Origin of the sequence: Pseudomonas tensinigenes (assembly GCF_014268445.2) — a bacterium.
Classification (GTDB): Bacteria; Pseudomonadota; Gammaproteobacteria; order Pseudomonadales; family Pseudomonadaceae; genus Aquipseudomonas; species Aquipseudomonas tensinigenes.
In genome coordinates, this window is record NZ_CP077089.1 from 229,006 (window position 1) to 286,393 (window position 57,388).

Below are 57,388 nucleotides of genomic sequence, written 5' to 3' on the forward strand. Positions count from 1 at the left end.
CGACGGTCAGTTCCAGACCTGGGGACAACTCTTTCAGCACAGCCTGGCTTTTCGGGCCGGCGTACAGCACAGCGCTGGTTTCAACTTTGGCACCCGGAGCAGCGGTCAGTGTTGGACCGGTGTAACCGATGATGTAGTTGCCTTTGCTGTCTTTACGGGTCTGGACGATGTTGTTTTCGCCCTTCGCAGGAATCCACGCAGTCACGAAGTAGTGTTGCAGCCAGGCTACCCAACCACCGGTGACGGTTTCTTTCAGTTGCGCCTTGTCCATGTCCTTCATGGACACTTTTTTGTACGGCTCCGAACTTGTCCACAGGGCGGCGCCCAGGTAAGTCGCGGTGCCAGTAGCGGTTGTGGACGAAGGATCAGCGCTAGCATCGCGCTTCAACTGCGCGAACATCGCGCCATTCCAGGGCTGAGCGCTCTGGTTATCCACAATGTAGGAAACGGCTACGTCATACAGGCCGCGTTTCAGAGTGAAACGCTTGATGTAATTGACGCCGTCCTTGCTGAACTTCAGGTCGACGACCAGTTGGTCCTGACCGTCAGCCAGTTGATAAGTCTTCTTCTCCGAGGAGTAGACCGGACGACCGGCCGGATTTGCATCCGGACCATTGGTGCCGATCAGACCGCTTTGTGCCAGATAAACACGTTCGCCGCCGTTATCGAACAGCTGGAACGGAACATCAGGACGATCCTGACGACGTGGATACAAAGGCAAGGTCAGTTGAGCAACATCGCCACCTTGTGGATCGATCGCGAGATCGAGCACGTCGGTTTTGATCTGGATCAGATCCTTGCTGGCGGCTACCGGTGTTTCGGCAGGTGCGCTGGTATCGCTAGCGGCGCGCGGAATATCGTCACTGGCGGCAGCATTATTGCCAGTGGCGGTGTCCGGCAAACCGGATGTAGTCGTACTGGAAGCAACATTCTGAGTCGGCAGGGCAGCCTGGCCATAGTCCTGGTTCCATTTAAGAACCATAACGTAGGACACGATTGCCAGGGCGACGATCAGGATCGTGCGTTTGATATCCATGATTACTCGGCCATCGAAGAAGAACGGGAGGTAGGGATAGGTGGAACCGGGTCATAACCACCGGGATTCCACGGATGACAGCGACCTAAACGACGAAAGGTCAGCCAGCCACCGCGCAGAAGGCCATGATTTTCAATGGCTTCATACGCGTAGCAGGAACAACTGGGGTAGAAACGACAGTGGCTGGCCATCAAAGGACTAATGGCATAGCGATAAAACTGGATCGGAACGAGGGCCAGTTTACGCATCGGTACTGTCTACCCCTACAGTTTCGGTTTTGACTTCCGGAACCGGCTTGCTGCGTGCCAGGCGTTTCCAGAGCTTGCCGAAATGCTGAATCAATTCGGGGTTTTCTACATCGCCCAGACCTTTGCGCGCGACTATAACGATATCCCAGCCGACCAGTGAATCCTGGTGCAGACGGAATGATTCGCGCATCAAACGCTTGAGGCGATTGCGCTCAACGGAGAGCTTTACGCTCTTTTTCCCGATAACCAGCCCGAGACGGGGGTGATCGAGATCGTTGTTGCGTGCAAGGAGCAGGAGATTTTTCCCCGGAACCTTGCCGGTAGGGGAGTCAAAGACTGCCTTGAAATGCCGGGGGGTAAGCAGACGCTTTTCCCGACTGAAGTCCTGACTCACCTCCAGTACCGGATTATCAAACTGCCAGACGCGCACGACCTTTGGCGCGACGACGCGACAGGACTGCGCGGCCGTTCTTGGTAGCCATGCGAGCACGGAAACCGTGGGTACGAGCGCGTTTGATAGTGCTTGGTTGGAAAGTACGTTTCATTGTCGTGTTACCTGGTTCGTCCACAACGGGCCGGAATGGCCCCCGTTTTAAGAGACCGGGGATTCTAGAGAAAGCAAGCCTTCAGGTCAATTTCCAACCAACGTTTCCTTATAAATAGATCTCGAGGTGTTCTTTGCCTGATCACCTGCTCGCCATACATAAAAATAAAGAAGGGAATTATTTAAAGCTTTTCTGTAAAGCTTATAAAAGCTAGGCAAGCCTTCTTCTGTGGATAAGTGACACCGGCCCATGTTTTACCTGATGTACAGAGAATGACAACTACAGTGGAAAACCGTGTTCAGCCTGTGCTGCGCCATCGGATAACCTGTGCGTGGAATGGGCTGTTATCCACAGGTAGGTTATCCACCGAGTTCAACCCCTACTTGTCCAGTGCCCTTAGAGGCGGTTATCCACAGAGCTTATTCACACACCGTTGGTCGCCTTTTTCTGATTTAACGCATTGATAAATCATGCTCACCCGGCAACCTGCATGTGGATAAGTGGACGGCTCGCCGCTACAATGGCCGCTTGTTTTTGCCTCACCGGCTTTCAACTTAGGGGATATCCGTGTCAGTGGAACTTTGGCAGCAGTGCGTGGAGCTTTTGCGCGAGGAGCTGCCTGCCCAACAATTCAACACCTGGATCCGTCCACTACAGGTCGAAGCCGAAGGCGACGAGTTGCGCGTCTACGCACCGAACCGTTTTGTGCTGGACTGGGTCAACGAAAAGTATCTGGGCCGCGTCCTTGAACTGCTGGATGAGCACGGCAACGGCATGGCGCCTGCGCTTTCCTTATTGATAGGCAGCAAACGCAGTTCCGCTCCGCGTGCCGCACCGAACGCGCCGCTTGCAGCCGCGCAGGTTTCCCAGCAGGCCCAGGCAAATGCCACGCCTGTGAGTACGCCGGCACCCACCCAGACGTCAGCCCCGGCAGCCAAGCGTTCAACGCAGAAAAGCCCTGAAGTCAGCGATGAACCGTCTCGTGACAGTTTCGACCCGATGTCCGGCGCTGCTTCGCAACAGGCCCCGGTCCGTGCCGAACAGCGGACTGTGCAGGTCGAAGGTGCGCTCAAGCACACCAGTTACCTGAATCGCACCTTTACCTTTGAAAACTTCGTCGAAGGTAAATCCAACCAGCTCGCCCGCGCGGCGGCCTGGCAAGTGGCGGACAACCCCAAGCACGGCTACAACCCACTGTTCCTTTATGGTGGTGTCGGCCTGGGTAAAACCCACTTGATGCACGCGGTGGGTAACCACCTATTAAAGAAGAACCCGAATGCCAAGGTCGTGTACCTGCATTCCGAGCGTTTCGTCGCCGACATGGTCAAGGCGCTGCAACTGAACGCGATCAACGAGTTCAAGCGTTTCTACCGTTCGGTGGATGCCTTGCTGATCGACGACATTCAGTTCTTTGCTCGCAAGGAGCGCTCGCAGGAAGAGTTTTTCCACACCTTCAACGCCCTGCTTGAAGGTGGCCAGCAGGTCATTCTCACCAGTGACCGCTACCCGAAAGAAATCGAAGGCCTGGAAGAGCGCCTCAAATCCCGCTTCGGCTGGGGCCTGACGGTTGCCGTCGAGCCGCCGGAACTGGAAACCCGCGTCGCGATCTTGATGAAGAAGGCCGACCAGGCCAAAGTCGAGTTGCCGCACGACGCTGCGTTCTTCATTGCCCAGCGTATTCGCTCCAACGTCCGAGAGCTGGAAGGCGCGCTGAAACGCGTGATTGCCCACTCGCACTTCATGGGCCGCGACATCACTATCGAGCTGATTCGCGAATCCCTGAAAGACCTGTTGGCGCTGCAAGACAAACTGGTCTCTGTGGATAACATTCAGCGCACCGTCGCCGAGTACTACAAGATCAAGATCTCGGACTTGTTGTCCAAGCGCCGTTCGCGCTCGGTAGCGCGTCCGCGTCAGGTGGCCATGGCGTTGTCCAAGGAACTGACCAACCATAGCCTGCCGGAAATCGGCGACGTGTTTGGCGGCCGTGACCACACCACCGTGTTGCACGCCTGCCGCAAGATCAACGAACTTAAGGAATCCGACGCGGACATCCGCGAGGACTACAAGAACCTGCTGCGTACACTGACCACTTGATGAACACCAGCGCAGCTTATTAAGGCAAGGGACTAGACCATGCATTTCACCATTCAACGCGAAGCCCTGTTGAAACCCCTGCAACTGGTCGCAGGCGTCGTCGAGCGTCGACAGACCTTGCCGGTACTGTCCAACGTGCTGTTGGTAGTCGAAGGCCAGCAACTGTCGCTGACCGGTACCGACCTGGAGGTCGAGCTGGTCGGTCGTGTGCAACTTGAGGAGCCGGCGGAAACAGGTTCCATCACCGTGCCTGCGCGCAAGCTGATGGATATCTGCAAAAGCCTGCCTAACGATGCGCTGATCGACATCAAGGTCGACGAGCAGAAGCTGGTGGTAAAAGCCGGCCGTAGCCGTTTCACCCTGTCGACCTTGCCGGCCAACGATTTCCCTACCGTTGAAGAAGGCCCGGGTTCGCTGACCTGCAGCCTGGAGCAAAGCAAACTGCGTCGTCTGATCGAACGCACGAGCTTCGCCATGGCTCAGCAGGACGTGCGTTACTACCTCAACGGCATGCTGCTGGAAGTGTCCGAAGGCATCATCCGCGCCGTGGCCACCGACGGTCACCGTCTGGCCATGTGCTCGATGAAAGCCGATATCGGCCAGCCTGATCGCCATCAGGTGATCGTGCCGCGCAAAGGTATCCTTGAACTGGCACGTCTGCTCACCGAGCCGGACGGCAATGTCAGCATTGTGCTGGGTCAACATCACATCCGCGCTACCACCGGCGAATTCACCTTCACCTCGAAACTGGTCGACGGTAAATTCCCGGACTACGAGCGTGTGCTGCCGAAGGGCGGCGACAAGTTGGTACTGGGCGATCGCCAGGCGCTGCGTGAAGCGTTCAGCCGTACCGCGATTCTGTCCAACGAGAAGTACCGTGGTATCCGTCTGCAACTGGCCAGCGGTCAGTTGAAGATCCAGGCCAACAACCCGGAGCAGGAAGAAGCGGAAGAAGAAGTGGGCGTTGAATACAACGGCGGCTCCCTGGAAATCGGCTTCAATGTGAGCTATTTGCTCGACGTGCTGGGCGTGATGACCACCGAGCAGGTTCGCCTGATCCTGTCCGACTCCAACAGCAGTGCGCTGGTGCAAGAGTCCGACAACGACGATTCGGCTTACGTTGTCATGCCGATGCGTCTGTAATCAGCTGACCCTGGATGTCCTTAAGTCGTGTTTCGGTCACCGCGGTGCGCAATCTGCACCCGGTGACCTTCTCCCCCTCCCCCCGCATCAACATTCTTTACGGCGCCAACGGCAGCGGCAAAACCAGTGTTCTGGAAGCCATTCATCTGCTGGGGCTTGCCCGTTCGTTTCGTAGCACGCGGCTTTTGCCGGTCATCCAGTACGAACAGCTCGCCTGTACCGTGTTCGGTCAGGTCGAACTGGCCGAGGGTGGGCATAGCGCTTTGGGCATCTCGCGCGATCGTCAGGGCGAGTTCCAGATCCGCATCGACGGCCAGAACGCCCGCAGCGCTGCGCAACTGGCGGAGATCCTGCCGCTGCAGTTGATCAACCCCGACAGCTTCCGCTTGCTCGAAGGCGCGCCGAAGATTCGTCGGCAGTTTCTCGACTGGGGCGTGTTCCACGTCGAGCCGCGCTTCATGGCCACTTGGCAGCGTTTGCAGAAGGCCTTGCGCCAGAGAAACTCATGGCTGCGGCATGGTACACTTGACGCCGTTTCGCAAGCGGTTTGGGACAGGGAACTGTGCCAGGCCAGCGCTGAAATCGATGAATACCGCCGCGCTTACATCAAAGCCTTGAAACCAGTCTTTGAACAAACCTTGAGCGAACTGGTTGAGCTCGAAGGTTTGACGCTCAGCTATTACCGAGGCTGGGACAAAGACCGGGAGTTGAGCGCCGTACTCGCCGGTTCCGTGCAACGGGATCAGCAAATGGGTCATACCCAGGCCGGACCGCAACGTGCTGATTTGCGTCTTAGATTGGGCGCACACAACGCCGCGGACATTTTGTCCCGGGGTCAGCAGAAGTTGGTGGTCTGTGCACTGCGGATTGCCCAAGGGCATCTGGTCAGCCAGGCCCGCCGCGGTCAGTGTATTTATCTGGTGGATGACTTGCCGTCCGAGCTAGACGAGAGCCATCGTCGCGCGCTTTGCCGCTTGCTGGAAGACTTACGCTGCCAGGTGTTTATCACCTGTGTAGATCACGAATTATTGAGGGAAGGCTGGCAGACGGAAACGCCAGTCGCTTTGTTCCACGTGGAACAGGGCCGTATCACCCAGACCCACGACCATCGGGAGTGAAGGCATTGAGCGAAGAAAATACGTACGACTCAACGAGCATTAAAGTGCTGAAAGGCCTGGATGCCGTACGCAAACGTCCCGGTATGTACATTGGTGACACCGACGATGGCAGCGGTCTGCACCACATGGTGTTCGAGGTGGTCGACAACTCGATCGACGAAGCCCTCGCCGGCCACTGCGACGACATCAGCATCATCATCCACCCGGATGAGTCCATTACCGTTAAAGACAACGGCCGTGGCATCCCGGTAGATGTGCACAAAGAGGAAGGCGTTTCCGCCGCCGAGGTCATCATGACCGTCCTCCACGCTGGCGGTAAGTTCGACGACAACTCCTACAAAGTTTCCGGCGGTCTGCACGGTGTAGGTGTGTCGGTAGTGAACGCACTGTCCGAAGAGCTGGTTCTGACTGTTCGCCGCAGCGGCAAGATCTGGGAACAGACCTACGTCCACGGCGTACCTCAGGCGCCGATGGCCATCGTTGGTGACAGCGAAACCACCGGTACCCAGATCCACTTCAAGGCTTCCAGCGAAACCTTCAAGAACATTCACTTCAGCTGGGACATCCTGGCCAAGCGTATTCGTGAACTGTCCTTCCTCAACTCCGGTGTCGGCATCGTCCTCAAGGACGAGCGCAGTGGCAAGGAAGAGCTGTTCAAGTACGAAGGCGGCCTGCGTGCGTTCGTTGAATACCTGAACACCAACAAGACTGCGGTCAACCAGGTGTTCCACTTCAACATCCAGCGTGAAGACGGCATCGGCGTGGAAATCGCCCTGCAGTGGAACGACAGCTTCAACGAGAACCTGTTGTGCTTCACCAACAACATTCCGCAGCGCGACGGCGGTACTCACCTGGTGGGTTTCCGTTCGGCACTGACGCGTAACCTGAACAACTACATCGAGCAGGAAGGTCTGGCGAAGAAGCACAAAGTCGCCACCACCGGTGACGATGCCCGTGAAGGCCTGACCGCGATCATCTCGGTGAAAGTGCCGGATCCGAAGTTCAGCTCGCAGACCAAAGACAAGCTGGTGTCTTCCGAAGTGAAGACCGCGGTCGAACAGGAAATGGGCAAGTACTTCTCCGACTTCCTTCTGGAAAACCCGAACGAAGCCAAGCTGGTCGTCGGCAAGATGATCGACGCTGCGCGTGCCCGTGAAGCTGCGCGCAAGGCCCGTGAGATGACCCGCCGTAAAGGCGCGCTGGACATCGCCGGCCTGCCGGGCAAGCTCGCTGACTGCCAGGAAAAAGACCCGGCGCTGTCCGAACTGTACCTCGTGGAAGGTGACTCCGCGGGCGGCTCTGCCAAGCAGGGACGTAACCGCAAGACCCAGGCCATCCTGCCGTTGAAGGGCAAGATCCTCAACGTCGAGAAAGCCCGTTTCGACAAGATGATCTCTTCCCAGGAAGTGGGCACCTTGATCACCGCACTGGGCTGCGGTATCGGTCGCGACGAGTACAACATCGACAAGCTGCGTTATCACAACATCATCATCATGACCGATGCTGACGTTGACGGTTCGCACATCCGTACCCTGCTGCTGACCTTCTTCTTCCGTCAGTTGCCGGAGCTGATCGAGCGCGGCTACATCTACATCGCTCAGCCACCGCTGTACAAGGTCAAGAAAGGCAAGCAAGAGCAATACATCAAAGACGACGACGCCATGGAAGAGTACATGACGCAGTCGGCCCTGGAAGATGCGAGCCTGCACCTGAACGAAGAAGCCCCGGGCATTTCCGGTGAAGCGCTCGAGCGTCTGGTGAACGACTTCCGCATGGTGATGAAGACCCTCAAGCGTCTGTCGCGCCTGTACCCGCAGGAACTGACCGAGCACTTCATCTACCTGCCGGCCGTGAGTCTGGAAAAGCTTGGCGACCACGCAGCAATGCAAGAGTGGCTGGCCCAGTACGAAGCGCGTCTGCGCACCGTCGAGAAGTCCGGTCTGGTCTACAAGGCCAGTCTGCGTGAAGACCGTGAACGTGGCGTGTGGCTGCCAGAGGTCGAACTGATCTCCCACGGCCTGTCGAACTATGTCACCTTCAACCGCGACTTCTTCGGCAGCAACGACTACAAAACCGTCGTCACCCTCGGCGCTCAGTTGAGCACCCTGCTCGACGAAGGCGCGTACATCCAGCGTGGCGAGCGCAAGAAAGCAGTCACCGAGTTCAAGGAAGCACTGGACTGGCTGATGGCGGAAAGCACCAAGCGCCACACCATCCAGCGATACAAAGGTCTGGGCGAAATGAACCCGGATCAGCTGTGGGAAACCACCATGGACCCAAGCGTGCGCCGCATGCTGAAGGTCACCATCGAAGACGCCATTGGCGCAGACCAGATCTTCAACACCCTGATGGGTGATGCGGTCGAACCTCGTCGTGACTTCATCGAGAGCAATGCTCTCGCGGTATCCAATCTGGACTTCTAGGTTGCCGACTCCGCACAGGAAAGGCCCGCGCAAGCGGGCTTTTTTTTGCGTTCAATTTCGTCTTGAAGCGCGATACGATGCGGCTCTTTCGTCGCAGACAGGCGGCGGCCAGATTGTAGAAAAACGACTAAAAAAAGAGCAATCAATTGACTCATCAATGCGTAAGGAAGGATTCCGTCACACGTCTATCGGTCAATGTGCTGCCCTTGCTGTTGGGGATTCTGGCCTTTTTTATCGTCATCGGTCCAAGGGCGCTAAACCCGCAAAACATTGCGTGGTTGGGCAGCGGTGATCCGGCAACGCACTACCTTGGCTGGGTGTTTTTCAGGCATTCGCCCTGGTCGTTGCCGCTGGGGCTCAATCCTTCGTATGGATTGGAGCTGAGCAGCGCGATCATCTACTCGGATTCGAACCCGCTGCTGGCGTTGATCTTCAAACCCTTTGCCGCATGGCTTCCCGAGCCTTTCCAGTACTTTGGCCTGTGGCTGTTGTTGTGTTTTGTGTTGCAGGGCTGGTTTGCCTGGAAGCTGATGGGCCTGGCCACCGCCAACATTGCGCTGCGTTTGCTGGGGGCGGCACTGTTTCTGTTCAACCCGGCGCTGATCTCGCGGATGGCAGAGCATTTATCCCTCGCCGGGCACTTCCTGATCCTGGCTGCCCTGTATCTGGCCCTGCGCCCTCATGTCGAGCGGCGTTGTACGGCCTGGGGCACGTTGCTGGCGGTCGCGGCCTTGGTACACGCATATCTGTTGGCAATGGTTGGCTTGATCTGGCTCGCCGACTTGCTGGCCCGATCATTGAGGCGGCAGTTGCTGCTGAAGAAGTCGTTTGTCGAGCTGGTTGGCCTGCTGTTGCTGACCGGGGTGTGTTGCTGGCAAGCAGGCTATTTCACCGTTGAAGGTGAGGGACTGGCTTCATTCGGATTCGGATTGTTTCGCGCCAATGTGCTGACGTTTTTCGACCCCGCTGGATGGTCTCGCGTCCTCGGCGATATACCTGGCGTACCTGGGGATTCGGCGGGCATGGCTTTCCCGGGGCTGGGGGTGATGTTTCTGCTCGTTTGCGCGCTGTGGTTCATTTGCTCCGGCGAAGGCCAGATCGTTGCAACGATGCGCAAACGCTGGTTATTGCTGCTGGCACTGTTTGGACTGATGCTTTTTGCGTTCTCCAACAGGATCGGCGTCGGACCGCTCGAGTTCGTCTACTGGTTGCCTGACCCCGTCATTTCCATGGCCGGTATTTTCCGCGCTTCGGGGCGGATGATCTGGCCGGTCATGTACGCGGCGATCTTTGCGGTGGTGTTCCTGATCGCGCGTAACGCGGCGCCACGGACTGCGCTGTTGCTGCTGGTGACAGCCCTTTTGGTACAGGTCTTCGACACCCGTGCCGGTTGGGCAGGCATACGCCGGCAGCAGATGGTCACACCTGCTGCGACCTGGAAAACCCCGATGGTCAATCCGTTCTGGCAAAGCGCGGCAGCGCATTATCAGAAAGTCCGCTACGTGATTCCGCAGAACCTGACGACTCATTGGATGACCCTCTCCGATTACGCGGGCCGGAATCATCTCGCCACCGATGCGGTGTACCTGGGCCGAGTGAGTGCGCAAGCGCAGGAGGATCTGCAGCGTACTGCCGCCAGAACCATCGACTCCGGCAAGTATGAGCGCGATACCCTCTACGTGCTTGAGCAGCGGTCAGCGCTGCAAGCGGCGCTCAACGTGGATGACGACAGCGATATGCTGGCCAGGATTGACGGCTTCCATGTGCTGGCACCGGGCTGGAAGCGCTGCACTGACTGTCTGCCACTCATGGGCGGTGCCCCCCGGGATTTGATCCCTTCATTCGACGCCGGCGAAAAGCTGCAGTTTGTGGAGGGCAGTCGGGGCACGGCTGCACTTGGAAAAGGCTGGTGGTTTGCCGAGGCGTGGGGCACCGGATCGGTCGGGCCGGATGCCGAGATCATCCTGCGCCCCAAGGCTGGCGTGAGTTCACTGACGCTTGAAACCAACGCGTTCCTGTCTGAGAAAACGCCGCGCCAAACGGTGGATATCAGCATCAATAACGTGCCGGTAATCTCTGCCAGCCTGACCAACGCCACCAGCAACACAATCAATATCAACCTGCCTGCCGAGGTGCAGGCCCTCGTTGCGCAACAAGGCGTGCTGCGTATCCAGCTGCATTTTCCGCTGGCAGTCAGTCCGCATGATCTCGGCTGGGGAGAAGACATCCGCAAACTGGCGATTGGATTGCTGGGATTGACCTTTCATTGATCACTGGTGCCCGCCAGGGCCAACGCAATGCCGTTGGCCTGCCCTCTTCACTCGCTCGTTGCCGTGACACTCTCCAGCCGATATCCATACCCGTAAATGGTCAGCAGTTGCCAGCCCCGCTCTGCCGTCAGCCCAAGTTTGTTGCGCAGGCGGTAGATGTGCGTATCCAGCGGTCGCGAAGAGACCGCCTCTTCATGGGGCCAGAACCGCTCATATAGATATTCACGCGACAACGGCCGCCCCAGATTGCTGAACAGGCAGCGAGCGAGGCGGTATTCGCGTTCGGTCATGACGATGGGTTTAAGGTCGCGGGTGACGGTCAGTTCGGCGTCATCGAAGATCAGGTCATTGAAACTCAACACTTCGGCGGCGGCACTACGTGGCTGGCTGTGCCGGCGCAGCACGGCGGCGACTCGGGCTTTCAGCTCATTGGGGCGGAACGGTTTGCTGACGTAATCGTCGGCACCGGCATTGAGGGCCTGGACGATATCGCTTTCGCCGTCGCGGCTGGTCAGCATGATCGCGGCGGGCGGCGACTCCATGTGTTCGCGGGTCCAGCGCAGTAGCGCCAAGCCGGTCAGGTCGGGCAGTTGCCAGTCGAGGATCAGCAGGTCGAAAGTGTCCCGGCGCAGCTGGCGCAACAGGTCCTCTCCCCGTTCAAAGCTGTGCAGTGACCATGGCTGGTCCCCTGCAGCAGCCATTTGCTGCAGGGTTTGCTCGACCCGGCGCAGTTCGGCGGGTTCATCGTCCAGTATCGCAACGCGCATACGCGTGGGTTCCTTGTTGCTTGGGCAGTGGCCGGCAACCTCAACGGGCTGGCCTGTGCATTGAAAAAGTAAGCCGTCCGCCGTCGATCAACGTCCGCTATGATTCTTCGGATCTACGTCTTCAGACCTGTGACCCATGAAACCATTCACTGCCCCCTGCCCTGTTTGCCATGAATAACCCGCGTCGGCGTGAAAGTCGCGAGCCGAGTCAGGTCCAGCGCCTGTTTCGACGGCTGGTGCGTGAGTGGTTGTGGATAAGTCTAGTTCTGTTGCCGCTGACTGCGCTGTCGTCGTATCGCGCCCAGACCAATCTGCACGACGTCGTGCCGGGCTGGAGCGCGTTGCTCTCGGTGGGGCTGGTGGCGTGCGTCCTCGGTTTGCTGCTATGGCGGCCGCGCTGGGCGATCTGGGTGACTCTGGGCGGGGTGGCGTGCGTGTTGCTGAGCAGCGCGGGTCTGGCGGAGATCCGGCACTGGTGGTCACCGACCCCGGCGGCGCTCGGCATATTGTTCGGCTATTTGATCTGGAACTGGCGACGCCTGAGCGTGGTGCTGACTTATTTTGGCTGGGAACTGGCGCGTCTCGATAGCGAGCCGAAAGTTTTCCCCGAACGCCGCCGCACGCAATTCACCGGCGCCGATCGCCTGCAGGGGCAAATCATGGCGCTTGAACAGGCCATGAGCCGTACTCGTGATACTCGGCGTTTCATTGCTGATGGACTGGAATACTTGCCCGTCGCCACGCTGATCAGCGATCCAAAAGGGCAGATCCTGCTCGGTAATCGCAAAGCTCGTCAGCTCTTCGACAACAATCTGGTAGGTGACGACGTTCTCGATCAACTGGCTCGACTCGGTTACCCGGAGTTGTCCACAGAGCAACGCCCGCCACTGTCGCTCATGCCGCTGCTGGAGTTTCGCGATTACAAGGAACGCAGCTTGCGGCTAGAGCGTGCGGCTTTACTACCGGTGGATGGAGATACGCCAATCGGATGGCTGCTCAGCCTTACGGACCTTAGTGCCGAACGTGCCGCCGAGGAACAACGCAGTGTGTTGCTGCGTTTTCTGTCCCACGACCTGCGCGCACCGCATTCGGCGATTCTTGCGCTGCTGGACGTTCATCGCCATCAGGCCGGGGCGGATTCACCGTTGTTCGAGCAGATCGAACGGCAGGTACGCCGCGCACTCGATCTGACCGATGGATTTGTTTTGCTGGCGCGGGCCGAATCCGAGACTTACCAATTTCAGCCGACGCTGTTCGCGATGCTGGTGCTCGACGTCATGGACCAAGCATTGCCGATTGCCCAGCAAAAACGCATCGAACTGTTGCATGACATGGATGAGCGATGCCAAGAGCGCCTGATCAACGCTGACCAAGGCTTGCTGACCCGTGCCCTGTTCAACTTGCTGGAAAACGCGATCAAGTACAGCCCGGCCTACACTACGATAAAGCTGAACGTGCGCTGCGACGAAGAATGGTTGCAGTGTGAGCTGATCGACCAAGGCAAAGGCATCGCTGCCGAAGAATTACCCGATCTGTTCAGCCAGTATCGACGTTTTTCTTCTGCAGAAGGCATTGATGGCGTAGGCCTGGGTCTGTCGATGGTCAAAGCGGTGGTCGATCATCATGGCGGCGTAATCGAGTGCCACAGCGTGGTCGATCAAGGCACTACATTCCTCCTCGAAATTCCACTGATCCCGGAGTGAGCAGGCACAAAAAAACCGGCTATAACAGCCGGTCCTTTTACTTCCGAAAAAAACTTATGCACCTTTTACGGTGTTTTATGAGCTTGAGAAATATGTAAGTAAATCAATAACTTAATTTCAATATTCAAGCGTTTTCAACAAAACCGTACACAGGTTATCCACAAAATCTCAGACAGCGATCTGATCACTTGCGGCCGGTGCCTGCGGGGCCGGTGGCAGTGAGCCCATTTCGCGCTGGGTCTTCTCGTTCCAGGCTTGTACCCGGTCGTTCAACTCAGCGACGGCGCGAGGGCCAGTGCCTTCGGCATACATCGGCTCACCGATGACCACGGTGATCACTCCGGACTTTTTGCCCCAGCCGATTTTCGGCCAGAACTTGCCGGCATTGTGTGCAATCGGCAGCACCGGAAGCGCCGCATTCACCGCCAACGCGCTACCACTGCGGGAGAACTTGCCGACAGTGCCGTAAGGAACGCGTGTACCTTCGGGGAAGATCAGCACCCAAACGTTGTCCTTCAGCAGCTCATCACCCTTCGCCGCGACTTGTTTCAAAGCAGCTTTCGGGTTGTCCCGGTCAATCGCGATCGGCCGCAACATGGCCATGGCCCAGCCGAAGAACGGCACGTAAAGCAATTCGCGCTTGAGCACTTGGCTCAGCGGCGAGAAATAAGCGGAGAGAAAAAACGTCTCCCAGGTGCTCTGGTGGTTCGACTGAATCACGCAAGGCCGGTCAGGCACGTTTTGCGCGCCTTTGATTTCGTAACGGATACCAAGAAACACCTTGGTCAACCACAAGGCGCAGCGACACCAGTACACGTTGATAAAACGATAACGCGCCTTGAATGGCAAAAACGGCGCGATAAAAAAACTCAAGCTGCACCACAGCAGGGAAGTGGTGCCCAGCAGCAGGTAAAAGAGAAAAATCCTGATGGCCCGCAGTATCGACATAGTGACGTTTACCGTTACGGGGCAATGCCCGAGTGTTCAAGCGCACTCCCGATCAATCCCTGGTCAGGAACTTCAGAAGTACTCTAGTTGTGGATAAGTTCTGCGGCAATCGCCGCCAGATCGTCAAAAATCAGAGTGCCAACCGGCAGGGTTTTGCCCTGAGTCTTTGCGCCTTTTCCGGTCTTTACCAAAACTGGCTGTGAATCGACGGCTTTGGCGGCCTCCAGGTCACCAAGGCTGTCGCCGACGAACCAGACATTGTTCAGTTCGACGTCGTAATGCGCGGCGATGGTTTTCAACATCCCCGGTTTCGGCTTGCGGCAATCGCAGCCTTCGTCCGGGCCATGCGGGCAATACACGATCAGCCCGACTTCACCGCCCTGCTCCGCTACCAGTTCGCGCAAGCGCGCGTGCATGGCATCGAGGGTAGCGAGGTCGTAATAGCCGCGAGCAATGCCCGACTGGTTGGTGGCCACCGCCACCGTCCAGCCGGCCTTGCTCAACTGCGCAATCGCTTCGATCGAGCCGGGCAATGGAATCCACTCCGCCACTGACTTGATGTAAGCGTCGGAGTCGTAATTGATCACTCCGTCCCGATCGAGAATCAGCAGTTTCAACAGCAATCCCTCAACCCAGCAGCGAAATGTCGGCAACACCGAGGAACAGGCCACGCAGACGCGCCAGCAGCGCGTAGCGGTTGGCCCGCACATTGGCGTCGTCGGCATTGACCATTACCGCGTCGAAGAACGCATCCACCGGCTCACGCAATGCCGCCAGGCGTGCCAGCGATTCGTTGTACTGACGCGCCGCAGCCATTGGCTGTACCGCCTGATCCGCTTGCTGGATCGCCGAGTACAACGAGAACTCGTTGGCGTTGTCGAAATACTTGGCTTGGACTTCGGTCGGCACCGCGCCTTCGAGTTTGCTCAACAGGTTCGATACACGCTTGTTCACCGCCGCCAGCGCTGCCGCTTCCGGCAGTTTGCGGAAGGCCTGCACCGCTTGCACACGCTGGTCGAAATCCAGCGCCGAACCCGGCTTCAGGGCACGGACCGACAGGTAAGTCGCCACTTCAACGCCTTCGTCTTCGTAACGCGCACGCAGACGGTCGAAGATGAATTCCAGAACGGCTTCGTTGAGACCGGCTGCCTTGACCTTGGCACCGAACGCATTCACCGCGAATGCGACGGCGTCGTTCAGGTCCAGATCGAGTTTTTTCTCGATCAGGATACGCAGCACACCCAGCGCCGCACGGCGCAGGGCATACGGGTCTTTGCTGCCGGTTGGCAGCATGCCGATACCGAAGATGCCGACCAGGGTGTCGAGCTTGTCAGCGATCGCGACGGCTGCACCGGTCAGCGTGGCCGGCAGTTCTGCACCGGCACCGCGTGGCATGTACTGCTCGTTGAGCGCCAGCGCGACGTCTTCCGGCTCGCCGTCATTGAGTGCGTAGTAGTAACCGGCGACACCTTGCATCTCCGGGAACTCGCCGACCATTTCGGTGGCCAGGTCGCACTTCGACAGCAGACCGGCGCGGGCAGCCCACGAGGCGTTGCCGCCAATGCGTGCGGCGATGTACGCAGCCAGTTTCGATACGCGCTCGGCCTTGTCGTAGACGCTGCCGAGTTTTTCCTGGAATACCACGTTCTTCAGGCGATCATTGAAAGCTTCGAGTTTCTGCTTCTTGTCCTGCTTGAAGAAGAACTCGGCGTCGGTCAGACGTGGGCGAACCACTTTCTCGTTACCGGCGATGATCTGCTGCGGATCTTTGCTTTCGATGTTGGCCACAGTGATGAAACGTGGCAGCAACTTGCCGTCGGCATCCAGCAGGCAGAAGTACTTTTGGTTGTCCTGCATGGTGGTGATCAGCGCTTCTTGCGGTACGTCGAGGAAGCGTTCCTCGAACGAGCACACCAGCGGCACCGGCCATTCAACCAGCGCGGTGACTTCGTCGAGCAGTGCCGGCGGAACGATGGCCGTGCCTTCCTGACGGGTGGCCAGTTCTTCGGTGCGCTTGCTGATGATTTCGCGACGCTCGTTGGCGTCGGCCAATACATAAGCGGCACGCAGGTCGGCGAGGTAGCTCGACGGCGAACCGATGCGCACGCTTTCCGGGTGATGGAAGCGGTGACCACGGGAGTCACGGCCAGCCTTCTGCGCGAGGATGGTGCAGTCGATGACCTGGTCACCGAGCAGCATCACCAGCCATTGGGTCGGACGCACGAACTCTTCCTTGCGCGCACCCCAACGCATGCGTTTCGGGATTGGCAGGTCGTTCAGTGAATCTTCGACGATGGTCGGCAGCAGGCTCGCTGTCGGCTTGCCGGCGATGCTTTGGCTGTAACGCAGTTTCGGGCCGCTCTGATCGATTTCGCTCAGATCAACGCCGCACTTCTTGGCGAAACCCAGTGCTGCCTGAGTCGGATTGCCGTCAGCGTCGAACGCCGCCTGACGTGGCGGGCCATCGAGGTTGATGCTGCGATCCGGTTGCTGGGTAGCCAGCGCAGTGATCAGCACAGCCAGACGACGCGGTGCGGCGTAGACGGTTTTGGTTTCGTAGCTCAGGCCAGCGGCTTGCAGGCCCTTGTCGATACCGGCGAGGAACGCTTCAGCCAAGGTGTTCAGGGCTTTCGGTGGCAGTTCTTCGGTGCCCAGTTCAACCAGAAAATCTTGCGCACTCATTGTGCTGCCTCCAGCTTGGCCAGTACTTCGTCACGCAGGTCCGGGGTCGCCATCGGGAAGCCCAGCTTGGCGCGAGCCAGCAGGTAGGCTTGCGCAACGGAACGCGCCAGGGTGCGTACGCGCAGAATGTATTGCTGACGCGCGGTCACCGAGATCGCCCGGCGCGCATCCAGCAGGTTGAAGGTGTGCGAAGCCTTCAACACCATTTCGTAGCTCGGCAACGGCAGCGGCTGGTCGAGTTCGATCAGGCGCTTGGCTTCGCTTTCATAGAAGTCGAACAGTTCGAACAGTTTGTCGACGTTGGCGTGTTCGAAGTTGTAAGTGGACTGCTCCACTTCGTTCTGGTGGAACACGTCGCCGTAGGTGACTTTGCCCATCGGGCCGTCAGCCCAGACCAGGTCGTAGACCGAATCCACGCCTTGCAGGTACATGGCCAGACGCTCGAGACCGTAAGTGATCTCGCCGGTCACCGGGTAGCACTCGATGCCGCCAGCCTGCTGGAAGTAAGTGAACTGGGTCACTTCCATGCCGTTCAGCCAGACTTCCCAGCCCAGACCCCAGGCGCCGAGGGTCGGCGATTCCCAGTTGTCTTCGACGAAGCGAATGTCGTGAACCAGCGGGTCGAGGCCGACATGCTTGAGCGAGCCCAGGTACAGTTCCTGGAAGTTGTCCGGGTTCGGCTTCAGGACGACCTGAAACTGATAGTAGTGCTGCAGACGGTTAGGGTTTTCGCCGTAACGGCCGTCAGTCGGACGGCGGCTTGGCTGCACGTAGGCGGCGTTCCAGGTTTCCGGGCCGATGGCGCGGAGGAAGGTCGCGGTGTGGAAAGTGCCGGCGCCTACTTCCATATCGTAGGGCTGAAGTACCACGCAACCTTGCTCGGCCCAGTATTGCTGGAGCGCGAGGATCAAGTCTTGGAAGGTACGCACGGCTGGCGTAGGCTGGCTCACGAAATTCACCTGTTTCTTGGGCTGCGATTTAAAGAGCGGGAGTATACCCGATTCATTGCTGCGCACGCCCCCTGGAGCCTTATGCCACGCTGCTTTTGGTGTACCGAAGATCCGCTGTACATGGCTTATCACGACCAGGAGTGGGGCACGCCGCTACGCGATGCGCAGGGTTTGTTCGAGTTGCTTTTGCTCGAAGGGTTCCAGGCCGGGCTGTCGTGGATCACCGTGCTGCGCAAACGCGAGCGTTATCGCGAGGTGTTGTTCGGCTTCGATGTGCAGCGGGTGGCGCAGATGAGCGACGCCGAAATCGACGAATTGATGCTCGATCCGGGGATCATCCGCAATCGCCTCAAACTCAACGCCGCCCGTCGTAATGCCCAGGCCTGGCTGGCGCTGGAGGACCCGGTGGCGTTCCTCTGGTCGTTCGTTGGCGATCAACCGATCATCAATCATTTCAAGGATCGCAGCGAAGTCCCGGCGATCACCCCCGAAGCGCTGGCGATGAGCAAAGGCCTGAAAAAGGCCGGGTTCACGTTCGTCGGCCCGACCATTTGCTACGCGCTGATGCAGGCCTCGGGCATGGTCATGGATCACACCCAGGATTGCGACCGCTACGCGCAGCTCGTCAACGGCGGTTAGAATGGCCGCCTCGCGCACCGCACAAGATCAGGAGTGACCTGTGGAAAAGTTTAAAGGCGCCTTGCTGGTAGGCGCTCTGCGGCTGTTTGCCCTGCTGCCATGGCGGGCCGTGCAGGCCGTGGGTTCGGCGATCGGCTGGATCATGTGGAAAACCCCCAACCGCTCCCGCGACGTGGTGCGGATCAACCTCGCCAAATGTTTTCCACAGATGGATCCGGCCGAACGTGAACGTCTGGTCGGGCAGAGTCTGAAGGATATTGGCAAGTCGCTGACCGAAAGCGCCTGCGCGTGGATCTGGCCGGCGCAGCGTTCGATCGATCTGGTGCGCGAAGTCGAGGGTCTCGATGTGCTGAAAGATGCCTTGGCCTCGGGCAAAGGCGTGGTCGGCATCACCAGCCACTTGGGCAACTGGGAAGTGCTCAACCACTTCTATTGCAGCCAGTGCAAACCGATCATTTTCTATCGTCCGCCAAAGCTCAAGGCTGTGGACGAATTGCTGCGCAAACAGCGCGTGCAACTGGGCAACAAAGTCGCGGCGTCCACCAAGGAAGGCATCCTCAGTGTCATCAAGGAAGTGCGCAAGGGTGGTGCAGTGGGCATTCCCGCTGACCCGGAACCGGCCGAATCCGCCGGGATCTTCGTGCCGTTCTTCGCCACTCAAGCGCTGACCAGCAAATTCGTACCGAACATGCTAGCCGGTGGCAAAGCCGTAGGCGTGTTCCTCCACGCGCTGCGCCTGCCCGACGGTTCTGGCTACAAAGTCATCCTCGAAGCCGCGCCGGAAGCCATGTACAGCACCGATACCGCCGAATCCTGCGCAGCGATGAGCAAAGTCGTCGAGCGTTATGTCGCGGCGTATCCGAGCCAGTACATGTGGAGCATGAAGCGCTTCAAAAAGCGTCCGCCGGGCGAAGAGCGCTGGTATTGAGCTGATTGGCATGATCTGTGGATAACCTCACTGGCGAGGTTATCCACAACCGTTCATCAAAGGGCGCAACAAGATGTCCGAACAACGCAAATCCTTCCGCATCAAGATCACCCACGACAGCTTTGGCGAGTGCCTCGGACAGACGCGCAACCTGTCGCCTACCGGGGTGTTTGTGCAGCATCCGGTTTTGGCTTCTTTGCCCAAAGGCGCGGTGGTTTACGGCCAGGTGCAGGATTTACCCACAGGCGCGCCACGGGTGCGCATGGAAGTGGTGACAGTGGATGCCGAAGGCATCGGTCTTCGTTACCTTTGATTCACTGCGCCTGACGATCCAGTTTCTTCAGAAACACCGTCATTTCCTTCTCGGCCTGCTTGTCGCCATGGGCGCGGGCCGCTTCCAGACCTTGTTCCCATGCCTGACGCGCGGCGGCGTGATTGCCCAGCGCCAGATGCGCCTTGCCCAATAGTTTCCATGCCGCCGAATACTTCGGATCAAAACCGACACAGCGCTGGAAATGCTCGGCAGCCTTGGCGTTTTCGCCCAGATCCAGATAACCCTTGCCCAGGCCGAAGCGCAGCAGAGAGTTATCCACACCCTTGGCGAGCATTTTTTCCAGGGATTCGAGCATCGGTGGAGTCCTTTCTTGGGTGTCAGGTGTTGATGGGGTTTATTGCGACCGCCTTCGCGAGCAGGGGAAACGCATTCCAAATGTGGGAGCGAGCCTGCTCGCGAAGGCGCCAGTGCCGTCAGCGCAAACCTCAGAAGAAGCTCAACCCCACATGAAACAGCTTCTCCACATCGCGAATATGCTTTTTATCCACAAGGAACAGAATCACATGGTCACCCGCCTCGATCACCGTGTCATCGTGGGCAATGATCACTTGTTCATTGCGGATCACCGCACCAATCGTGGTGCCCGGCGGCAGGCCGATCTTCTCGATCGGTTTGCCGATGACCTTGCTCGACTTCGCATCACCGTGGGCAATCGCCTCGATGGCTTCCGCCGCACCGCGACGCAATGAATGCACGCTGACGATATCGCCACGGCGCACGTGGGCCAGCAGCGTGCCGATGGTCGCCAGTTGCGGGCTGATGGCGATGTCGATGTCGCCGCCCTGGATCAGATCAACGTAGGCCGGGTTGTTGATGATCGTCATGACCTTCTTCGCCCCCAACCGTTTGGCCAGCAACGACGACATGATGTTGGCTTCGTCATCGTTGGTCAGCGCGAGGAAGATGTCGGCGTCGGCGATGTTCTCTTCCAGCAGCAAATCACGGTCCGACGCGCTGCCCTGCAAGACCACGGTGCTGTCGAGGGTGTCGGAGAGATAACGGCAGCGCGCCGGACTCATCTCGATGATCTTCACCTGATAGCGGCTTTCGATGGCTTCCGCCAGACGCTCGCCGATCTGCCCGCCGCCAGCAATGACGATGCGTTTGTAGGTTTCATCGAGACGGCGCATTTCGCTCATCACCGCGCGAATATTCTCACGGGCAGCGATGAAGAAGACTTCGTCATCAGCCTCGATCACCGTATCGCCTTGCGGCAGGATCGGCCGGTCGCGGCGGAAAATTGCGGCGACGCGGGTTTCGACGTTCGGCATGTGCTCACGCAACTGACGCAATTGCTGACCGACCAGCGGCCCGCCGTAATAAGCGCGCACCGCCACCAGTTGCGCCGCGCCTTCGGCGAAGTCGATCACCTGCAACGCGCCGGGATGCTGGATCAGGCGCTTGATGTAGTTGGTCACCACTTGCTCGGGGCTGATCAGCACGTCGACCGGAATCGCTTCGTTCTGGAACAGTTGCTCCTCGCGATTGAGGTAGGACGCTTCGCGCACCCGGGCGATCTTGGTCGGGGTGTGGAACAACGTATGGGCGACCTGGCAGGCGACCATGTTGGTCTCGTCGCTGTTGGTCACCGCCACCAGCATGTCAGCGTCGTCGGCGCCGGCCTGACGCAGCACCGACGGCAGCGAGCCACGGCCCTGCACGGTGCGGATGTCGAGGCGGTCGCCGAGGTCGCGCAGGCGCTCGCCGTCGGTGTCGACCACCGTGATGTCGTTGGCCTCGCTGGCCAAATGCTCGGCCAGCGAACCGCCGACCTGTCCCGCACCGAGGATGATGATTTTCATCCAGTCACTCCATTGAATCCGTTTAGCCGCGCGCGGCAGCGATCTTGATCAGCTTGGCGTAGTAGAACCCGTCATGCCCGCCCTGCTGGGCCAGCAATTGGCGACCATGGGGCTGTTTGATCCCGGCGGCAGTGGCGAGGTCCAGTTCGCGGGCACCTGGCGTACGCTCAAGGAATGCGGCGATGACTTCGGTGTTCTCGGTCGGCAGCGTCGAGCAGGTGGCGTATAGCAGGATGCCGCCGACTTCGAGGGTTTTCCACATGGCGTCGAGCAGCTCGCCTTGCAGTTGCGCGAGGGCAACGATGTCGTCCGGCTGACGGGTCAGCTTGATGTCCGGATGGCGACGGATCACACCAGTGGCCGAGCATGGCGCGTCGAGCAGAATGCGCTGGAACGGTTTGCCGTCCCACCACTTCTCGATATCGCGACCGTCGGCGGCGATCAATTCGGCGTTTAGACCGAGACGCTCAAGGTTCTCCTTAACGCGCACCAGACGCTTGGCTTCCAGATCCACCGCCACCACACCGGCCAGTGCCGGCTCGGCTTCGAGGATATGGCAAGTTTTGCCACCGGGCGCGCAACAGGCGTCGAGCACACGTTGCCCCGGCGCCAGATCCAGCAGGTCGGCGGCCAGTTGCGCCGCTTCGTCCTGCACGCTGATCCAGCCTTCGGCGAAACCTGGCAGGCTGCGCACATCGGCAGCGGCTTCGAGAATGATGCCGTCGCGACTGTAAACGCACGGCGTTGCAGCAATGCCGGCTTCAGTCAGCAAGCCGAGGTAGGCATCGCGGCTGTGATGGCGGCGGTTGACCCGCAGGATCATCGGCGGATGCGCGTTGTTCGCTTCGCAGATGGCTTCCCACTGTTCAGGCCAGAACGCCTTGAGGGATTTTTGCAGCCAGCGCGGGTGAGCAGTGCGCACCACCGGATCACGTTCCAGCTCAGCGAAAATTGTCTCGCTTTCGCGCTGGGCGTTACGCAGCACGGCGTTGAGCAGGCCTTTGGCCCACGGCTTTTTCAGCTTCTCGGCGCAACCGACGGTTTCGCCGATGGCGGCGTGAGCCGGCACGCGGGTGTAGAGCAATTGGTAGAGGCCGACCAGCAGCAACGCTTCGACATCGGCGTCGGCAGCTTTGAACGGTTTCTGCAGCAGTTTCTCGGCCAATGCCGAAAGACGTGGCTGCCAGCGCGCGGTGCCGAAGGCCAGATCCTGAGTGAAACCGCGATCGCGATCCTCGACCTTGTCCAGTTGCGTCGGCAGTGAGCTGTTCAACGAGGCTTTGCCGCTGAGCACGGCGGCGAGTGCCTTGGCGGCGGCCAGACGCGGGTTCATTGCGCGTCCACCGCTGCGCCGAGCACGGTGCCGACAGCGAATTTCTCACGACGGCTGTTGAACAGGTCGCTGAAATTCAACGCCTTGCCTCCGGGCAATTGCAGACGGGTCAGGCACAGCGCCCGTTCACCGCAGGCGACGACCAGGCCGTCCTTGCTGGCGCCGAGGATTTCACCCGGCGCGCCTTTACCGTCGGCGAGTGTCGCCGCCAGCACTTTCAGTGCTTCACCATTGAGGGTGCTGTGGGTGATCGGCCATGGGTTGAAGGCGCGGACCAGTCGCTCCAGCTCAACCGCCGGACGGCTCCAATCGATGCGTGCTTCGTCTTTGTTGAGTTTGTGCGCGTAGGTGGCGAGTTCGTCGTTCTGCACTTCGCCTTCCAGCGTGCCTGCGGCCAGACCGGCAATCGCTTGCACCACGGCCGGCGGGCCCATTTCGGCGAGGCGGTCATGCAGGCTGCCGCCAGTGTCTTCAGCGCTGATCGGGGTGACGACCTTGAGCAGCATCGGTCCGGTGTCGAGGCCGGCTTCCATGCGCATCACGGTCACGCCGCTCTCGGCATCACCGTGTTCCACGGCGCGTTGAATCGGCGCCGCACCGCGCCAGCGTGGCAGCAACGAGGCGTGACTGTTGATGCAGCCCAGACGCGGAATATCCAGCACCACTTGCGGCAGGATCAGGCCGTAGGCGACCACCACCAGCAAGTCCGGTTTCAGCGCGGCCAGTTCAGCCTGTGCATCGGCGTTGCGCAAAGTCGGCGGTTGCAACACCTGGATATTATTTTCCAGGGCGAGCTGTTTGACCGGGCTCGGCATCAGTTTTTGCCCGCGACCGGCCGGACGATCCGGTTGGGTGTAGACCGCAACGATCTCGTAAGGGCTGTTCAGCAGGGCCTTGAGGTGTTCGGCGGCGAATTCCGGGGTGCCGGCAAAAACGATGCGCAGTGGCTCAGTCATGAAGGGCGTCTCATAAAAAGAAAAAGGCTTGCCGCAGCAAGCCTTTGAAGGAGGGGCATCAAGCGTTCTGGCGGTGCTGCTTTTCCAGTTTCTTCTTGATCCGGTCGCGTTTGAGCGTGGACAGGTAATCGACGAACAATTTGCCGTTGAGGTGGTCGCATTCGTGCTGGATGCACACCGCGAGCAGGCCTTCGGCGATCAGTTCATAGGGCTTGCCGTCGCGGTCCAGCGCCTTGATCCTGACCTTTTGCGGGCGATCGACGTTTTCGTAGAAACCCGGTACCGACAGGCAGCCTTCCTGGTATTGGTCCATTTCTTCGGTCAGCGATTCGAACTCGGGGTTGATGAACACCCGCGGTTCGGTGCGGTCTTCGGAAAGGTCCATCACGACGATACGTTTGTGCACGTTGACCTGGGTCGCGGCAAGGCCGATGCCCGGCGCTTCATACATTGTTTCAAACATGTCATCGACCAACTGACGCACTTCGTCGTCCACTACAGCCACAGGCTTGGCGATAGTGCGCAGACGCGGGTCCGGGAATTCGAGGATGTTTAAAATGGCCATAGGCTTTGATTGCTGCACACGTTGAGTAAAGTCGGGCGATGGCCTGGCAGGTCCGAAGATGCAGGCTACCGTTGTGAAGCGTAGCTTGTGCATTTTGCACAAGCGAGCCACGGGGGCTCTGACGGTTCACGCGAATGCACATGATAAAGGGATTCACTGCATGAGGAAAACACTACTCGCCCTGCTGCTGTTGGCCTCGGCCGGCGTGGCGCAAGGGCAAGTGCAACTCAGGGATGGTTTTCCACAGCAATACACGGTGGTTTCGGGGGATACGCTCTGGGACATTTCCGGCAAATACCTGCGCGAGCCCTGGCAGTGGCCACAACTGTGGCGGGCCAATCCGCAAATCGAAAACCCCAACCTGATCTATCCCGGCGACACGCTGACCCTCAGCTATGTCGACGGCCAACCGCGTCTGACGCTCAATCGTGGCGAGTCACGCGGCACCATCAAGCTTTCGCCGCGGATCCGCACCAGCCCGGTAGCCGATGCGATTCCGAGCATTCCGCTGAAATCCATCAACAGCTTTCTGCTGAGCAACCGCATCGTCGACAAGGCCGAAGATTTCGACAAGGCGCCGTACATCGTCGCCGGCGATGCCGAGCGCGTGCTCAGCGGCACCGGTGACCGCATCTTCGCACGCGGCCATTTCGATCCGGATCAGCCGGTCTATGGGATCTTCCGTCAGGGCAAGGTCTACACCGATCCGCAGACCAAGGAGTTTCTCGGGATCAACGCCGATGACATCGGCGGCGGTGAAATCGTCGCCACCGAAGGCGACGTCGCCACTCTCGCCCTGCAACGCACCACTCAGGAAGTGCGCCTCGGCGACCGTCTGTTCAGTGGCGAAGAGCGTTCGATCAATTCGACCTTCATGCCCAGCGCGCCCACGACCAGCATCAACGGCGTGATCATCGATGTGCCGCGCGGCGTCACCCAAATCGGCGTGATGGACGTGGTCACCCTGAATAAGGGCAAGCGCGACGGTCTGGCCGAAGGCAACGTGCTGGTGGTGATGAAAACCGGCGAAACCGTGCGTGACCGCATCACGGGTCAACCGCTGAAAATTCCCGACGAACGCGCCGGGTTGCTGATGGTGTTCCGCACTTACGACAAACTCAGCTATGGCCTCGTCCTTAACGCTTCACGCTCGCTGGCGGTGCTCGACAAGGTGCGAAATCCGTAAGCTTGCTTCACAAGTTACCAACAGAGTTATCCACAGCTTGTTCCGAATGGTTCGGGGCTTATAACGATCAAGGATGATCCATCATGTTGCCTGTCTGTACGCCAGTTTCCCCGGCGGAACTGGAAGCGCGTCTGCGCCTGCACCGCTTGCCCGATGTCGGCCCCAAGCGCTTTGCCAAATTGCTCGAGGCTTTCGGCTCGGCCTCCAAAGCCATCAGCGCGCCGGCCAGCGCCTGGCGTTCCCTGGGTTTGCCGGCGACGTGCGCCGAAGCGCGGCGCTGTCCCGAGGTTCGCGACGGCGCCAGCCATGCAATGCGCTGGCTAGAGCGCCCGGAGCATCATTTGCTGATGTGGGACCAAGCTAATTACCCGGCGTTGCTGGCGCAGATTCCCGATCCGCCACCACTATTGTTTGTTGCCGGTGATCCGTTGATTCTGGAAAAACCGCAACTGGCGATGGTCGGCAGTCGCCGCGCCTCGCGTCCGGGGATGGACACGGCGGCGGCGTTTTCCCGCAGCCTCGCCGGGGCCGGTTTTGTCATCGTCAGCGGTCTGGCATTGGGCATCGATGCCGCTGCGCATCAAGCGGCGCTGGATGTCGGCGGGCTGACTGTCGGTGTGCTTGGCACGGGGCTGGAAAACTTTTATCCACAGCGCAATCGACGCTTGGCTGATGCGATGATTGCCTCCGGCAGCGCGGTGCTTTCGGAGTTTCCGCTGGACGCCGGGCCAACGGCGAGCAACTTCCCGCGCCGCAACCGGATTATCAGCGGTTTGTCACTTGGCGTATTGGTGGTCGAGGCCAGCGTGGCCAGTGGTTCGCTGATCACCGCGCGGCTGGCGGCGGAACAGGGACGCGAGGTTTACGCGATCCCAGGTTCGATCCATCACCCCGGTGCGCGCGGTTGCCATCAGTTGATCCGGGATGGCGCGGTACTGGTGGAAACCATTGAACATATCCTCGAAGCCCTGCGCGGTTGGCAGCATCTGCCGCTGTCCAATGACACGGCGAACGTCGATCACCCGTTACTCAGCCTGCTCCACGCCGCCCCGCACACCAGCGAAGGCTTGGCCGACAGCAGCGGCTGGACATTGCCCAAAGTGTTGGCGGCGCTCACCGAACTGGAAATGGACGGCCGTGCGGTCTGCGAAAACGGCCGCTGGTTGGCCAGGACACGCTAGGTTTTACAAAGAAGATCGGTAAACTGCGCGAAACCTGATTGCGGAGAGTTTTTTCATGGTCAACAGTTGGCGTGTGCAACAAGCCGCACGAGAGATTCGCGCCGGGGCGGTGATTGCCTATCCAACCGAAGCCGTCTGGGGGCTGGGTTGCGACCCGTGGAACGAAGAAGCAGTGGATCGTCTGTTGGCGATCAAGAATCGTTCGGTGGACAAGGGCCTGATTCTGGTCGCCGACAACATTCGCCAGTTTGACTTCCTGTTCGAAGACTTCCCGCAAGAGTGGATCGACCGCATGGCCAGCACCTGGCCGGGACCGAACACCTGGCTGGTGCCGCATCAGAATCTGTTGCCGGAATGGGTTACCGGGGTGCACGACACCGTGGCGTTGCGGGTCAGCGATCATCCGCAGGTGCGCGATCTGTGCTCGATGGTCGGACCGCTGATTTCAACGTCGGCCAATCCGCAGGGGCGCCCGGCGGCTCGCACGCGTTTGCGGGTTGAGCAATATTTCCGTGGGCAGGTGGATCTTGTGCTGGGCGGCAGTCTTGGCGGACGGAAAAACCCCAGTGTCATCCGCGATCTTGCCTCCGGTAGGATCATCCGTCCCGACTGACCCGATATCTTCCTGATTGGCTTGCGAACTCCTCGACTGTATTGGCGAGGAGTTTTTCGCCTGCGTGAGATTTATCCTTTAACTTGTTGCGGAACTTAAACAGTCTGTTGTTTATATGGGTTCTTCGTGTGTCAGATAAATCTATAAGTTAAAATTTTCAGTAACTTTTCCCACGTCATTATCAGAAGTCGCGCAGTGGCGATATTTCTAAAAGCATCCATTATTTCAATGCGCTCAGAAAACTTCGATAAGTTAACGTCTGCGGAGAAGGAATGGATACTACGAACTTACAGCTCAAGGATTATCTGCAGGGGCTTCAAGAGAAATTAATCAGGCAGCACTCTGAATATCGTATCGCTACTCTTGATGCGGGATCAGATGCCCGCGAGTTTGAAAGATTCATCGGGCGGCAGTTTCGTCTCCGATTAAAGCATTACATGCTGACGTCCAGAGCCCGGGCACTTGAAGCAAAGCTGGCGATTTCATCGCGCAGTACGCATTTTCTGCTGTACCAGCGTGAGCAACTGACGGCGGTTTTGAGAGTGACCCCTTCGCCGTTCGAATGGGCTTCATTGACACACCAGTACGTCTCGCCGACCGTGGCGCTGGCGCGGCATGTCGAGTTCAGTCGTCTGATCACACATTCGCAACAACACCGGCCCGTGCCGATCAATGCACTGCTTGCCGCCGCCACTGAATGGGCGATCGATCGCGGATACCAAGGCGTTACCGCCTTGTGCAGATCGCCACAACGGCGGCTGTTCCAGCGTTTTGGCCTGACCCCGATCACCTCTGACTCGCTTCATATCGAACATCGCGCTCGCGGCGATTACTGGCTGCTGTCTGCGCAATGGCGGCAAATCCTCACAGCGCTTCAACAACCCTTTCCCATGAACGCCAACTACCCGGAGAGTCGCGATGAATGCATCCATCAGTTTTGAACAACAGTTGATTCTGCTCGATCAGCGAATCGAAAAAACATGGGCCGATATCCTGGACAACTCCCGGCTGGTGAAGGCGATACGCGAGGGCAGTGTTTCCAGGGCGCTATATGCCATCTATATGATCGAAACCTTTCATTACACCGCGCACAATGCGCGGAATCAGGGGCTGGTCGGTGTAAGGCATGCCGATAACCCTGTTTATGCAAAGTTCTGTTTTGAACATGCTGCGCAAGAAGTCGGTCATGAAAAAATGGCTTTGCATGATGTCATGAGCCTGGGATTGAAAAATGAAACCTTTGATATACCGCCGGCACTTGCAGAAACTGAAGTACTGATCGCTTACTTGTACTGGATTTCTTTCACCGGTAATCCTTTACAACGACTGGGATACAGCTACTGGGCGGAAAACGCCTATCACTTCATCACGCCACTGATAAACCAGTTGAGTGAAACACTGGCGCTGAAACCTGCACAACTGACGTTTTTCATCGCTCATTCAGATATCGATGTCGAGCACTTCAACGAAATCAAAATCATCCTGCAGCGTACCTGCAAGCGCCAGGCTGACTGGGATGCCATCGCCAGCGTGATGGAAACCAGTCTGCGCCTGACCGGCAATATGCTTGAGGCCGTTTATAAGCAATACGAAGCCTGGCAAAGCGGCGATGCGCCCCGCTACGAATTCCTCCATGCCCTGGATAACTCATGACGTCTTCACATGCATTTTCAAAATGGGCAGGGGGAGGTCGAGATGGCTGATTACTTCGAGCGGTTGAACTACTCGCTCGGGGATGAAGACACGGCGCTCGAGTACGCCCTTCTTCCTCAGCATGCCAGGCATGTGGTGGGCGTTGCCGGTTGTGGTGGTCGGCTTCTGCCATTGCTGGCCCGCAGTCCGGCCCGCATGACCTGCGTTGATATCAGTGCGCCGCAACTGGCTTTTACCCGCTTGCGTTTTGCCCTGCTGGAGCAGACCGATCACGAGTCATTCATGGACTTCATGGGTTTCCTGTCGGGGGCCTCTGCGAAACGGCGCCAGTCCATTTTTCGCCATCTGGACCTGCCTCCGCCGGATCGCCGCTGGCTGGCGGATTTGTTTCATTCTCGTCACTGGGGGGCACCGGTGTACATGGGGGCTTTCGAGCAGACTTTGCAGCGGCTGGCAAAGATCAACGGACTGTTCACCGGCAAAGCGGGCCGGGCGATTTTCCAGTGCCGCGACCTCGGTGAGCAATCGGCTTATTACCAACGACACTTCCCCCAAAAGCGCTGGAAGGCCGTGATTGCATTGTTGGGTAATGCAGCGGTGCTCAATTCCCTGCTGTACCGGGGGGCATTTCCTCGCAACAACCTGGGGATCCGATCCCGTGAGGTGTATCTGGGTATTTTCCATACCTTGTTTACCACTCAAGTGGTGCGCGACAGCTTTTTCCTGCAAATGCTGTTCTTCGGTGAACTGCGGTATCCGCAAGGCTTGCCGCTTGAGTGTGATCCGCAGATATTCCAGCGGGCTCGCAAGGCACTCCAGGGGTGCGAGTTGGCCGTGGTTCAGGGCGACATTTTCGACTGCGTTGCCGCGTGCAGGGATGTCGATTTTGCCTCGCTTTCCGACGTGCCTTCATTCCTGCCCCCGGCGATTGGCACCCGTGTCCTGCAGCGAATTCAGCCTGCCTTGGGCAAACATGCGCTGACGGTCATTCGTGGCCATTTGCATGTGGTCAGGCCCGATTGCAATGGCTTCTGCGACGTTACCGCGCAGTTTCAGGACGCAATCGCACGTGAAAAAACCCAACTCTGGCGAGTACAGGTCTACCGCCAGACCTCACCTGTGCAGGTATTTCGATGAATACACCTCATCCGACCGTCAATTGGGTCAAGAACCGCGTTCGCCAGGCCCGTGACGATCAGCAGCAATTATTCGATGCCGGCCTCAATGGCCTGAAGTTGGTAAAGCGCGAGGGCAAGGTCATCGAGTTGGGCAATGGCGAGCGGTTGACCGAGTTTCTCTCATGTTCCTACCTGGGCCTTGAGAGCGATCCCCGCCTGATTCAAGGCGCAGTGCAAGCCGTCGAGTCTTTCGGTGTGCAATTCGCGGCCGCCCGCACCCGAGCGCTACTGCCGCCGATGCGTGAACTTGATGAGCAGTTGAACCGCATATTCCAGGGGCATACGGTGACCTTCAATTCTGTGGGCAGTGCCCATCTCGGTTGTTTGCCGCTATTGGGCTCCGGCGAGTTGCCGTCGTATCCCTTGCGGCGTGGGCCAGGCTGGATCGTTGACCGCGCCGCTCATGCCTCGATGCAAGTGCTGCAAGGCATTCTGTGGCAGTTCGGCCCCGTGCAGCGCTGCGATTGCAGTGATCTTCAGCAAGTCGAAGACGCTTGTTCCACCGCTGTTGCTGCCGGCAATACGCCCATTATCCTGACTGACAGCATTGGCTCGATGCGGGGACTTTATCCCGTCAATCGACTGCTGCAACTGGCTGAGCGCTTTGAGGGTTATCTGTATGCGGATGACGCTCACGGCACTTCGATTCATGGCGCGGTCGGAGGCGGCTATGCCCTTGTTGATGCCACTGAGCCGTTGCGCGCTCGCTTGATCCTGCTTTCGTCATTGTCCAAGGCCTTCGGTGCAACGGGCGGTGCAATTACCGTGCTGACAGCGGCCGATGCCGAGATGATTCGGCGCCATGCGTCGACTTATACCTTCGGTGGGCCGCTGTCCATGGGCGGTGTCGGCGCGGCAGTCGCCTCGGCCAGGATCCATCTTTCTGCACAGCTGGGCCGGTTGCAGGCCTCGCTATGGCGAAATGTGGCGGTCATTGACGATCTGCTCGGGCCGGTACTGGGCAACCATCAGATTGCTTCACCGATACGTTTCGTCCGGGTCGGCGCCGAGCGTGACGCCATCAACCTGGCGTTGCACCTGCGTCGGCAAGCCATCGCGGTCACCACCGCGTTGTTTCCGGTGGTGGCAAAAGGCGAAGCGATCCTGCGGCTGGCTATCAGCGCGAATCATAGCCATGTCCAGTTGGAGCATCTGGCCAGCGCCGTCAACGACGGTTTTGCTGAGTTAGGTATTCGTCAGGGAGAGCCGCGTCATGCGCGTTGACCCGATGATGCATGCCGGTTCGACGGCTGTTCTCGCTGCCGCAACAGAGGCCTTCGCGCTTAAATTGGCCCATGCGCGGTCACTGTCATGGTTCTGCGCATTGTATCCGCAGATGCGGCACGTTCGGACCGCAGAGGATTTGCACCTGTTGCCGATCCTGGCCGTGGAGGACGCACAGGGCGGATTGCTGTTTACGCACCTCGGCGAGGCATCACACCGTGCGGCGGGCGGTGGGCTGACCCTGACTTCGGGTGGCAGCACCGGCAACTGCAAACACATCACCCATTCCTGGGCATTCAACGACAGCATCGTGCCCTTGGGCGCGCGGGTGTTTGGTGCGACCGATGACCCTCCTCGTGTCGTCATCAATTGCCTGACGCCCGGCGAAATGCAGGGCGCCTTCCAATACGCGGCGGGCATCGTCCGGCATATTGGCGCGCGCCTGCTGCCTGCAGGCGCGCTGATGGGTATTCAACGCATAGCCCGGTTGATTCACTCACAAGCGGTCGATGCATTGATCTGTACCCCTTCATTTGCGGCGGCATTATTCAATCATGCCGATGTCGATGAGGCGCAGTTGAGCAGTCTGAGATGGCTTTATTACATTGGAGAACCCTGCCACCAGCCTCTACGCGAGCAACTGGCCCGGGACTGGCCGGCTTTGAGCATACGGTCATTGGGCTATAGCTCGACGGAGACAGGGCCGATCGGCTTCCAGTGCGCGCACCTCGAACATGGTTTCTATCATCTGCATGCGGACGCCATGCTGCTGGAAGTGGTTGATCCCGTCAGTCTGCGAGCGGTGGCCGACGGTGAAACCGGCGAGTTTCTGCTGACGCCTTTGCTGCCCGATCAGGTGCCTTTGCTGCGGTACCGCATTGGCGACCGTGGACGAATCCTGGGCGGGCAATCAGATTGTGCCTGTGGCAGTGCTCTGCCAATACTGGAGCTGCAGGGGCGAGTCGAAACCTCGATCAAACTGGGCGGTGCGATCATCACTCAACGCCAGGTTCTTTGTATCCTCGCAAAGGCGTTGCCCGAACTGCACGCTTCGCATGTGCAGGTGCAAATTGATCGCCAGGCCAACGGTGCGCATCTGCAGTTGCTCATCGCTCAGGAGCGATTACCGGCCGGTGCAGAACGCGTTATCGAAGAGGCTTTACACAATGAGGCGCAGGCGAACGCATTGCTCGGGTTGCCCGGTGTGCTGGGCTTACAGGTGCGGCGTCTGGCTCGTGGTGACTTTGAAACCACCGTGGCTGGCAAAACGCCGTTCTTTGTTGAGGTGCGAGGCGCCCCGGCCAAGTCATGACGCCTGGCCGGGGGCTTCGTCTGCAGGCTACCTGTCAGGGTTGCAGGACGGTAGAGCCGGTGGTGCGCCGCGCCGACAGTTCGGTTTGCGCCTTCGCCGCATCAGCCAGTGAATAACGCTGGCTGATGTCCACCTTCAGCTTGCCGCTGATGATCATCTCGAACAATTCATCGGCCATGCGCTGCAGGTTCTCTGCGTTGTTGGCGTAGGTCGCCAGCGTCGGTCGAGTCACGTACAGCGAGCCTTTGGCGGAGAGAATCCCCAGATTCACGCCGTCCACTGCACCGGAGGCATTACCGAAGCTCACGACCAGGCCGCGCGGTGAAACGCTGTCGAGTGATGTCAGCCACGTGTCCTTGCCGACACCGTCATAGACCACCGGGACTTTTTTGCCATCGGTCAATTCCAGCACGCGCTGCGCAACGTTTTCGTGGCTGTAATCGATCGTCGCCCAGGCGCCATTGGCCTTGGCCAGTTCAGCTTTCTCTTTGGAACTGACGGTGCCGATCAGCTTTACGCCCAACGCCTTGGCCCATTGGCAGGCCAGCGAACCGACACCGCCGGCCGCCGCGTGGAACAGAATGGTTTCGCCACCCTTGAGCTCATAGGTCTGGCGCAGCAGATATTGCACGGTCAGGCCCTTGAGCATCACCCCGGCAGCGGTTTCGAAACTGATTTCGTCGGGCAGGTGCACCAGATTGTCCTGGGGCAAAACGTGAAACTCGCTGTAAGCGCCCAATGGGCCGCTGCCATAGGCCACTCGATCGCCGACCTTGAACCGGGTGACGTCGCTGCCCACGGCATCGACGGTGCCTGCACCCTCAGCTCCCAGGCCGGATGGCAAGGCGGGCGGCGCATACAGACCGCTGCGGTAATAGGTGTCGATGAAGTTCAGGCCGATGGCCTTGTTGGCCACGCGCACTTGATTCGGGCCGGGCGCGGCGGGTTCGTAGTCAACATATTCGAGTACTTCGGGACCGCCGTGGGCGCGGAACTGGATACGCTTTGCCATCTGCCTGCTCTCCTTGGGTCTTTTGTAAGCCCCCTATCCAACTCCCATGCTTGATCTTCGTCAACTGCGGCGCGTCGTTATGCGGTGGTATGCTACGCGCCCATTTGCGTCGCCCGTCTGCCGGGGCGCCGCCCGATTCTAGGTGAAGCCATGACGACCCGCACCGACGCCGTAAAGGCCTATCTGCTCGATCTGCAAGACCGCATCTGCGCTGTCCTCGAAACCGAAGACGGCGGCACGCGCTTCGTCGAAGACGCCTGGACCCGGCCGGCCGGCGGTGGCGGTCGTACCCGCGTGATCGAGAACGGCACAGTGATCGAAAAGGGCGGCGTCAACTTTTCCCATGTGTTTGGCAGCGGTTTGCCGCCTTCGGCCAGCGCCCATCGCCCGGAATTGGCCGGTCGTGGATTTGAAGCCCTCGGTGTGTCGCTGGTCATTCACCCGCACAATCCGCATGTGCCGACGTCCCACGCCAACGTACGGTTTTTCATCGCCGAGAAGGAAGGTGAAGAGCCGGTCTGGTGGTTCGGCGGCGGCTTCGACCTGACCCCGTATTACGGCAACGAAGAAGACTGCATCCACTGGCACCGCGTCGCCGAGCAGGCCTGTGCGCCGTTCGGGGCGGACGTCTACCCGCGCTATAAAGCCTGGTGCGACACCTACTTCCACATCAAGCATCGCCACGAACCGCGCGGTATCGGCGGTCTGTTCTTCGATGACCTGAACGAGTGGGACTTCGACACCAGTTTCGCCTTTATGCGCGCCATCGGCGATGCTTACATCGACGCCTATCTGCCGATCGTGCAGCGCCGTAAAAACGATGCCTTCACCGCGCAGCAGCGTGAATTCCAGGAATTCCGCCGTGGTCGTTATGTCGAGTTCAACCTGGTTTATGACCGTGGCACGTTGTTCGGCCTGCAATCGGGCGGGCGTACCGAGTCGATTCTGATGTCGCTGCCGCCGCAAGTGCGCTGGGGCTATGACTGGAAGGCCGAGCCTGGCAGCGAAGAAGCGCGCCTGACCGAGTACTTCCTGCAAGACCGCGACTGGTTAGCCGAAGCCTGAGGATTTCTGATGGATCGTTACGTCGTTTTCGGTAACCCGATCGGCCACAGCAAATCGCCGATGATTCACAAGCTGTTCGCCGAACAGACGGGTCAGCACCTCGACTACAGCACGTTGCTGGCGCCGCTCGAGGATTTTGCGGGTTGCGCCACGGCGTTTTTTCAGGAGGGTCGCGGCGCCAACGTTACCGTGCCGTTCAAGGAAGACGCTTACCGTTTGGCCAATAGCCTGACTGCTCGTGCGCAGCGGGCCGGCGCGGTGAACACCTTGAGCAAACTCGCCGACGGTTCGCTGCTCGGCGACAACACCGACGGCGCCGGGCTGGTGCGGGATCTGACGGTGAATGCCGGGTTCAGCCTGACGGGCAAACGCATCTTGCTGCTCGGCGCCGGCGGCGCCGTGCGTGGGGCGCTGGAGCCGTTGCTGGCGGAGCAACCGGCCTCAGTCATCATCGCCAATCGCACAGTGGACAAGGCTGAGTTGCTGGCCGAGTTGTTCTGCGACCTCGGGCCGGTGTCGGCCAGTGGTTTTGATTGGTTGCGTGAGCCGGTGGACGTGATCATCAACGCCACATCGGCGAGCCTGACCGGCGACGTGCCGCCGATTGCGCCAAGCCTGATCGAGCCGGGCAAGACCCTGTGCTACGACATGATGTATGGCAAGGAACCGACGGCGTTCTGCCGTTGGGCCAGCGAGAATGGCGCGGCGGTGGCGATGGATGGCTTGGGGATGCTTGCTGAGCAGGCGGCTGAGGCATTTTACCTGTGGCGCGGCGTACGCCCGGACACGGCGCCAGTATTAGCCGAACTGCGCCGCCAGTTGGCCCAATAAATAACCCTGTGGGAGCGAGCCTGCTCGCGAAAGCGGCCTGTCTGACACATCAATGTTGGATGTGCCGCAGTCTTCGCGAGCAGGCTCGCTCCCACAAGGATTACCTCGATCGCCAATCAATCCTCAAACCGGATCGGGCACTTCTCCGGCCCCTCAAGCTTGCGCAACTCCTCCACCACCTGCGGCCGCGCCCGGCGCAACGTCAAACTGCGATTCTGGCGTAACAACCGTCGCGCCTCCTGATGCAGCATCTCCACCCCTGAGTAGTCGATGAAGTTGATCTGCTGCGCCTCGATCACCACTCGCGCGCCGTGCAGGCGTTGCAGACGCACCTGAAGATAATGGCTGGCGCCGAAAAAGATCGAGCCGCCGACGCGCAACACATCGTCCTCGCCGTCGCGCCAATGCTGCACGCGCGGTTGCGAGGTGCGCTTGAGATAGAAGAACAGCGAGGCCAGCACACCGGCATAAATCGCCGTCTGCAACTCCAGCAGCAACGTCGCCAGACACGTCAGGGCCATGACCACGAACTCGGCGCGGCTAACCCGCAACAAGGCACGAATGCCGCGGTGATCCACCAGTCCCCAGGCAATCAGCAGAATGCTCCCGGCCATCGCCGGGATCGGAATGTGCGCGATCAGCCCGGCGCCAAATATCGCGAACAGCGCGACCCAGATCGCCGAAAACACCCCGGCCAGTGGTGAGCAAGCGCCCGCCTCATAACTCAATCCCGAGCGAGTAAACGAGCCTGCCGACAACGATCCGGAAAAGAACGCCCCGACAATATTCGATAAACCCTGCGCGCGGACTTCCTGATTGGCATCGAGCAACTGTTGCGACCGCGCCGAAATCGAGCGGGCAATCGACAGACTGGTGACCAGTCCGAGCATGCCCACTGCGACGGCGCTCGGCAGCAGGCGCAAGATCAAATCGAGATCCAGCGGCAACGCACTGAACGGCGGTAACCGCCCGACAAACGCGCTGACCAGATGCACATGGCCGAACATCGCCGGCCACAGCCACACCAGCAGGCTGGCCAAAGCGAGGGTTATCAACAGCGTCGGCCAGCGCGGCAGCAATTGTTTCAACACCACACCGACAACCACCGTCGCCACACCGAGTACCAACGAAGGTTTATCCACAGCCCTGAGGTGATGCAGCAGATCCATCAGACTCGCCAGCGCCGTGGCTTTGGCCGGCAACTCCAGCCCCAACAGATTCGGCAACTGCCCGATGGCGATCACCACCGCCGCGCCAAGAGTGAACCCCAGCACCACTGAATGCGAAACGAAATTCACCAGCGCACCGAAGCGCAGCAGGCCGAGCAGCCATTGGAAAATTCCGGCAAGCAAGGTCAGCAACAAGATCAGGGTGATGTAGTCCTGCGACGCCGGGACCGCTAAGGGACTGACGCTGGCAAACAGCACGATCGAAATGGCTGCCGTCGGGCCACAGATCAAATGCCACGACGAACCCCACAGGCAGGCAATCAGCACCGGGATGATTGCGGCGTAGAGGCCATATTCAGGTGGCAGACCGGCGATCAGCGCGTAGGCGATCGACTGGGGTAACGCGAGAATCGCACCGCTGAGGCCGACGATCAGATCCCGTCCGACACTGGCGCGGGTTTGCCGCGGTAGCCAGGTGAGGAAGGGCAAGAGAGAGTGGCGGCTGGGGAAGGCCATGGGTCCTCGCGGTTGGGGTTTTGTTCAAGGTTATCAGGGTGCCAGGGGAAAGGCCCCTCACCCTAGCCCTCTCCCGGAGGGAGAGGGGACTGACCTTTGTGTTTGTAAGAGATTCATCAACCTGCGATTTCAGAGTTGAGCGCAAGTTTTGAATCCAATAAATATCGGCTCCCTTTCCCCCTCGCCCCCCTGGGGGAGAGGGCTGGGGTGAGGGGGCAAAAATCTCAAGCCGAGCAAAATTCAAAAAAACCCACAATCAAAGCTTCGCTTTCACCGCCGCCAACGCATCCTTGCCATCCACGGTCTTCACCCCATCCAGCCACTTGTCCAACACCGCCGGATTCGCCTTGATCCACGCCTTCGCCGCTTCGGCATTGGTGACCTTCTTGTTCACCACCTCAGCCATGATGCTGTTCTCCATCTCCTGGGTGAACGACAGATTGGTCAGCAACTTACCCACATTCGGACACGCCTCGGCATACCCTTTACGCGTCAGCGTAAACACGCTGCCAGTGTCGCCAAAGTACTTCTCGCCGCCCTTGAGGTAATGCATCTTCAACTGCACGTTCATCGGGTGCGGCGTCCAGCCGAGGAAGGTGACGAATTTCTGTTTCTTCACCGCCCGCGACACTTCAGCCAGCATCGCCTGTTCGCTGGATTCGATCAGCTTCCACTGGCCCATGTCGAAGTCGTTCTTCTTGATGATTTCCTGCAGCGAGATATTCGCCGGCGCACCCGAACCGATGCCGTAGATCTTACGATCGAACTTGTCCGCGTATTTGTTCAGGTCGGCAAAGTTATGCACACCCGCGTCCCACACGTAGTCCGGCACGGCGAGGGTGAATTCGGTGCCGTCGAGGTTCTTCGCCAGTTGCGTGACGTCACCGGTGGCGACGAACTTGTCGTAGAAGCCCTGCTGCGCCGGCATCCAGTTGCCGAGAAACACGTCCACCTGGCCGTCCTTCAAACCACCGAAGGTGATCGGCACCGCGAGGGTGTCGACCTTGGCCTTGTAGCCCATGCCGTCCAGCAGAAACCCGGTGATCGCATTGGTCGCGGCGATGTCGCTCCAGCCCGGATCGGCCATCTTCACCGTGTCGCAGCTCTGCTCGGCGAAGGCCGAAGCGCTGCTCAACGCGATCAGGCCAACCGTCACTACTGTGGATAACTTGCGCATGGACTTCCCCTTAACATTATTGGTTTTGGCAGGGTTGTGGATAACGTGCTTTGCGCTCCAGATCATCGAGATCGATGTGGTTGCGCATGTACTGCTGACTGGCGTCCACCAGTGGCTGGTGATCCCAGCTCTTCAGCTTGCCGATGGTCAGCGCGTCGGCAACAAAACGCCGCCGGCGCTGGCTGGCGAGGACTTCCCGGTGAATCGCCGGAATGTCCCACTTGGCCCGCGCTTCGGCGAGAAAATCGTCGAACAGCGTGCGATGCTGCGGCGATTGGCTGAGTTCTTCCAGTTCGCGGGGATCGTTGTCTACATCAAAGAGTAGGCAGGGGTCGCTTTCACTGTAGATAAACTTGTAGGCGCCGCGACGGATCATCATCAACGGGCTGACGGTGCCCTCGGCCATGTATTCGCCGAACACTTCGTCATGACCGCCCTGCCCTTGCAGATGCGAGACCAGTGAGCGGCCATCCAGCGGCAAGCCGGGTTCCAGCGTGCCGCCGGCCAGTTCAACGAAGGTTGGCAACAGGTCAGCGGTCGATACCGCAGCGCTGACACGCCCGGCAGCGAATTGTCCCGGGGCACTTATCAACAGGGGTACACGGGCCGCCATTTCATACCAGTGCATTTTGTACCAGAGGCCTTTCTCGCCGAGCATGTCGCCGTGGTCACCGGAGAACACAATGATCGTGTCATCGATTAATCCGGTTTCTTCCAGTGTTTGCAGGAGTTTGCCAACGTTGGCGTCGATATAGCTGCAGGCACCGAAGTACGCCCGGCGCGCATCGCGAATCTTGTCCACAGGCAGTGGTTTATCCCACAGGTCGTAAACTTTGAGCAGGCGCTGCGAGTGCGGATCGAGTTCGTGTTGATCCGGCGTTGTAGGCAACGGGATATCGGCATCGTCGTACAAATCCCAGAACGCCTTGGGAATGGTGTACGGGTCGTGTGGGTGAGTCATTGATACGGTCAGGCAGAACGGCTGGTCGCCGTCCTCGCGAATATGATCGAACAGATATTGTTGCGCCTTGAACACCACCTCTTCGTCGAAATCGAGTTGGTTGGTGCGCACACACGGACCGGCCTGCAGCACTGAAGACATGTTGTGATACCAACTCGGGCGCACGTCCGGTTCGTCCCAGTTCACCGCCCAACCGTAATCGGCCGGGTAGATATCGCTGGTCAGGCGTTCTTCATAACCGTGCAATTGGTCCGGGCCACAGAAGTGCATTTTCCCTGACAGCGCGGTGCGGTAGCCGAGGCGGCGCAGGTAATGGGCGTAAGTCGGCACATCGGCGGGGAAATCGGCAGCATTGTCATAGGCGCCGATCTTGCTCGGCAACTGGCCGCTGACCAGGGTAAAACGCGACGGTGCGCACAACGGGCTGTTGCAGTAAGCGGCGTCGAACACCACGCCTTGGGCGGCGAGGCGGGAAAGATTCGGCAGTTTGATCGGCGAAGGGCCGTAGAACGGCAACATTGGCGCGGCCATCTGATCGGCCATGATGAAAAGAATATTCTTGCGCTTCATGTGATCGCGGCATTCCATAGTGAATATTTATGCGACATTGCTGCGATCGAGCATGGAGCCCATGCTGAATCCGGTAAAGCCCGTGCCGGACAATGACTAGGATAAGCACCGCTTATGTATGAAGCCTTGGGTGATCTGTCGCTCGACCTGCTCCGCGCCTTCGAAGCGGCGGCTCGGCAGCGCAGTTTTACTGCTGCCGCGGTTGAGCTTGGCACCACGCAACCGGCGATCAGCCAGCAGATCAAACGGCTGGAAGAACAGCTCGGCACGCGCCTGTTTGACCGAATCTACCGAGGCATCGAGCTGACCGAAGTCGGCGCGATCCTGTTTGAGCAAGTTGCCTTGGGTTTGCAGAATATCGACGCTGGATTGAGTGCGATCAGCGCACAACAGCAACACGAGGTGCTGCAAGTCGCCACCGATTTTGCCTTCGCCGCTTATTGGTTAATGCCACGCTTGCACCGTTTTCACGAAGCCAATCCGCAGGTTGACGTGAGCCTGGTGACCAGCGAACGCAACCACAACATGCTGCGCACCGACATCGACGTGGCGATCCTGTTTGGCGATGGGCGCTTTAAACAGGGTGAAAGCCATTGGTTGTTCAGCGAGGAAGTGTTCCCGGTGTGCAGTCCGCAATTGCTCAAGGATCGCGCCCTGCCCCTGCCTGCTCAGGCGTTACTGGAGTTTCCGTTGTTGCACCTGCGCGGGGAAAACAGCAGCAACTGGTTTGACTGGAGTGGTCTGTTCCGTGAGCTCGGTATCAATACACCGCCGGCGCCGGGGCAATTGCGCTTCGACAATTACACGCTGTTGATTCAAGCGGCGATTGGCGGCCAAGGCGTGGCGATTGGCTGGCGGCACCTTGTGGATAACTTGCTGAGTCAGGGTTTGTTATACCGGCCGATTGCTGAAACGACGCTGTCGCGGTTGGGTTATTACGTGGTGCTGCCGCAACGCAAACGTCGGGGCGCGCTGATTCAGCAGTTTGTCGATTGGTTGATGGTGGAGCAGGCGAGTAGCGCTGAATCGCTCAATGGGTTGGCATTGCCTTCGATTGCGGTTTGAAGATCAAAAGATCGCAGCCTTCGGCAGCTCCTACACCGATTTCATGTATGAGTTGGCGAAGGCTGCGATCTTTTACAAATCTGCAGCCGCCACGAAATTCACATGCTGGCCCACATGCAGATTCAACCGCAGCTCATCAGCAATCCCCACCGCCACGCGGTTCAAGCGCTCCAGCGGTTCGGCCAGACCCGGTTCGAGATTGCCGCCAACCTGACTGAAATGCTCAATGGTCAGCCCGGCCACACCGTGCGGCGCATTCACCAGCGTCCAGTGCAGCGGGCTGCTTTGCACGGCTTCGAGAATTTCTTCGGCGGCATGGCGTTGCAGGCGATCATCGACATCCGGCTCATCAAGCACGGCAAAATCCCCCACCAGAAACAGTCGCGAAACATTGGCGGCTTGCAGGCCATCGACCAACGCGTCGACGGCCAACACCTGTTCGACCGGGCCGAGCACGACCGAGCGTTCCACATGATCGCTGCTGAACGGCAAGCCCGGCGCATCCAGTAAACAGATGACCGCCGAGCTGCCGGCCACACTCTGATTGACCCGCTCCAGATCGAACAGATCGCCCGTTTTGGTGCGCAAGCCAGGACGCGGCGCCAGTGCGGTCAAATCGTCGAGAATGGCAATGACTTCATGCTGACGGCGCAGCAATTCAGCCATCAACGCGCTGCCCAGGCTACTCATGGCACCATAGAGCACCACTTTTACCGCCGGGGTTTCGGCATTTTTCATGGCTGATCCCTTTTGTTATCCCTTGTATGGCGTGTGACATACGGGCAACGCCGAGGGTTCGAACCGATTCAGAGGCTTTCAGATGCAAGCGATCAAGGGTTACCACGCCCACGTCTATTTCGACGCCGGCACCATCGATCAGGCGCGCGCGTTGTGTGAGCAAGCCGCGCAGTTGTTTCCATTGAAAATGGGCCGCGTCCACGAACGCCCGGTCGGCCCGCATCCGGACTGGAGCTGCCAATTGGCCTTCAGCCCGGAGCTGATCGCCGATGTACTGCCGTGGCTGGCGCTCAATCGCCAAGGCCTGGTGGTATTCCTGCACCCGGACACCGGCAATGATTTGCTCGACCACACTGAGCATGCGATCTGGATGGGTGCGATCAGGCCGCTGAATCTGTCTGTTTTCTGATCACAGCGTTTCTTCGGCTTCGCCCGGCAGATGCTCGTCCAGATGTAGCCAAGGTAATTGGCTGTCAGTCCAGATATGGCGCTCGGCGGGCGCCAGTTCCGGGTGATCAAGTGTGGCGATGGTCACGTCGATGCTTTCTGGGCTGAGCAACGTCACCAACGCCAGTTGCGCGCCGCACCGCGGGCAGAAGTACCGCGCGCAACTGTCGGATGAGTCATAACGCGCCGGCGTTGCGGCCAGCCATTGAAAATTCGCCGTCGGCACGGTGATCCAGGTCGTGACAATGCCGCCACTGACCTTGCGGCAAATCGAACAATGGCAGTGAGCGATGTCCTGCAACGCCCCACTGAACTGATAACGAATGTGTCCGCAATGGCAGCCGCCGCTGTGCAATTCGCCCATCTCGAAGCTCCCCCTTCCCGTGTTTATTGACTTTAGATCGCATCCGACGACCGGTTGACCGTTCATTCAAAGCTTTCTGCAGCGAAAGGTAGCTGAAAGCTTCCCGGATTAGGATCGCCTCACTTCCGGCAACAGACCGGTTGGCCAATGCGTGTGATACCTCGCACGAACGGCCCAATTAACAACAACAATGGTGATTCTGATGTCCTCTGTAGCCCGCCTCCTCGCTCTGACTCCGCCCGTACGCCTCGTGCTTCCCGTTCTGCGCTGATCCACCCGATCCGCTCATTTAACTAGCCGCGCTACGCCTGGAGTATTCCCATGCTGACTTTCCTTGGCTTCGCCATGGTCATCACGTTCATGTTCCTGATCATGACCAAGCGCCTGTCCGCGCTGATCGCACTGATCATCATCCCGATCGTCTTCGCCCTGTTCGGCGGTTTTGCACCGAAGATCGGTCCGATGATGCTCGAAGGCATCACCAAGCTCGCGCCGACTGGCGTGATGCTGATGTTCGCCATTCTCTATTTCGCCCTGATGATCGACTCCGGCCTGTTCGACCCGGCCGTGCGCAAGATTCTCAAACTGGTCAAGGGTGACCCGCTGAAGGTTTCGGTCGGCACCGCCGTACTGGCGCTCGTCGTTTCCCTCGATGGTGACGGCGCGACCACTTACATGATCTGCGTGGCCGCCATGCTGCCGCTGTACAGCCGCATCGGCATGAGCCCGCGGATCATGGCCGGTCTGATCATCCTCGCCGGTGGCGTGATGAACATGACCCCGTGGGGCGGCCCGACCGCGCGTGCGGCGAGTGCGCTGCATGTCGACCCGTCGGACATTTTCGTGCCGATGATTCCGGCCATGGCCGCTGGTGTAGTGGCGATTCTGGTTATCGCTTATTTCTACGGTAAACGTGAGCGTGCGCGTCTAGGTGAACTGCATCTGGTTGGCGATGATGTCGATCACAGCGAAATCAGCGTGTCGCAGTTCCCGGATGCCCGCCGTCCGAAACTGATCTGGTTCAACGGCGCCCTGACCTTCGGCCTGATGTGCACCCTGATCGCCGGTCTGCTGCCGTTGCCGGTGCTGTTCATGGTCGCGTTCAGTATTGCCATGATCGTCAACTACCCTTGCCTGCAGATGCAGAAGGATCGCGTCGCGGCTCACGCCGGTAGCGTGCTGGCAGTGGTCGGGCTGATCTTTGCGGCGGGTATCTTCACCGGTATCCTGTCCGGCACCGGCATGGTCGATGCGATGTCGAAGAGCCTGTTGGCAGTGATTCCGGATTTCCTCGGCCCGTATCTGGCCGTGATCACGGCGCTGGTGAGCATGCCGTTCACCTTCTTCATGTCCAACGATGCGTTCTACTATGGCGTGTTGCCGGTGTTGGCCGAAGCCGCCAGCCACTATGGGATCACCGCAGTGGAAATGGCCCGTGCCTCGATCGTCGGTCAGCCCGTCCACTTGCTGAGCCCGTTGGTGCCATCGACGTATCTGTTGGTAGCCCTGGCCGGCATTGATTTTGGTGACCACCAGCGTTTCACCCTGAAATGGGCGATCCTGGTTTGTATCTGCATCCTGATTGCTGCACTGCTGTTGGGGACTTTCCCGGTGTTCAGCACTCTATAAGCCCAAGACTCACCGTTTCGGGTCCTGGCTTCGCGGTTTGAAGCCCGGACCTTTTTCGGTTTAACAATTGCTCAAAGGAATACACATGGAATGGCTGACCAACCCCGAAATCTGGGTTGCCTTCTTCACCCTGACCGCCCTGGAAATCGTCCTCGGCATCGATAACATCATCATGATTTCGATCCTGGTCAGCCGCATGCCCAAGCACATGCAGCAGCGCACCCGGATCTTCGGTCTTGGCCTGGCCATGATCACCCGCATCCTGTTGCTGCTGTCGATCACTTGGGTCATGCGCCTTACTGCCGACCTGTTCGAAGTGTTCGGCCAGGGCATTTCCGGTCGCGACCTGATCCTGTTCTTCGGTGGTCTGTTCCTGCTGTGGAAGAGCTCGCAAGAGATGTACCACGCGCTGGAAGGCGAAGACGAAAGCGACGACACACCTGGCGGCAAGGGCGGCAACTTCCTCTACACCATCATCCAGATCGCGATCATCGACATCGTCTTCTCGCTGGACTCGGTGATCACTGCCGTGGGCATGGTTTCCCATGTGCCGGTAATGGTCGCGGCGATTGTCGTAGCAGTGCTGGTGATGATGCTCGCCTCGGGCAAGATCAGCGAGTTCATCGACAAGCACCCGTCGCTGAAAATGCTCGCGCTGTCGTTCCTGCTGGTGGTCGGTACCGTGCTGATTGCCGAGTCGTTCGACGTGCATGTACCGAAAGGCTACGTCTACTTCGCCATGGCGTTCTCGCTGGCGGTGGAAGCGATCAACATCAAGCTGCGCGGCGCAATGGCCAAGAAGCGACAGCAGCAAGACCCGGTGAAACTGCGCAAGGACATTCCGGGCCAGTAACCCGGTAGTCTGGCAATACGCAGTACCCCTGTGGGAGCGAGCCTGCTCGCGAATACGGAGTGTCAGTCGACAGAAATGTTGGCTGATCCACCGCTTTCGCGAGCAGGCTCGCTCCCACATTTGTTTTGGGCAACACACGGGAACCGTGTCGGATTCAGGTGGGTGAATGAACCCGTTTTCATGACACTTTTGTTTCAATCCACACTTTAGCTGTGCAATGCTGGCGCCCAGACCGTTAGCCAACTACAGCTTAAGTATCAAAAACGTAGAAACCGCGCGGTACCGTCCACTTGCCCCTCTGGGGCGCTGCTACTACAGGGGGTTTGTATGCTCACCCTGCTCAATCTGCTTTCCGCCGTCGCCCTGCTGATCTGGGGCACGCACATCGTTCGAACCGGCATCCTGCGGGTGTACGGCACCAACCTGCGCCATGTGATTGGCCAGAACATGTCCAAGCGCTGGCTGGCCTTTGTCGCCGGCATCGTCGTTACCGCGATGGTGCAGAGCAGCAATGCCACGGCCATGCTCGTTACCTCTTTCGTCGGCCAGGGCCTGATGGCGCTGACCCCGGCGCTGGCGACCATGCTCGGCGCCGACGTCGGTACCGCGCTGATGGCGCGGGTGCTGACCTTCGACCTGTCGTGGCTGTCGCCGCTGCTGATTTTTCTCGGGGTGATTTTCTTTCTGTCGCGCAAACAGACGCGGCTTGGGCAGATGGGCCGGGTGTCCATTGGCCTCGGGCTGATCATTCTCGCGTTGCAATTGATCGTCGAGGCCGCTGCGCCGATCACTCACGCTCAAGGGGTCAAGGTGATCTTCGCCTCGCTGACCGGCGATATCCTTCTCGACGCCTTGGTCGGCGCGTTGTTCGCGATGATTTCCTACTCCAGCCTCGCCGCCGTGCTGCTCACCGCGACGCTGGCCGGTGCTGCGGTCATCAGTTTGCCGGTGGCAATTGGTCTGGTGATCGGCGCCAACATCGGCAGCGGCATTCTCGCCTTTATGAGCACCAGCATGCAGAACGCCGCTGGCCGGCAAGTGGCGCTGGGCAGTCTGCTGTACAAACTGATCGGCCTGCTGCTGATCATCCCGGTGCTCGACCCGCTGGTGCACTGGATCGACAGCCTCGATTTCAGCCCGCAGGAAATGGTCATCGGCTTCCACTTGCTCTACAACACCGCGCGCTGCCTGATTCTGCTGCCAAGCGTCGGGCCGATGGCACGCCTGTGTGCTTGGCTGCTGCCGGAGCGACCCGAAGTTAATGGCACGGCCAAACCGCGTCACCTCGACGCGACGGCGCTGGTCACGCCGAGCTTGGCGCTGGCCAACGCCGCGCGGGAAACCCTGCGCATGGGCGATCTGCTCGACAACATGCTTGATGCGACGCTCGATGTGTTGCGCGGCAAGCAGACCGCCGTCACCCAGGAAATCCGTCGGCTGACCGATGACATCGAGTCGCTGTGCAGCGCGATCAAGCTGTATCTGGCACAGATGCCCCGTGAGGACCTCGGCGAGCACGACAGCCGGCGCTGGGCGGAGATCATCGAACTGGTGATCAACCTGAAACTGGCCAGTGATCTGATCGAACGCATGCTGCGCAAAATTCAGCAGCAGAAGACTTCGCAGCGTCGCTCGTTTTCCGAAGAAGGCCTGGAGGATCTGGCCGGGCTGCAGCAGCAATTGATCGCCAATTTGCGCTTGGGCCTGTCGGTATTTCTCAGCAGCGACCGCGAAAGCGCTCGGCAGTTGCTGCGCGAGAAACGCCGCTTTCGCGCGCAGGAACGCCGGTTGGCCCATGCGCATGTCAGCCGTTTGCAACGCAAGATCGTGCAGAGTATCGAGACCAGTTCGCTGCACCTGGAGTTGATTGCCGACATGAAGCGCTTGAATTCGCTGTTTTGCGGCAGTGCGTATGTGGTGCTGGAAACGGCGGATACCGGGGCGCTGGCGGCGGATGATATTGCCGATATAACGCATTCGCCTTGAACGACTGGGGCTGGGTTTAGTCAGTTACATTGATTCAGCCTTCAGGCCGCTATCGCGAGCAGGCTCACTCCTACAGGGGGACGCATTCCAAATGCAGGAGTGAGCCTGCTCGCGATGGGCCCCTGACTGACGACACGGATCTCCAAATCAGCCGTATGGAAGCCTGTTATGCGTTGCCTGTTGTTCGCCTGTCTGTTGCTCGGTTCCCTGCCCGCCTTTGCCCTGGATCGTTTTCAGGTCGAAGGCTATGCGCTGCCCAATGGTTTGCAACTGATGCTCAAGCCCGGCACCGAACGTGGGCACGTGGCGATCCGGCTGGTGGTCGGCGTCGGCCTCGATGATTTCGATTGCGCTGACAAGGAGCTGCCGCACCTGCTTGAACACTTGTTGTTCAGCGGCATCGACGCCACCGGCGAAGGCGGTTTAGAGGAGCGCATGCAGGCACTGGGCGGTGACTGGAATGCGTTCACCAGTAATGCCGACACCACGTTCGTCATTGAAGCGCCGGCGAAAAATCAGCGCAAAGTACTCGACCTGCTGCTCGCTCTGCTTACGCAAACGCGCATCGACGACAACGCCATCAACGCCGCCAAGCGTGTGGTTGAACGTGAAGACGGCGGCCATTACACACGGCTGCAACGCTTTCTCGATCGTCAGGATCTCGGCCACACCGCGAGCAATCAGCTCGCCATCGAACTGGGCCTGAAATGCCCGCAGCGTGCCGAAGTCGGTCACCTGACTCAGGAACAACTGGAGAAAGTGCGCAGGGCCTGGTACGCACCGAACAACATGACCCTGATCGTCGTCGGCGAACTCGACAAACTGCTGCCGGCCTATCTGGAACGCACCTGGGGCGCGCTCGAAGCGGTCGAGCCGAGCGAACACCGCCCGCTACCGGACATCCGTACCAGCGCCGCCCATGAACGTACCCTCACCCGTGGCTTTATCGGTGACAGCGCCAAACTGCACTGGCTGGTGCCGGAGCCGGTGATCGATGATCAGTACGACCAGACCTTTGACATTCTCAAGGATTACCTCGACTGGGCGCTGTACCGACAGATCCGCCTCAACCATGGTTTGTCCTACGGGCCGTGGGCTGAGCGTGAGGTATTTGGCGGCGTCGGTTTCATGAGCCTCAACGCCGATCTGGATCGCGATGACGTTGATGAAGCCATTCAGGTACTGGAAGACCTCAAGGCTGATCTGCTGAAAAACGGTCTCGACCCGGACACCTTTGCGCGGATCAAGCAGGCCTCGATCGCCCATCAGGCTTGGGCGGTACAGGGCAACAGCGCGATGGCGGATTACTACTGGAGCGCCCTCGCTGATTACCAGGACGGCCGTTTTGCCAACCCCGCGCGCGAGCTGCAAGGAGTGACCCTGGAAGCGGCGAACAAGGCCATGCGCGAGTTGCTGTTGCAACCGGGGTATTTGCGGATCGAGAAGCCATTGATCAGTGATGATCAGGTGTTGTGGTTGAGCGCGGGTGGTTTGGGTCTGGTGTTGTTGATCCTGATCGGTTGGCGTTTGCATCACCGCCGAAAATCCGCCGAACACTGACCCCTGTGGGAGCGAGCCTGCTCGCGAAGGCGTCGTGTCAGTCAATGCAATGTTGTATGACCCACCGCTTTCGCGAGCAGGCTCGCTCCCACAGGGGGAATGCGTTGGCTTTAAGTGACCGGCAGCCTCGCCACATCGCCCGGCGGGCGCTACTCTGTCGAGGTTTTTTCCTATCCAGTCGTGAACCGCCCAAATGCCGAAAATACAGCTCCTGATCCAGCGCGTCCTCGAACTGATGAAGCGCTATCCCGGGGTTATTGCGCTCGGCGGTTTCATTTCCGGGGTCGGCAGTTTCATCATGGTCGATCGTCAGCAGGGCCTGGCGAGCTGGATCACCGTGATCATGCTGCTCAGCTGGATCTGGCTGATGCTGGAAAACACCCTGACCGGCCTCTTCACTCGCATCTTCAAACGCGAGATTCCCCAGCCGCTGCTGCGTTACGCGACGCAGATGATCCATCAGGAAAGCCTGTTTTTCGTCCTGCCGTTCTTTTTCATCACCACGACCTGGAACAGCGGCCAGTTGTTCTTCACCGGCCTGCTTAGCGTCGCCGCACTGATCTCGATCGTCGATCCGCTCTATTACAAATGGCTGGCGCCACGGCGCTGGGCGTTTCTCGCGCTGCACACCCTGACCCTGTTCGCCGCCCTGCTCACCGCATTGCCGGTAATCATGCACCTGACCACCGCGCAGAGCTTCAAGTGGGCGCTGGGCATTGCCGTGCTGTTGTCGTTCCCGAGTCTGGCGTCGATCTTCCCGATCCGCACGTTGCGCAATGCTTTGGCGATCCTGTGCATCACCGTCGGTATCGGTGGCGTCGGCTGGGCGCTGCGCTCGTGGGTGCCGCCGGCGACGCTGTGGATGACCGACGTCGCGATCAGTACGCAAATGCAGGACCGCACCCCCGGCGCCAGCCTCGACACGGTCAGCGCCGAGCAGATTCGTGGCGATGGCCTGTATGCCTACACCGCGATTAATGCGCCGCGCGGGCTGGATGAGCGGATTTATCACGTTTGGCAATTCAACGGCAAAGAGGTCGACCGCATCGCCCTCGACATCCACGGCGGGCGCAAGGAAGGCTACCGTGCCTGGACGCACAAGCAGAACTTCCCCGGCAACCCGGCGGGCAAATGGCAGGTGCGGGTGTTGACCGAGGATGGCCAACTGATCGGCGTACTGCGCTTCGAAATCACAGACAGCACAGCGATCAAAGAAAAGTAATCCGGTTCGTGCTATTACGTTAGTTCGCATAAAGGCCGAACAAGCACGGAGCTTATGACCAGCAGCTCGATCAGCGGTAACGCCCAACTGGACACGTCGATAACCCCTGCCCGCTTGCGGGTCACGGGGGACTGGACGCTTGCCCATTACGCCGAGCTCAAGCAACTGAGCGAAAAACTCCACGGCCAGTACGACGCCAATACCCCGATCGACCTCAACAGTCTCGGCGCCCTCGACACCGCAGGCGCTTCGTTGCTGGTCGAGCTGCTCGGCTCCGAGCGCCTCGGCAAATCTGCCGAACACCCCGATTGCACCCTGACCTCCGCCGACCGCGCGCTGCTGCAAACCGTTTACTGCTCGATGACTGATTTCTGCGTGCCGATCAAGGAAGCGGAAATCAGCGTCAGCGTGCAGCTGCTGACGCGCATTGGTCGCGCCGTCGACACCGTTTGGCAAGACACCCTGCAACTGCTCGGTTTTGTCGGCCTGATCATGGAAACCATCGCGCGCAGCCTGTTCCGGCCCAAGCGCTGGCGCATCACCCCAATGATTGCGCACATCGAACAGACTGGTCTCGACGCCGCGCCGATCGTGGCGCTGCTGACCTTTCTGGTCGGCGCGGTGGTGGCGTTTCTCGGCGCGACGGTGCTGGCCAGTTTCGGCGCGACGATTTTTACCGTGGACCTGGTGGGCTTCTCGTTTCTGCGCGAATTCGGCGTGCTGCTCACGGCGATCCTGATGGCCGGGCGCACCGCCAGTGCCTTCACCGCACAGATCGGCTCGATGAAGGCCAACGAAGAAATCGATGCGATCCGCACCCTCGGCCTCGACCCGATGGAGCTGCTGGTGGTGCCGCGCGTGCTGGCGATGCTGGTGGCGTTGCCGATGCTGACCTTCCTGGCGATGCTCTGCGGGATTATCGGCGGCGGCGTGGTCTGCGCAGTGTCGCTGGATATCTCACCGGCGATGTTCCTGACGCTCCTGCAGTCGGACATCGGCGTTCAGCACTTTCTGGTCGGCTTGGTGAAGGCACCGATCTTCGCCTTCATCATTGCCGCGATTGGTTGCCTGGAAGGCTTCAAGGTCAGCGGCAGTGCCGAATCGGTCGGCGCCCACACCACCTCTGCCGTGGTCCAATCGATTTTCGTGGTGATCGTGCTCGACGCGGTGGCCGCACTGTTCTTCATGGAGATGGGCTGGTGAGTCGTCTACCCCGCGCGCCCTCGGAGGCGGTGATCGAAGTCCGTGGCTTGTGCAATCGCTTCGGCAGCCAGAGCGTGCACGAGAACCTCGATCTGGATTTGTACAAAGGCGAAATCCTCGCCGTGGTCGGCGGCTCCGGCAGCGGCAAATCGGTGTTGCTGCGCAGCATTGTCGGATTACGCCGGCCCAGCGAAGGCATGGTCAAAGTGTTCGGCAAGAACCTGCCGAGCCTGTCCGAGCATGAGCGTTCGCTGGTCGAGCGACGTTTTGGCGTGCTGTTTCAGAAAGGCGCGTTGTTCTCCTCGCTGACCGTCACCGAGAACGTCGCCCTGCCCCTTATCGAACACGCTGGCCTCAGCCGCAACGACGCCGAGCACCTGGCGGCGGTGAAGCTGGCGCTGGCCGGTCTGCCGCTGTCGGCGGCAGACAAATACCCGGCGTCGCTGTCCGGCGGCATGATCAAGCGCGCCGCGCTGGCCCGAGCCTTGGCGCTGGATCCGGACATTCTGTTTCTCGACGAACCCACCGCCGGCCTCGATCCGATTGGCGCGGCGCAATTCGATCAATTGATCCTGACCCTGCGCGATGCGCTGGGCCTCAGCGTGTTTCTGGTGACCCACGACCTCGACACGCTCTACACCATTACCGACCGCGTGGCGGTGCTGGCGCAGAAAAAGGTCTTGGTCGCAGGACCTATCGACGTCGTCTCGGAAACCGACGACGCATGGATTCACGAATACTTCCACGGCCCGCGCGGCCGCTCGGCGCTGGACGCCGCCAAATTGCTCAACGAGGTCTGACATGGAAACCCGAGCGCATCATGTGTTGATCGGCCTGTTCACCGTGATCGTGGTGGCAGGCGCCCTGCTCTTCGGTCTGTTCCTGGCCAAGTCCAGCGTTGACACCGAGTTCAAGGATTACGAGATTGTCTTCAGCGAGGCGGTCAGCGGCCTGTCCAAGGGCAGCCCGGTGCAATACAGCGGGATCAAGGTCGGCGATGTGATCAATCTGCGCCTTGATCCAAAGGATCCGCGGCGGGTGCTGGCGCGGATTCGTCTGGCCGGTGATACACCGGTCAAGGAAGACACCCAGGCCAAACTGGCACTGGCTGGGATCACCGGCACTTCGATTATCCAGCTCAGCGGCGGCACGCCCGAGAGCCCGAAACTGCGTGGGCATGACGGTAATCTGCCGACCATTGTCGCCTCGCCCTCGCCTATTTCGCGCTTGCTCAATGACTCCAACGATTTGATGACCGGCATCACTGCGCTGCTGCAGAACGCCAATCAGATGTTCTCTGCCGAGAACGTCGAGCGCGTGAGCAAAACCCTCGCCCATCTGGAGCAAACCACCGGGACGATCAACGATCAACGCGGCGACATCAAACAGGCCATGCAGCAACTGGCAACCGTCGGCAAACAGGCCGGCAGCATGCTCGAACAGACGTCGCTGCTGATGCGCAACGCCAACGGCTTGATCAACGATCAGGGCAAACAGGCACTGGGCAGCGCCGAGCAAGCGATGAAGTCGCTGGAACAAAGCACGACCACCATCAGCACCTTACTCAGCAAAAACGAAAACCCCCTCGACAACGGCATGCAGGGCCTGAATGGCCTGGCGCCGGCGATCCGCGAACTGCGCGAGACGCTGACTTCGTTGCGCGCGATCTCGCAACGCCTTGAGGCCAACCCGAGCGGCTATTTGCTGGGCCGTGACAAGAACAAGGAATTCACGCCATGAAGCTGACTCGACTTGCCCTCTTCGCTGCCGGTTTTTCCTTGATCAGCGCCTGCTCGATTCTGCCCAAGTCCGAGCCGTCGGATGTCTATCGCCTGCCGACTGCCCAGGTGCCCGCCTCGACCATTTCACCGGCGACTCAGTCCTGGTCGCTGCGGTTGAACAAGTTGCAGGCCAGTGAAGCGTTGAACCGGCCGACGATTGCGGTGATTCCGCAGGGCGACGTGATCAGCAGCTACAAGGGTTCACGCTGGAGCGATCCGGCGCCGGTGCTGGTGCGTAATCGTTTGCTCGACGGGTTTCAGCGCGATGGCCGGGTGACGTTGCTCAGTACCGATGACAGCAACTTTGCTGCGGATCTGGAATTGGGCGGGAATTTGCAGGCGTTTCAGACCGAATACCAAGGCTCACAGGCCAGCGTCGTGTTGCGCGTTGATGCGTTGCTGGTGCGCGGTTATGACCAGCGCATCCTGGCCAGTCGCCGCTTTGAAGAGCGTCAGCCATTGAGCGATGTTCAGGTGCCGGCGGTGGTCGCCGGGTTTGGTCAGGCCAGTGATCGACTGACCGCGAAAGTCATCGCGTGGGCCGTCGACCAAGGCCAAAAGCTGGCCCCCCAAAGACCTTAAGCCCCAACACCAATCCCTGTGGGAGCGAGCCTGCTCGCGAAGGCGTCGTGTCAGACACATCAACGTGAATGACACACCGCTTTCGCGAGCAGGCTCGCTCCCACATTGGATATTTGTTCAGCCGAAGAACCAGTAGCAGACGAAGATCGCACCCACGACACCGGCAAACTCCGCCAGCAACGCACACCCCACTGCATGCCGCGCCCGCTGGATCCCCACCGCGCCGAAATACACCGCCAGTACGTAGAACGTGGTCTCGGTACTGCCCTGAATCGTCGCCGCGACCAGCGCCGGGAAGCTGTCGACGCCTGAGGTCTTCATCGTTTCGATGAGCATCGCCCGCGCCGCACTGCCGGAGAACGGTTTGACCATCGCCGTCGGCAACGCATCGACAAACCGCGTGTCCCAACCGGCCCACTCGACCAGATGACGAATGCCGTCCAGCCCGAAGTCCAGCGCCCCGGATGCACGCAGTACGCCAACCGCACAAAGCATTGCCACTAGATACGGCAGCAGATTCTTCGCCACGTCGAAGCCTTCTTTGGCGCCTTCGACAAACGCCTCGTAAACCTTCACCTTCTTCAAAGCGCCGATCAGCAAAAACAGCATGATCAACCCGAACAGCGTGAGATTGCCGAGGATCGACGACAATCCCGCCAAAGCCGTCGCCGAAAGCGTGCCGAGCAGCGCCATGAAGCCACCGAGAATCAGCGCGCCGGGAATCAGATAAGCCAACACCACCGGATCCCAGATCCGCAAACGCTGCATGAACGCCACCGAGAGGAAGCCGACAATTGTCGAGCAACTGGTCGCCAACAGAATCGGCAGGAACACCAGCGTTGGATCCGGCGCGCCTTGCTGAGCGCGGTACATGAAGATCGTCACGGGCAGCAGGGTCAGGGAGGAGGCGTTGAGCACCAGGAAGAGGATTTGCGCGTTACTGGCGATGGTGGCGCTGGGATTGAGCTCCTGCAGCGCCTTCATGGCTTTCAGGCCGATCGGCGTGGCGGCGTTGTCCAGACCGAGGCCGTTGGCGGCGAAGTTCAAAGTGATCAGGCCAAGGGCAGGGTGACCGGCCGGGACTTCCGGCATCAGCCGCAGGAACAGCGGGCCGAGCACCTTGGCCAGCCATTCGACGATCCCGGCCTTCTCGGCGATGCGCAAGAAGCCCAGCCACAGGGTGAGGGTGCCGAACAGCAGCACCATGACCTCGACCGAGAGCTTGGCCATGGCGAAAATGCTTTCCACCATCGCCGCAAAGATCCCGGCGTTGCCGCCGATCAGCCACTGCGCCAGCGCCGATACGGCTGCCACGATGAAGAAGCCAAGCCACAGGCCATTAAGCATCAGTCAAATCCCCCGAAGAATGCGGCGAATGATAACGGGGTCGCCAGAAACGACAAACCCCGGATTTCTCCGGGGTTTGTGTGTGCCTTATTTGTGGCTTGGCTCACATCCCCTGTGGGAGCGAGCCTGCTCGCGAAAGCGTCCTGCCAGTCACTTCAATGCTTAATGACACTCCGCCTTCGCGAGCAGGCTCGCTCCCACAGAAAAGCCAATCTCCACAGGGTTCAGCAATCAGTTCTTGGAAATCTCGCCCGCTGGCAGTTTTTCCTTGCTGCGCCAGTGCGGCAGGGAGTTCCAGTAGCGCTGGCCCTTGGCGTCGTCGTACATGCCTTCCCAACGCGCGATAACCAGTACCGCCAAAGCATTACCAATCACGTTCAGAGCGGTACGCGCCATGTCCATGATGCGGTCGACACCGGCGATGAACGCCAGACCTTCCAGCGGAATACCCACGCTGCCCAGAGTCGCCAGCAGCACCACGAAGGACACGCCCGGTACGCCGGCGATGCCTTTGGAGGTGACCATCAGAGTCAGGACCAGCAGCAGTTGTTGGCTGATCGACAGATCGATGCCGTACAGCTGAGCAATGAAGATCGCGGCGATCGACTGGTACAGGGTCGAACCGTCGAGGTTGAACGAGTAACCGGTCGGGACCACGAAGCTGCAGATGGCTTTCGGTGCGCCGTAGGCTTCCATCTTCTCGATCACGCGCGGCAGCACGGTTTCCGAAGAAGCGGTGGAGTAGGCCAGTACCAGCTCATCCTTGAAGATGCGCATCAGCTTGATCACCGAGAAGCCGAACAGCTTGGCGATAAGGCCCAGCACCACGAAGGCGAAGAAGGCGATGGCGACGTAAACCAGGATCACCAGTTTCGCCAGCGGCAACAGCGAGGCGAAGCCGAAGTTGGCGACGGTCACCGCGATCAGCGCGAATACGCCGATCGGCGCGTAGTTCATGATCATGTGGGTGACTTTGAACATGCTTTCCGAGACGCCCTGGAACATCTTCACCAGCGGCTCGCGCAGGTCCGACTGCAGGCTCGACAGGCCGAGACCGAACAGCACGGAGAAGAAGATGATCGGCAGCATTTCGCCGCGGGCCATGGCCGCGAAGATGTTCGACGGGATCAGGTTGAGGATGGTCTCGATGAACGCGTGTTCATGCTGTACTTCGGCGGCAGTCGCCTGGTACTTGGAAATGTCCACCGTACCCAAGGTGCTCATGTCGATGCCGGTACCTGGATGGAACAGGTTGGCCAATACCAGACCGACGACGATGGCGATGGTGGTGACGATTTCGAAATAGATGATCGTCTTCAGGCCGATACGCCCGAGCTTTTTGGCGTCGCCCACGCCGGCGATGCCGACGATCAGGGAAGAGATGACGATCGGAATCACGATCATCTTGATCAGACGGATAAAGATATCGCCTGCCGGTTGCAGGACGTTGCTGATCCACCAGGCCTTTTCGGCACTGAAGTGGTTGAGCAACGCACCAATTGCAATACCCAAAACCAGACCGATGAGGATCTGCCAGGCGAGGCTAATTTTTGCCTTCTTCATTATCTTTACCCTTACTTGCGTTTGACTCAGGCACATGCAGGAACTGGAACGCTCTTTAGCGGAAAAGTCTGTGCATCTGCCTCCGTATAAGGTGCCCCGAAGCGCGTATTTACGGCTCTTCGGCAGGCGAAAAAAGGCGCAACTATTCCGATGCAAGGTTGCGCCGTCTAATGCCGTAAACGCCTACCCTATGCCGAATCGGCATGAGCTTTTTTTAATGAAACTGGCGTCCCAACCGGTTCGATTGTGACATTTCGGCCGGCAGAAGTGCCGTGAACCGGTCATCACAGCGAAGGTTGGTTGTTTTTTGAACAAGAAAAATCGACTAAAAACTTAGGAAAAAGCCTACGTTGGAAGACTAGAAGTCCTACTGTTTAAACGGTTTTTTTGTCGATATACGGTCGCCAGGAAACACCGCGTAATGTTTTCGCGCGCAGTGTCAGCGATAAAAGGAACGAGCTGGACGCTCTGGATCAAGGTTTTATCTGATTGAAAGCTCAGCGCAAGTCCGTCGAACCACTGTGGGTCGGCGAACCTGCGGCGCAGCTTTTACCCTGACCCGGCCCTTGCGCAGGCACTCCCTGTACCCGTAGGTCACTCCGACCCTGTAACAGTCAGAACGTCCCGGCCCCTTGGTCATGCGCCTGCCTTCCTCAGGTGGGCGCAATGGAAGGCAGCAGGGCTGCTGCCTTCATGTTCAAATCAGTACCACTTCGGATCTTTCTTCAGGGTTTCCATCAAAAGATCCTGCATGCCCTGGTCGGGTTTGCCGAGGAAGCGGTAGGTGGCATGTCGCGTTGGCGACTTGTCGGCCGGCAATCCTTCGGGCACATCGACGAGCATGGCGTAAGCATCTTTCTTGTCGAAACTGAAGGCGACGATCAAGCGGTGGTTGAGGCATTTGTCCGCTGAT

At 59.3% G+C, this 57,388-nt stretch carries 53 protein-coding genes (2 of these 53 running past the window's edge); 30 read left to right on the plus strand and 23 right to left on the minus strand.

All coding sequences use genetic code 11. The features are described 5' to 3' along the window. The 4 genes in view from yidC to rpmH are tightly spaced (at most 16 nt apart) and all read right to left on the minus strand, a layout consistent with a single transcriptional unit that may run on beyond the window. Positions 1 to 1,036: the 5' portion of a membrane protein insertase YidC gene (gene yidC / locus HU718_RS01025; RefSeq protein ID WP_095119693.1), read on the minus strand. Its footprint begins 647 nt before the window's first position; only the first 1,036 of its 1,683 coding nucleotides appear in the window; its start codon is at positions 1,034 to 1,036; the stop codon falls past the left edge of the window. A 2-nt stretch (positions 1,037 to 1,038) separates the two neighbouring features. After that, positions 1,039 to 1,284, minus strand: a complete 246-nt coding sequence (gene yidD / locus HU718_RS01030) for a membrane protein insertion efficiency factor YidD (protein ID WP_010465488.1) — start codon at positions 1,282 to 1,284, stop codon at positions 1,039 to 1,041. After that, entirely contained in the window at positions 1,277 to 1,678 is a 402-nt protein-coding gene (gene rnpA / locus HU718_RS01035) for a ribonuclease P protein component (RefSeq protein ID WP_016984072.1), read from the minus strand. The genes yidD and rnpA overlap by 8 nt, the downstream gene beginning before the upstream one ends. A gap of 16 nt (positions 1,679 to 1,694) precedes the next feature. Then, positions 1,695 to 1,829: a 50S ribosomal protein L34 gene (gene rpmH, locus HU718_RS01040; protein ID WP_003213577.1), complete on the minus strand. Its 135-nt coding sequence runs from the start codon at positions 1,827 to 1,829 to the stop codon at positions 1,695 to 1,697. A gap of 567 nt (positions 1,830 to 2,396) precedes the next feature. Here rpmH and dnaA point away from each other — a divergent pair. The 5 genes from dnaA to HU718_RS01065 all read left to right on the plus strand — a co-directional run bounded on the left by dnaA (position 2,397) and on the right by HU718_RS01065 (position 10,880). Beyond that, positions 2,397 to 3,926, plus strand: coding sequence for a chromosomal replication initiator protein DnaA (gene dnaA / locus HU718_RS01045; protein ID WP_034152191.1), 1,530 nt, complete (start codon positions 2,397 to 2,399; stop codon positions 3,924 to 3,926). Between the two features lie 39 nt (positions 3,927 to 3,965). Beyond that, complete coding sequence (gene dnaN, locus HU718_RS01050; protein WP_007911887.1) at positions 3,966 to 5,069, plus strand: DNA polymerase III subunit beta; 1,104 nt, start codon at positions 3,966 to 3,968, stop codon at positions 5,067 to 5,069. Positions 5,070 to 5,083: 14 nt separating this feature from the next. Continuing rightward, positions 5,084 to 6,187, plus strand: a complete 1,104-nt coding sequence (gene recF / locus HU718_RS01055; RefSeq protein ID WP_003220208.1) for a DNA replication/repair protein RecF — start codon at positions 5,084 to 5,086, stop codon at positions 6,185 to 6,187. A gap of 5 nt (positions 6,188 to 6,192) precedes the next feature. Continuing rightward, the gene (gene gyrB / locus HU718_RS01060; RefSeq protein ID WP_007911885.1) at positions 6,193 to 8,610 is read left to right on the plus strand and encodes a DNA topoisomerase (ATP-hydrolyzing) subunit B; all 2,418 of its coding nucleotides are present in this window, start codon (positions 6,193 to 6,195) and stop codon (positions 8,608 to 8,610) included. A gap of 146 nt (positions 8,611 to 8,756) precedes the next feature. Next, a complete protein-coding gene (locus tag HU718_RS01065; RefSeq protein WP_150707711.1) occupies positions 8,757 to 10,880 on the plus strand; it encodes a DUF6311 domain-containing protein in 2,124 nt (707 codons plus the stop codon). 47 nt (positions 10,881 to 10,927) lie between these two features. Here HU718_RS01065 and HU718_RS01070 read toward each other — a convergent pair whose 3' ends face one another. Then, entirely contained in the window at positions 10,928 to 11,647 is a 720-nt protein-coding gene (locus HU718_RS01070) for a response regulator transcription factor (protein ID WP_102902528.1), read from the minus strand. 170 nt (positions 11,648 to 11,817) lie between these two features. On the opposite strand from HU718_RS01070, the gene HU718_RS01075 reads away from it, so the two are divergent. Further along, on the plus strand, positions 11,818 to 13,350 hold the full coding sequence (locus HU718_RS01075) for a sensor histidine kinase (protein ID WP_150728931.1): 1,533 nt from the start codon (positions 11,818 to 11,820) through the stop codon (positions 13,348 to 13,350). A gap of 168 nt (positions 13,351 to 13,518) precedes the next feature. On the opposite strand, the gene HU718_RS01080 is transcribed toward HU718_RS01075, so the two are convergent. The 4 genes from HU718_RS01080 to glyQ all read right to left on the minus strand — a co-directional run bounded on the left by HU718_RS01080 (position 13,519) and on the right by glyQ (position 17,930). Further along, positions 13,519 to 14,298 (minus strand): lysophospholipid acyltransferase family protein, encoded by a 780-nt coding sequence (locus tag HU718_RS01080; RefSeq protein WP_122596849.1) that lies wholly within the window; start codon positions 14,296 to 14,298, stop codon positions 13,519 to 13,521. An 83-nt stretch (positions 14,299 to 14,381) separates the two neighbouring features. Continuing rightward, positions 14,382 to 14,921, minus strand: a complete 540-nt coding sequence (gene gmhB, locus HU718_RS01085) for a D-glycero-beta-D-manno-heptose 1,7-bisphosphate 7-phosphatase (RefSeq protein ID WP_163019575.1) — start codon at positions 14,919 to 14,921, stop codon at positions 14,382 to 14,384. Between the two features lie 4 nt (positions 14,922 to 14,925). Further along, the gene (gene glyS, locus HU718_RS01090; protein ID WP_186613182.1) at positions 14,926 to 16,980 is read right to left on the minus strand and encodes a glycine--tRNA ligase subunit beta; all 2,055 of its coding nucleotides are present in this window, start codon (positions 16,978 to 16,980) and stop codon (positions 14,926 to 14,928) included. Next, entirely contained in the window at positions 16,977 to 17,930 is a 954-nt protein-coding gene (gene glyQ, locus HU718_RS01095; RefSeq protein ID WP_025112261.1) for a glycine--tRNA ligase subunit alpha, read from the minus strand. The genes glyS and glyQ overlap by 4 nt, the downstream gene beginning before the upstream one ends. An 81-nt stretch (positions 17,931 to 18,011) precedes the next feature. On the opposite strand from glyQ, the gene HU718_RS01100 reads away from it, so the two are divergent. From HU718_RS01100 to HU718_RS01110, 3 genes are all read left to right on the plus strand, one after another. Beyond that, positions 18,012 to 18,569, plus strand: a complete 558-nt coding sequence (locus HU718_RS01100) for a DNA-3-methyladenine glycosylase I (RefSeq protein ID WP_186613180.1) — start codon at positions 18,012 to 18,014, stop codon at positions 18,567 to 18,569. Positions 18,570 to 18,609: 40 nt separating this feature from the next. Next, a complete protein-coding gene (locus HU718_RS01105) occupies positions 18,610 to 19,497 on the plus strand; it encodes a lysophospholipid acyltransferase (protein WP_008084359.1) in 888 nt (295 codons plus the stop codon). Positions 19,498 to 19,570: 73 nt separating this feature from the next. Next, positions 19,571 to 19,810, plus strand: coding sequence for a PilZ domain-containing protein (locus HU718_RS01110; RefSeq protein WP_122593062.1), 240 nt, complete (start codon positions 19,571 to 19,573; stop codon positions 19,808 to 19,810). A 1-nt stretch (position 19,811) separates the two neighbouring features. Here HU718_RS01110 and HU718_RS01115 read toward each other — a convergent pair whose 3' ends face one another. The 5 genes from HU718_RS01115 to def form a co-directional block, all read right to left on the minus strand. Then, positions 19,812 to 20,126 carry a tetratricopeptide repeat protein gene (locus HU718_RS01115; protein WP_150707706.1) on the minus strand — a complete coding sequence of 105 codons (315 nt, stop codon included), beginning with the start codon at positions 20,124 to 20,126 and terminating at the stop codon, positions 19,812 to 19,814. Positions 20,127 to 20,256: 130 nt separating this feature from the next. Then, entirely contained in the window at positions 20,257 to 21,633 is a 1,377-nt protein-coding gene (gene trkA, locus HU718_RS01120; RefSeq protein WP_007911861.1) for a Trk system potassium transporter TrkA, read from the minus strand. 22 nt (positions 21,634 to 21,655) lie between these two features. Then, entirely contained in the window at positions 21,656 to 22,966 is a 1,311-nt protein-coding gene (rsmB, locus tag HU718_RS01125; protein ID WP_186613177.1) for a 16S rRNA (cytosine(967)-C(5))-methyltransferase RsmB, read from the minus strand. Continuing rightward, positions 22,963 to 23,922 carry a methionyl-tRNA formyltransferase gene (fmt, locus tag HU718_RS01130; RefSeq protein WP_186613175.1) on the minus strand — a complete coding sequence of 320 codons (960 nt, stop codon included), beginning with the start codon at positions 23,920 to 23,922 and terminating at the stop codon, positions 22,963 to 22,965. The genes rsmB and fmt overlap by 4 nt, the downstream gene beginning before the upstream one ends. A gap of 58 nt (positions 23,923 to 23,980) precedes the next feature. After that, on the minus strand, positions 23,981 to 24,487 hold the full coding sequence (def, locus tag HU718_RS01135; protein ID WP_007911858.1) for a peptide deformylase: 507 nt from the start codon (positions 24,485 to 24,487) through the stop codon (positions 23,981 to 23,983). A 160-nt stretch (positions 24,488 to 24,647) separates the two neighbouring features. Between def and HU718_RS01140 the strand changes: the two genes are divergently transcribed. The 8 genes from HU718_RS01140 to HU718_RS01175 all read left to right on the plus strand — a co-directional run bounded on the left by HU718_RS01140 (position 24,648) and on the right by HU718_RS01175 (position 32,834). Then, complete coding sequence (locus HU718_RS01140; RefSeq protein ID WP_186613173.1) at positions 24,648 to 25,673, plus strand: LysM peptidoglycan-binding domain-containing protein; 1,026 nt, start codon at positions 24,648 to 24,650, stop codon at positions 25,671 to 25,673. 80 nt (positions 25,674 to 25,753) lie between these two features. Continuing rightward, positions 25,754 to 26,854, plus strand: a complete 1,101-nt coding sequence (dprA, locus tag HU718_RS01145; RefSeq protein WP_186613419.1) for a DNA-processing protein DprA — start codon at positions 25,754 to 25,756, stop codon at positions 26,852 to 26,854. Between the two features lie 55 nt (positions 26,855 to 26,909). Continuing rightward, complete coding sequence (gene tsaC / locus HU718_RS01150) at positions 26,910 to 27,467, plus strand: L-threonylcarbamoyladenylate synthase type 1 TsaC (RefSeq protein WP_095119679.1); 558 nt, start codon at positions 26,910 to 26,912, stop codon at positions 27,465 to 27,467. A gap of 272 nt (positions 27,468 to 27,739) precedes the next feature. Further along, positions 27,740 to 28,408 carry a GNAT family N-acetyltransferase gene (locus tag HU718_RS01155; RefSeq protein ID WP_095119678.1) on the plus strand — a complete coding sequence of 223 codons (669 nt, stop codon included), beginning with the start codon at positions 27,740 to 27,742 and terminating at the stop codon, positions 28,406 to 28,408. After that, positions 28,386 to 29,120 carry an iron-containing redox enzyme family protein gene (locus HU718_RS01160; RefSeq protein ID WP_150728928.1) on the plus strand — a complete coding sequence of 245 codons (735 nt, stop codon included), beginning with the start codon at positions 28,386 to 28,388 and terminating at the stop codon, positions 29,118 to 29,120. Before HU718_RS01155 ends, HU718_RS01160 begins: the two co-directional genes overlap by 23 nt. A 42-nt stretch (positions 29,121 to 29,162) precedes the next feature. Next, positions 29,163 to 30,257, plus strand: coding sequence for a DUF3419 family protein (locus HU718_RS01165; protein ID WP_224796928.1), 1,095 nt, complete (start codon positions 29,163 to 29,165; stop codon positions 30,255 to 30,257). Beyond that, on the plus strand, positions 30,254 to 31,522 hold the full coding sequence (locus tag HU718_RS01170) for an aminotransferase class I/II-fold pyridoxal phosphate-dependent enzyme (RefSeq protein ID WP_095119675.1): 1,269 nt from the start codon (positions 30,254 to 30,256) through the stop codon (positions 31,520 to 31,522). The genes HU718_RS01165 and HU718_RS01170 overlap by 4 nt, the downstream gene beginning before the upstream one ends. Next, positions 31,512 to 32,834 (plus strand): phenylacetate--CoA ligase family protein, encoded by a 1,323-nt coding sequence (locus HU718_RS01175; protein ID WP_225936832.1) that lies wholly within the window; start codon positions 31,512 to 31,514, stop codon positions 32,832 to 32,834. The genes HU718_RS01170 and HU718_RS01175 overlap by 11 nt, the downstream gene beginning before the upstream one ends. A 34-nt stretch (positions 32,835 to 32,868) precedes the next feature. Here the strand turns inward: HU718_RS01175 and HU718_RS01180 are convergent, their stop codons facing one another. Next, complete coding sequence (locus HU718_RS01180; RefSeq protein WP_186613171.1) at positions 32,869 to 33,846, minus strand: quinone oxidoreductase family protein; 978 nt, start codon at positions 33,844 to 33,846, stop codon at positions 32,869 to 32,871. Between the two features lie 150 nt (positions 33,847 to 33,996). On the opposite strand from HU718_RS01180, the gene hemF reads away from it, so the two are divergent. Both hemF and aroE read left to right on the plus strand, forming a co-directional pair. Continuing rightward, on the plus strand, positions 33,997 to 34,911 hold the full coding sequence (gene hemF, locus HU718_RS01185) for an oxygen-dependent coproporphyrinogen oxidase (protein ID WP_102902543.1): 915 nt from the start codon (positions 33,997 to 33,999) through the stop codon (positions 34,909 to 34,911). Between the two features lie 9 nt (positions 34,912 to 34,920). Next, positions 34,921 to 35,742, plus strand: a complete 822-nt coding sequence (gene aroE / locus HU718_RS01190) for a shikimate dehydrogenase (protein ID WP_150708316.1) — start codon at positions 34,921 to 34,923, stop codon at positions 35,740 to 35,742. 116 nt (positions 35,743 to 35,858) lie between these two features. Here aroE and HU718_RS01195 read toward each other — a convergent pair whose 3' ends face one another. From HU718_RS01195 to betC, 3 genes are all read right to left on the minus strand, one after another. Continuing rightward, positions 35,859 to 37,427 carry a SulP family inorganic anion transporter gene (locus HU718_RS01195; protein ID WP_186613169.1) on the minus strand — a complete coding sequence of 523 codons (1,569 nt, stop codon included), beginning with the start codon at positions 37,425 to 37,427 and terminating at the stop codon, positions 35,859 to 35,861. 256 nt (positions 37,428 to 37,683) lie between these two features. Further along, entirely contained in the window at positions 37,684 to 38,604 is a 921-nt protein-coding gene (gene choX / locus HU718_RS01200) for a choline ABC transporter substrate-binding protein (protein WP_186613167.1), read from the minus strand. A gap of 16 nt (positions 38,605 to 38,620) precedes the next feature. Next, positions 38,621 to 40,135: a choline-sulfatase gene (gene betC, locus HU718_RS01205; protein WP_186613165.1), complete on the minus strand. Its 1,515-nt coding sequence runs from the start codon at positions 40,133 to 40,135 to the stop codon at positions 38,621 to 38,623. Between the two features lie 114 nt (positions 40,136 to 40,249). Here betC and HU718_RS01210 point away from each other — a divergent pair, with 114 nt between their 5' ends. Continuing rightward, entirely contained in the window at positions 40,250 to 41,200 is a 951-nt protein-coding gene (locus HU718_RS01210) for a choline sulfate utilization transcriptional regulator (RefSeq protein WP_186613163.1), read from the plus strand. Positions 41,201 to 41,272: 72 nt separating this feature from the next. Here HU718_RS01210 and HU718_RS01215 read toward each other — a convergent pair whose 3' ends face one another. After that, the gene (locus HU718_RS01215) at positions 41,273 to 41,938 is read right to left on the minus strand and encodes an NAD(P)-dependent oxidoreductase (protein WP_150731540.1); all 666 of its coding nucleotides are present in this window, start codon (positions 41,936 to 41,938) and stop codon (positions 41,273 to 41,275) included. A gap of 82 nt (positions 41,939 to 42,020) precedes the next feature. Between HU718_RS01215 and HU718_RS01220 the strand changes: the two genes are divergently transcribed. Continuing rightward, complete coding sequence (locus HU718_RS01220; RefSeq protein WP_186613160.1) at positions 42,021 to 42,347, plus strand: DOPA 4,5-dioxygenase family protein; 327 nt, start codon at positions 42,021 to 42,023, stop codon at positions 42,345 to 42,347. On the opposite strand, the gene HU718_RS01225 is transcribed toward HU718_RS01220, so the two are convergent. Then, complete coding sequence (locus tag HU718_RS01225) at positions 42,348 to 42,749, minus strand: GFA family protein (RefSeq protein ID WP_150708323.1); 402 nt, start codon at positions 42,747 to 42,749, stop codon at positions 42,348 to 42,350. Between the two features lie 321 nt (positions 42,750 to 43,070). Between HU718_RS01225 and HU718_RS01230 the strand changes: the two genes are divergently transcribed. The 9 genes from HU718_RS01230 to HU718_RS01270 all read left to right on the plus strand — a co-directional run bounded on the left by HU718_RS01230 (position 43,071) and on the right by HU718_RS01270 (position 53,565). Further along, positions 43,071 to 44,378 (plus strand): CitMHS family transporter, encoded by a 1,308-nt coding sequence (locus HU718_RS01230; RefSeq protein WP_150731539.1) that lies wholly within the window; start codon positions 43,071 to 43,073, stop codon positions 44,376 to 44,378. 85 nt (positions 44,379 to 44,463) lie between these two features. Then, positions 44,464 to 45,231 (plus strand): TerC family protein, encoded by a 768-nt coding sequence (locus HU718_RS01235; protein WP_095119663.1) that lies wholly within the window; start codon positions 44,464 to 44,466, stop codon positions 45,229 to 45,231. A gap of 327 nt (positions 45,232 to 45,558) precedes the next feature. Then, on the plus strand, positions 45,559 to 47,217 hold the full coding sequence (locus HU718_RS01240; protein WP_186613158.1) for a Na/Pi cotransporter family protein: 1,659 nt from the start codon (positions 45,559 to 45,561) through the stop codon (positions 47,215 to 47,217). 168 nt (positions 47,218 to 47,385) lie between these two features. Then, positions 47,386 to 48,777, plus strand: coding sequence for a M16 family metallopeptidase (locus HU718_RS01245; protein ID WP_186613156.1), 1,392 nt, complete (start codon positions 47,386 to 47,388; stop codon positions 48,775 to 48,777). A gap of 193 nt (positions 48,778 to 48,970) precedes the next feature. After that, positions 48,971 to 49,999, plus strand: coding sequence for a DUF5924 family protein (locus HU718_RS01250; protein WP_110718232.1), 1,029 nt, complete (start codon positions 48,971 to 48,973; stop codon positions 49,997 to 49,999). 54 nt (positions 50,000 to 50,053) lie between these two features. Further along, positions 50,054 to 51,202: an ABC transporter permease gene (locus tag HU718_RS01255; protein WP_186613154.1), complete on the plus strand. Its 1,149-nt coding sequence runs from the start codon at positions 50,054 to 50,056 to the stop codon at positions 51,200 to 51,202. Beyond that, entirely contained in the window at positions 51,199 to 52,002 is an 804-nt protein-coding gene (locus HU718_RS01260) for an ABC transporter ATP-binding protein (protein WP_007911797.1), read from the plus strand. The genes HU718_RS01255 and HU718_RS01260 overlap by 4 nt, the downstream gene beginning before the upstream one ends. A gap of 1 nt (position 52,003) precedes the next feature. Next, entirely contained in the window at positions 52,004 to 52,942 is a 939-nt protein-coding gene (locus tag HU718_RS01265) for an MlaD family protein (protein ID WP_186613152.1), read from the plus strand. Further along, entirely contained in the window at positions 52,939 to 53,565 is a 627-nt protein-coding gene (locus tag HU718_RS01270; RefSeq protein ID WP_186613150.1) for an ABC-type transport auxiliary lipoprotein family protein, read from the plus strand. The genes HU718_RS01265 and HU718_RS01270 overlap by 4 nt, the downstream gene beginning before the upstream one ends. A gap of 117 nt (positions 53,566 to 53,682) precedes the next feature. Here the strand turns inward: HU718_RS01270 and HU718_RS01275 are convergent, their stop codons facing one another. The 3 genes from HU718_RS01275 to HU718_RS01285 form a co-directional block, all read right to left on the minus strand. Continuing rightward, positions 53,683 to 54,912 (minus strand): nucleoside recognition domain-containing protein, encoded by a 1,230-nt coding sequence (locus HU718_RS01275; RefSeq protein ID WP_007911793.1) that lies wholly within the window; start codon positions 54,910 to 54,912, stop codon positions 53,683 to 53,685. Between the two features lie 231 nt (positions 54,913 to 55,143). Beyond that, positions 55,144 to 56,475: a glutamate/aspartate:proton symporter GltP gene (gene gltP, locus HU718_RS01280; protein ID WP_095119655.1), complete on the minus strand. Its 1,332-nt coding sequence runs from the start codon at positions 56,473 to 56,475 to the stop codon at positions 55,144 to 55,146. Positions 56,476 to 57,177: 702 nt separating this feature from the next. After that, positions 57,178 to 57,388: the 3' portion of an inhibitor of vertebrate lysozyme family protein gene (locus HU718_RS01285; protein WP_016986435.1), read on the minus strand. It continues 254 nt past the right edge of the window; the window shows 211 of its 465 coding nt (coding positions 255–465); its start codon lies beyond the right edge, outside the window — the gene reads right to left on this strand; the stop codon is at positions 57,178 to 57,180.

Bases quoted from the DNA above. Each gene is read 5' to 3' on its own strand.
- yidD (WP_010465488.1), bottom strand. From the start codon at position 1,284: ATGCGTAAACTGGCCCTCGTTCCGATCCAGTTTTATCGCTATGCCATT.
- rpmH (WP_003213577.1), bottom strand. From the start codon at position 1,829: ATGAAACGTACTTTCCAACCAAGCACTATCAAACGCGCTCGTACCCAC.
- dnaN (WP_007911887.1), top strand. From the start codon at position 3,966: ATGCATTTCACCATTCAACGCGAAGCCCTGTTGAAACCCCTGCAACTG.
- recF (WP_003220208.1), top strand. From the start codon at position 5,084: ATGTCCTTAAGTCGTGTTTCGGTCACCGCGGTGCGCAATCTGCACCCG.
- HU718_RS01070 (WP_102902528.1), bottom strand. From the start codon at position 11,647: ATGCGCGTTGCGATACTGGACGATGAACCCGCCGAACTGCGCCGGGTC.
- HU718_RS01075 (WP_150728931.1), top strand. From the start codon at position 11,818: ATGAATAACCCGCGTCGGCGTGAAAGTCGCGAGCCGAGTCAGGTCCAG.
- HU718_RS01080 (WP_122596849.1), bottom strand. From the start codon at position 14,298: ATGTCGATACTGCGGGCCATCAGGATTTTTCTCTTTTACCTGCTGCTG.
- glyS (WP_186613182.1), bottom strand. From the start codon at position 16,980: ATGAGTGCGCAAGATTTTCTGGTTGAACTGGGCACCGAAGAACTGCCA.
- HU718_RS01100 (WP_186613180.1), top strand. From the start codon at position 18,012: ATGCCACGCTGCTTTTGGTGTACCGAAGATCCGCTGTACATGGCTTAT.
- HU718_RS01110 (WP_122593062.1), top strand. From the start codon at position 19,571: ATGTCCGAACAACGCAAATCCTTCCGCATCAAGATCACCCACGACAGC.
- HU718_RS01115 (WP_150707706.1), bottom strand. From the start codon at position 20,126: ATGCTCGAATCCCTGGAAAAAATGCTCGCCAAGGGTGTGGATAACTCT.
- trkA (WP_007911861.1), bottom strand. From the start codon at position 21,633: ATGAAAATCATCATCCTCGGTGCGGGACAGGTCGGCGGTTCGCTGGCC.
- rsmB (WP_186613177.1), bottom strand. From the start codon at position 22,966: ATGAACCCGCGTCTGGCCGCCGCCAAGGCACTCGCCGCCGTGCTCAGC.
- fmt (WP_186613175.1), bottom strand. From the start codon at position 23,922: ATGACTGAGCCACTGCGCATCGTTTTTGCCGGCACCCCGGAATTCGCC.
- def (WP_007911858.1), bottom strand. From the start codon at position 24,487: ATGGCCATTTTAAACATCCTCGAATTCCCGGACCCGCGTCTGCGCACT.
- HU718_RS01140 (WP_186613173.1), top strand. From the start codon at position 24,648: ATGAGGAAAACACTACTCGCCCTGCTGCTGTTGGCCTCGGCCGGCGTG.
- tsaC (WP_095119679.1), top strand. From the start codon at position 26,910: ATGGTCAACAGTTGGCGTGTGCAACAAGCCGCACGAGAGATTCGCGCC.
- HU718_RS01155 (WP_095119678.1), top strand. From the start codon at position 27,740: ATGGATACTACGAACTTACAGCTCAAGGATTATCTGCAGGGGCTTCAA.
- HU718_RS01160 (WP_150728928.1), top strand. From the start codon at position 28,386: ATGAATGCATCCATCAGTTTTGAACAACAGTTGATTCTGCTCGATCAG.
- HU718_RS01165 (WP_224796928.1), top strand. From the start codon at position 29,163: ATGGCTGATTACTTCGAGCGGTTGAACTACTCGCTCGGGGATGAAGAC.
- HU718_RS01170 (WP_095119675.1), top strand. From the start codon at position 30,254: ATGAATACACCTCATCCGACCGTCAATTGGGTCAAGAACCGCGTTCGC.
- HU718_RS01175 (WP_225936832.1), top strand. From the start codon at position 31,512: ATGCGCGTTGACCCGATGATGCATGCCGGTTCGACGGCTGTTCTCGCT.
- HU718_RS01180 (WP_186613171.1), bottom strand. From the start codon at position 33,846: ATGGCAAAGCGTATCCAGTTCCGCGCCCACGGCGGTCCCGAAGTACTC.
- hemF (WP_102902543.1), top strand. From the start codon at position 33,997: ATGACGACCCGCACCGACGCCGTAAAGGCCTATCTGCTCGATCTGCAA.
- aroE (WP_150708316.1), top strand. From the start codon at position 34,921: ATGGATCGTTACGTCGTTTTCGGTAACCCGATCGGCCACAGCAAATCG.
- HU718_RS01195 (WP_186613169.1), bottom strand. From the start codon at position 37,427: ATGGCCTTCCCCAGCCGCCACTCTCTCTTGCCCTTCCTCACCTGGCTA.
- choX (WP_186613167.1), bottom strand. From the start codon at position 38,604: ATGCGCAAGTTATCCACAGTAGTGACGGTTGGCCTGATCGCGTTGAGC.
- betC (WP_186613165.1), bottom strand. From the start codon at position 40,135: ATGAAGCGCAAGAATATTCTTTTCATCATGGCCGATCAGATGGCCGCG.
- HU718_RS01210 (WP_186613163.1), top strand. From the start codon at position 40,250: ATGTATGAAGCCTTGGGTGATCTGTCGCTCGACCTGCTCCGCGCCTTC.
- HU718_RS01215 (WP_150731540.1), bottom strand. From the start codon at position 41,938: ATGAAAAATGCCGAAACCCCGGCGGTAAAAGTGGTGCTCTATGGTGCC.
- HU718_RS01220 (WP_186613160.1), top strand. From the start codon at position 42,021: ATGCAAGCGATCAAGGGTTACCACGCCCACGTCTATTTCGACGCCGGC.
- HU718_RS01225 (WP_150708323.1), bottom strand. From the start codon at position 42,749: ATGGGCGAATTGCACAGCGGCGGCTGCCATTGCGGACACATTCGTTAT.
- HU718_RS01230 (WP_150731539.1), top strand. From the start codon at position 43,071: ATGCTGACTTTCCTTGGCTTCGCCATGGTCATCACGTTCATGTTCCTG.
- HU718_RS01235 (WP_095119663.1), top strand. From the start codon at position 44,464: ATGGAATGGCTGACCAACCCCGAAATCTGGGTTGCCTTCTTCACCCTG.
- HU718_RS01240 (WP_186613158.1), top strand. From the start codon at position 45,559: ATGCTCACCCTGCTCAATCTGCTTTCCGCCGTCGCCCTGCTGATCTGG.
- HU718_RS01245 (WP_186613156.1), top strand. From the start codon at position 47,386: ATGCGTTGCCTGTTGTTCGCCTGTCTGTTGCTCGGTTCCCTGCCCGCC.
- HU718_RS01250 (WP_110718232.1), top strand. From the start codon at position 48,971: ATGCCGAAAATACAGCTCCTGATCCAGCGCGTCCTCGAACTGATGAAG.
- HU718_RS01255 (WP_186613154.1), top strand. From the start codon at position 50,054: ATGACCAGCAGCTCGATCAGCGGTAACGCCCAACTGGACACGTCGATA.
- HU718_RS01265 (WP_186613152.1), top strand. From the start codon at position 52,004: ATGGAAACCCGAGCGCATCATGTGTTGATCGGCCTGTTCACCGTGATC.
- HU718_RS01270 (WP_186613150.1), top strand. From the start codon at position 52,939: ATGAAGCTGACTCGACTTGCCCTCTTCGCTGCCGGTTTTTCCTTGATC.
- HU718_RS01275 (WP_007911793.1), bottom strand. From the start codon at position 54,912: ATGCTTAATGGCCTGTGGCTTGGCTTCTTCATCGTGGCAGCCGTATCG.
- gltP (WP_095119655.1), bottom strand. From the start codon at position 56,475: ATGAAGAAGGCAAAAATTAGCCTCGCCTGGCAGATCCTCATCGGTCTG.